Here is a 55,615-nt window from a genome sequence, read left to right as displayed (position 1 = left end):
TGTGATCGAGCACGATCATGTCGCCCGTATGCGGTACGACGTCGGCAATCGGCCAGGGCGTCATGTCGGGTCCGCCATGATCAGGACAGCGTTGTTGCCACCGAAGGCAAACGAATTGCTCATCAGATAACGCGGTCCACCTTCCGGCAGGCAGTCGCCCGTGCGTACAAAATTCAGGGCAGGGAGCGCCGCATCGGCCACGCCGTCCCAGACATGCGGTGGCAAGCGACGGTTAGACGGCTTGTCTTGCAAGCTCAGCCAGCAGAACGCTGCTTCCAGTGCGCCGGCAGCAGCCAGGGTATGACCGGTCAACGCCTTGGTCGACGAACAGGCAACCGCCGTCCCGAACACGTCGGCAACAGCCCGGCTTTCCATGCTGTCGTTATGTTCCGTGGCGGTGCCGTGCAGATTGATGTAGTCGATCTGCGCCGGATCCAGCCTCGCACGACCAAGCGCATCGCGGATGGCCTGCTTTGCGCCGAGCCCTTCCGGTTCGGGTGAGGACATGTGGTACGCATCCGAGCTGGCGCCGCCACTCAGCAGGGCGATCCCGCCTTGCTCGCGCGTCATCAGAAACAGCGCCGCCGCCTCACCGATATTGATGCCGCGTCGGTGCTGCGAAAACGGATCGCAGCGCTGCATGTCCACGGCTTCCAGCGCATGAAAACCGTTGATGGCCAGGCGGCAAAGCGTATCGACGCCGCCACACAACACGGCGTCGCAAAGACCGAGGCGCAGCAACCGGTGCGCGCTCATCAGCGCACGGGTACCTGACGTGCACGCCGTGGAAATGCCATAGCACGGACCGGCAAGGTCCAGCCATTCGGCCAGGAATTCGGCCGGCGCGCCCAATGCCTGATGTGCATAGTGGTAGCTCGCTGGCCACGCGCCATCGCGGCGATAAGCATCGATGCCTTGCGTGGCTTCTTCGATGCCGGTCGTGCTGGTGCCAAGTACGACCCCGATGCGCGTGCGGCCATAACGTGCCATGGCGGCACGAATGTCCCCCTCGATTTCCATGGCCGCGGCAAGCAGCAACCGGTTGTTGCGATTGTCGTACCGGGGAACCCACGCAGAGGGGATGGCAGGTAATTCCGCACCGACATGTCCCAGCGAAGGCGCATGCCCAGGAATCCAGCCGGACAGCGGACGGACGTGACGGTCATCGCCGGCAAACAACGCCTCCGCGACGGCCGATTTGCCCATGCCAAGATTGCACACGACACCCAGCGCATTGAGATAGGCCGTCATACGAAGCACCCACCCTTGTCGCACACACACGCCATGCTCTGCAGGCAGGGGAGGGCCGGGGCGGGATCGTGCGAGCTAGTCATGAACATCATCGACGCCACCCGGCCCATGCTTTCTCATAAAGAGAAACGCGCGGTTGTATCACCGAAGCAAGGCCTCTCATCACCCCGGCTTCCTCGCCGCCACATTCACCAGCGTTTCCTCGCGCTGTCCCGGCGGAGGCGGCGCGCGCAGCCCCCAACGCTCAAGCAAGCCGAAATCCCTGGCGCGGCTCCACCACAGATAAGGAAACGACACGTTCCGCGCATCGAACACGAAACCCAGGCCGCGCAGCATGTCCAGGTATTCCTCCGCGCTTTTCTGTACATGCATCGGATGCCGGAAAAACCAGCGGATCACCCAGGTGTCGATATACGCCTTGGTCGATTCGGCGAACAGCAGCAAGCCACCGGGTTTCAATACACGCCAGAATTCGCCCAGCGCGCGCTCCTGTTCCACCAGGTGATGAAAGGTCTGGTGGCAAAACAGGATATCCATGCTGCTATCAGGCAGCGGGATGCGCGCGCAGTCAGCGATATGCAACTCCATCGGGATGCCTTCGCGCTCGGCTTCTTCGCCGGCCAGGCGAATGCTGAGCGGGTCGGCATCCAGCCCATGCATGCGAGCAGGTTGAAAAGCATCGCGCAGCAATCGAAACGACTTGCCTTGCCCGCAGCCGACATCAAGCAGGGCCCCTCCCTGCGGCAACGGCTCGCCGATCAGCCGTTTCAGGTCATTGATCGCTACGCGCAGCACATGATGTTGCCAGGTACGGGTGCGCAAGAAGTGAAAGCCGATGCGGGTTTCTTCGACGTAAGTGGGGCAGGCGTCATTCATGTCGTCACCGAAGACACGTGATCCGGCGTCGCGCGAAGTCGTCGTTCCACCGCCTGGATAAATATATCCGGCGAGACCAGTTGCATTTCGCCGCTGTGAAGATTCACCGCCACTTGTGTGCTTCGGGCGCGTGTCATGCGTTGGCCGGTTGCGGTGTCGCAAATCAGATAGTGGATCAGCAGCCGGTTCTGCCACTCCACCAGATCGGCGCGTACGGTGAGTGGCTGACCGAATCGCGCAGGCTGGGCGTAGCGCAACTGCAGATCGATCACCGGCCATGCGTAGCCCGACGCCTTCATTTGCGTGTAGTTGTGGCCGATGTCGTCGAGCAGCGCGCAGCGCGCGATCTCCAGATATTTCACGTAATGCCCATGCCAGACCATGTTCATGGCGTCGACGTCATAGAACGGCACCACGATCTGCACATCGATATGCAGAACGCCGCTAGTTCGCATGGGTGGTCTCCTTGGCGACATCGGGCGCGGCCGTTTGCCAATAGGCATAAAAATTGAACCATTGCTCAGGCGCGATCATGCATTGCATGGCAAGGTGGTCGGCATAACGCTGCACCCATTCGCGAATCAGTTCATCGCGCCGTCCACGTTCCCAGCGCGCGCTATCAAGAAAGTCATCAAGATAAATACGGTACTGGCCCTCTACTTTCAGGCAGCACAGCAGGTTGACGGGGCATTGCAACAGTCCGGCCATCAGCCATGGACCCTGCGGAAAGGCCGCCGCGTGTCCCAGGAAATCCACGATCACCCGCCGTCCATCATGCAGCGGTACGCGATCGCCGGCGATCGCGAGCCATTCGCCGCGCTCCAGCCGCTGCGAAAGGTCCATCATCATCGCGGTATCCAGCTCGCTTACCTGCACCAATCGCATGCTGCGATCGCCCGCCTCTCCCAACAGGCGGTTGAATTGCGCGACGTGCCGGTTATGCACCAACACATTAAGCGGAACCTGCTCGCCCAGCTCCGCCATGGCGCGGCACACATCCGGATTGCCCAGATGCGTAACGACCAGCATCTCGCCACGTCCGCCTTGCGTGCTGCGCAGCAGCCTCGCGCGCACGCCGCTCGGATCGATAATCTGCACCTGCTCGAAGCGCAGACGTCCGCGCCATACATCGAGGCGATCCAGCAGATTGTCCGCAAAGGCGACGAACTGCCGGAACACGCTGCGCGAGGTAGGCTGCAGCGCGGCATTGTCGCTCCACCTTGCCAGATACTGCTGGTACTGCCGGATATTCCGGCGCGCGCCGCGCGCCGAAACAAAGAAATACAGCACGATCGCGTAAAGCAACGGGGCCAGCAGACGACGACCGAATACGCGCACGCTGTAGGCCGTCAGTCGCATCAGCATGAAACTGCCGCGCTCCTTGTGCGCCGACCAATGACGTTCCTGCCAAGTCTGTTCACGCATTATGCGGCGCTCCATACCAGGCGACCGGAGGAATAGCTCTTTTCACCCTGGCGATAGGTGAAATGCAGCTTGCGGGTGACCGCATCCAGGCGAAGGCTCAAGGTCACCTGGTCGCCAGGGCGCAGCAACTGCTGAAACTTCAAGACCTCCATCGCATGGCAACGCAATGTCGTGCCAAAGCGCGGCGCTGCGAAGGCGAGTGCCCAGGCAATCTGTGCGACACCCGGCACGATCGGTGCCTGCGGAAAATGGCCGGAGAAATAAACAAGGTCGGGCGGGATGCGTAATGCCAGCGTACAGAGGTCATCGTGACGTTCTTCGTGCAGCAATGTTGCCTCGCGTGGCAACGGTGCATGCAACAAGGCAAGCATGTCTTCCGGGGCCATCACGCCAGGAAGCGTATCGAACAAACGCCATGTCCAGGATGCGGCCATATGCCCTGCCGATGCCGCATCGGCCTGCAAACGATTCGTCCATGACTGGCGTCCCAGGCAGCGCAACGCATCGATGCCTTTGTCGCTGAGCGCGAGCAGTACGCCGACCGACGCCTCGGCATGGACACAGCGCGCGTCGCTGACCCAGGCATGGCTGGTCAACCATTGCGCTAACGGTTGCTCGTCAAGCGCCATGCGCAGCTCGCAATCGCCGCCGCAGCAACCACTCGCCGGCAAACAACACGCCCATGATGAAGTACGCCAGCAGCCCGTTATAGAGCGTCCACCAGGCCAGCGGCGCCCATAGCGTCAGCGCCGCGGATACCACGCCGTTGAAGATGAAGAAACCTACCCACACCCAGGTGACCTTGCGGGTATAGGGGATCGCCGCATCGGGCAGATCCGGTTCGCGCACGCGGGCAATGCGTTCCACGATCGGCGGTCCGTATATCAGGCTCAAGCCGAATGCACACAGCAACAGTGCACTGATCAGCGTGGGATACCAGCGCAACAACGCGGCCTCGCCACTCAGGGCGAGCAGGGCGCAATACACCAGCGCTGCGGTCAGCATCCAGCGTCCGCCGGGTTCCTTCAGCAGGCTGGGTGCGCGAACCAGCCATATCGCGCCGAGCACCAAGGCAAAGATCGGCGGCGCCACGCGATTCATGCCGAAATACACCACGAAGGGATAGAGCACGCCGACCAGCGGCAGCAAGATGGCAGTCAGTTTGCGCATGCGTCTCGCTGTGCTTGCACAAAGGCGGCCAGGCTGGCCACGTTGGTGAAATGCCGCCGCGCGTCCTTGGAATCGGAAGCGATGCGGATGTCGTAGCGTTTCTGCAACGCCAGCGCCAGTTCCAGCGCGTCGACCGAATCCAGTCCCAGGCCTTCGCCGAACAGGGGAAGCTCCGGCGGAATATCAGCCACGGTGACATCCTCAAGATGAAGCGTGTCGATGATCAGCTGGGCAATCTCCTGATGTAGCGCATTCATAGCGAAAGCTCCTTGAGAAATAGGGCGTGCAGATGTTCATTGAGCCGGCGCGAAGCGATCGGCAACGAGGCCGTGCGTGAAAACATTTGCGGTGCAATGTCCTGGCCTACTCGCAATGTCACGCGAACGCGACGCTCGGGGATGCGATACCACGGTTCGGCCTTGGTCAGGGTGGTCGGACGGACGGTGATGAAGACAGGGGTGACGACGCTGGCCCCGCGCAGCGCGATCGCCGCCGCACCGCGGTGAAACTGCGGCGGTTGGTCCGGCGCGGTGCGTGTCCCCTCCGGAAAAACAATCAAGGTCTGGCCCTCGCGCAGCGCGGCAGCGGCCTGCTCCAGCATGTCCGGGCTGCCGTTATTGCTGATGTACTGCGCACGCGACACAGGGCCGCGTGTGCACGCGTTGCGCCACAGACTTTGCTTGACGATGCAATTGGCGTTGCGGATGTGTGCAAGCAAAAACACGACATCGATCAGCGACGGATGATTGGCAACGATCATCTGTCCAGGGCGGCCAAGGCGCTCGACGCCTTCGAACGCGTACTCCAGCACGCCACTGCGATACATGAACTGCACATGCAGATACAGCGCCCGGCTGATAGCCGCACGGGCGCGCCGCCGCCGAGTTGCCGCATCGCCGGGCAGCAGGCCAAGCACGGGCAGCACTATAAGCCGCAGCATCAGGCCGCCCAGGCCGAACACTAAAAAGCTGGCGGCAGTCGCCAACCATCGCCACAGGTAATTGCCCGTGCCCGAGCGGGCTACGGGATACGTTGCCAGATCCATCGACGTGTTTTCCATGTGTGTTCAAGTGTGCTGCTGCGGAGATGGAGTGCGCGCACCATTTCCAGCGCATGCGGCCATGCAGCGACGTTGGAATCTCCTTGGCGCGGCTGCAGATGCAGGCACCAGCGTTCGCCGTCCTGCAAGCCTTCGTCCGGTTTGATTCTTCCTACCCGCAGAGCCACAGCATACGAAAACGGCACATCCTCGATCCAGCCGTTATAAGCAGCGGGAGGGCTTTCCTCGGCGACCACGACCAGCACCGAGGGCGCACCATCGTCCAGCAGGGCGGCAGCTTCCAGCATGGCATGCTCAAACGTATCCGCCTCCCCGGCAAGGGCGACCGATTCACCGTGCTGTCCTCGCAAGATCGACCACTGCCCGGCAATGGCGTTGTGCACCGACAGGCCGAACTGGGTGGGCGACAACGGCTGGCCATCGGCCACATCACTGAGCAGGGCAAAGGTGCGTGGCGTTTCGCCATGGCGAGATCCGAACACGAACGGCAGCTGTTCGTGTTCGTCACACAGGGGCCATGCCACATGCATGGTCATGCGCGCCAGCTTGCTGAGCCGGCGGCGTTGCATGGCCGGCAGAAAATCGCAGGCCGGTGGTGCAGCGTCATCTGTCGCTCGAACTGGCTCGTGCGCCCACGCCTGCCAGGCAGCCTCCGAATCCAGGCCCGGTGCCCATGCACGCCATTGTTCGATGCGGAATTCCATCATGCAGCGGCTGCCATGCGAGAGCGCGGGTCGGTCTTGCCATCATCCGCTTTCTCGCACACCGTTGTGCCATGAGGCGATGGATGAGTTGCCGATACGCTTGACCGTCGCCCCGGCGCAGGCCGTAGCCCGGCGACTTTCGCGGCCCTCAAACCATTGGGCCCCGGCTTTTGCCGGAGCGATGGATTGGTGAGATTGCATTGGGCAGCCACCGTGCTGTTGCCGGATCGCGTGCGCCAGAGCGATAAGACGAATGGTTTCAAGGATGGCCCATGCATTAATCCACCGCCCTGAAAATCAGCGACGTGTTGATCCCACCGAAGGCGAAATTATTGTTCATCACATACTCCGCTTCGATCGCACGGCCAGGCCCGGTGATGTAATCCAATTCCGCACACGCCGCATCAGGCTCGGTGAGGTTGATCGTCGGCGCAAACCATTTCTCGCGCATCATGTGCACCGCCCACCACGACTCCAGCGCACCGCACGCACCCAGCGTGTGCCCTACGTAACTCTTCATCGAGCTGATCGGTATGCGTTGGCCCAGCACCTGCGCGGTGGCGTGGCTTTCGGCGATGTCGCCGCGATCCGTGGCCGTGCCGTGTGCACTTACATAGCCGATCGCTTCCGGCGCAAGGCGTGCGTCGTCGAGCGCGAGTTGCATGGCGGTTGCCATGGTTTCGCTGGTCGGCTGGGTGATGTGGTTGCCGTCGGAATTGCAGCCAAAGCCGACCACTTCCGCATAGATGCGCGCACCACGCGCACGCGCGTGCTCGTATTCCTCCAGCACCAGGGTCGTCGCACCTTCGCCCACCACCAGGCCGTCGCGGAGGCGATCAAAAGGGCGTGGCGTCAGGTTGGCTTCGTCATTGCGGGTGCTGGTCGCAAACAAGGTGTCGAATACCGCCACGCTAGGTCCGGATAGTTCTTCGGCGCCTCCACACAGCATCAGCGTTTGCTTGCCATGCTGGATCGTCTCGTAGCCATAACCGATGGCCTGGCTACCGGACGTGCAGGCGCTGGACGTGGGCAGGATGCGTCCTTTCAAACCGAAGAAAACGCCGACGTTGACCGCCGTGGTGTGCGCCATCATCTGCACATAGCTGGTCGCGGTGACACCTTGCATCGAGCCGGTTTCCAGCATGCGGCCCATCACGCGCACCGGTTCGATGCTGCCGCCGGAGGAACCGTAAGCCACGCCCATGCGTCCGTCAGTGATGCGCGCATCGCCATGCAGACCGGCATCGCACAATGCCCGTTCGCTGGCGGCGACCGCAAGCTGCGCCACGCGACCCATCGAACGCAGGTGCTTGCGTGGCCAGTCCGGTAATTGGAAGTCGTCGACGGGGCAGCCAAGCCGGCTGTTCAAGGATTGGAAGTAATCCCATTCCGGCATGCGGCGTACCGCATTGCGCCCCTCGCGCAAGCGCGCTGCAATGTCGGCCCAGTCGTGGCCCAAGGGCGTGATGCCGCCCATGCCGGTGATGACCACACGCTTCATCGGCGAGTGCTCCGTGACAGATATCCGTTCATGGCGATGTACTCCGTGAGGCTGTGCTGGCGGGTACCAGTACAACGGTAAAGCCGATACCGCATAGCAGCGTAAGACCGAAATCGCGCAGTGCCGGCATGCTGCTCCACGCCAGCAGGCCGAACGAAAGCAGCGCGGTGATCGCGGACAGCAGTACGCTGGCATACATCGCGCCGGGCCGGTGCGTGGCATGCGGTTCGCCCTCGCGCAGGAACACGGCATAGTTGGCGCCAACGCCGAGTACCAGCATCAGCGCCATCCAATGAAACAGCGTGAGCGGTTGATGCACATAACCCAATGTCGCAAGCGTGAGCCCGATGCCAAGCACGGGCGGCGCCATCATGCGTGGCATAGCGCGCCAACCGTAGCGCCAACCGAATACCGGCGCGATCAGCAGGATCGCAGCGAGCAGCCAGAGGCTGGCATAGCTCCGATAGCGACCGAACAATCGGGAGACACTGGCAGCCTTGTCGACCAGTCGCACACCACGTATGCCTGCTGCTGCCTCTTGCAATACGGCGATTGGCGCGTTGCCCTGCGGCAGCACCAAGGACGCCGCACCTTTCGGCACCGCACCGCCCATCCACAAATAACGGAACGGCGTAGCGAGCGGTGTTTTCAGCCAATCCGCCAGGCGCAAAGGCGTGCCTGGCCATGCCTGCATAAAGCGATCGATATCGCTATCGCGAAAACCCGCGTTAGCCAGGAGTGTTCGCATGCGCTCTGGTGGTGCGAACAGCGGAGCCAGCAATCGCTGATTCGCCTGCTGGCGTTGCAGCGATGGGACCATGCCTGCCAGCCCAAGCCAGCCTTGCAACTGGCCGTTGTCCACCATCGCCTGCAAATGTTGCTCCAGCGCTTCCTCGCGCTCCAGCACTTGTTCCTCGTTCGCGCCATGCACCAAGTAGAACTGCGTGCCATTGCCCAGGCCGGTGATGGTGCGTATCTGTGCCTCTTGCGTCACCAGGCTGGTCGGCGGCGAGATCAGCAGGTGCACATCATCGTTGTGGCGCAGCTGCCACCATCCGGGCACCGCCATCAGCAAGAGCACGGCCATCAGCATGACGCCACGCCATCCGCACGCAGCGCGAGCGACGAGGTTTTGCAAGACAGAAGCCATCCGCACCGAGCGCAGCGACAAAGGTTTTGCGGGCCGTTGCAATAAAGCCGGCAGCAGGCAAAACACACTCAGGCACGCTGCCGTCATGCCGGTCATTGCAAAGCACGCCATCTGGCGTAGCGCTGAAAATGGCACCAAGCCGAGCAAGGCATAGCCAAGTAACGAGGTACCCAAGGCCAGCAGCAAGGCCGGTCGTACCTGACGAAGGCCATGGCGCGGCTCCCACGCCATGCCGGCATTCGCGCGGGCGCTGAGATACTGGATCGAATAATCCACCGCTTCACCGAGCAGTGCGGCGCCAAAAACCAGCGTAAGCAGATAGATCTGGCCGAACACCAGCACGCTGAGCACCGTGGCGGCAACAACGCCGACAGCGGTGGAGAGAAAAGCCACTACCAGCGGCCCAGGCGAGCGGAACACAAACAGCAACAACAACGCGATGCCGAGCGTGGAAATCAGGCCCACGCGATGCACGTCGCGTTCTGCGCCGGCACGTGCCGCTGCTGCATAAAACAGTGCGCCGGTGCGTAGAAGGCGAGTGCCCGGGTGATCGTGCGTGATGGCGCGCTCCGCTTCGTCGAGCGCGTGTAAGGCATGCTGTTGAACCGCATCATCGTAAGACGAACCATTGAGCGTGGCCGTCACCAGTACATACGTGCCATCGTCACGATGCACGGTCAGCAGGTTGTCTTCCGGCACCAGCGGCGAGCGGCTCCAGGGCTGTTGGTCCAGCCAGTGTTGCAGCCAGCCGAACGGATCGTCTTGCAATCGCGTGCCGACACCCGTGATGAACGGCTCGTTGAGGCGTTGCGCCAGTGTTCGTGCGAGATCGTAGCCGGGTTGCGCGAGCGCGCGTCGATCGGCATCGGTCAGCAACATAAAGCGATGCGCGAGATACGGCGCAATCATCTGCTGCAGATCGAACGGCGGCAGTTCCGCCGTGACCGAGGCGAAAATCTTATCTGCCGATAACCGCTGGCCGAGTTCGCGCACAGCAGCCTTGGCGCGATCGTCATTGGCGTTGCCGACCAACAGGATCAGGCGATTGCCACTGGCATGCGCCAACCGCTGCGCAGCGATTTCAGCGAGAGGGTTGCGTTCGGTCGCCGGCAGCATCGCCAGCAAATCGGTCTGGATCGGCGAGCGCCCGCGGCCGAACAACAGCCACGCTCCGAACACGGCAAGCAGCAGGCTTGCTGCCAGGAACCATCCCGCGCGCAGCCACAGGGTCCTCGATGTCATGGCAGCCTGAGCGCGTGTTTTTCCAGCGCATTCAGCGGGCCGGCGTCGCGGGTGTCATGCATGCGGATATCGGTTTGCGTACCGTCCTGCATGGCGATGCGGATGCGTTGCAGGAAGGCCCCGCCATCGAGCTGGATATCGCGCAGCACCTGCGCCACGCGCGCTTGTTTGGGCGTGAAGCGCAAGGTCCATTGCGCAGGCGTACCGGCCGCGCTGACGTCGAACTGACGCATCACTGCATCCAGCTGACCGGACAGCATGCCTTGCAGCATCTGCGAAATCTGGCTGACGCCCCGTTCGCTGCGGATCGTCTGCGCCTGACCGTCCGCATCGATGCGCGCAGTATGTGTACCCGTCAACGCCAGTGTTTCCTGGTACGGCTGCTGTACGTACCAAAGCATACCGTGCCCTGTCACGAACAAAAGCTGCCCGCTGCTTTCCTGTGGCTGCTTCAGTGCGGGATTCTGGCGTTCCTGGGTAAAGGCCGCACGCACGGCAGTGTGTTGATCGAGTTGATGGAGAATGGCGTGCAGCAGATCGGGAGAAGGGGTCTGCGCATGGACCCCCGCGCATAAAAACAGCAGCAGGGAAAACAGCTGCGTTAATCGCGTGCGCAAAAGAGAGCTCCGGCGTGTTTGTGCTGATCCAGTGCGAGAGAGTGCTGAGGGTATGTCGCAAGATGGGCTCTTTCCCATCCGTACAGCAAACCCCGGCGATGGGGAAACATTGCTTACATCGCCCATGTTTCGCTCCGCCATTTGCGCCACAGCAGTATCGGCGCGCGCGGGAGCATGCCGAGCAGCAGCCGGGTATGCATTGCGGATATGCGCAGGTTGTCGTGCAACATATGGAAATGAGAAAGACCGTTTTCCGGGTAGGTCACCCGGGTCGGCAGGTTGCGTACCGGCACGCCACGCCAGATCAGGCGGACCGCCACCTCGGTATCGAAATCCATGCGTGCGGGCAAGGGCGCGCGATCGATTTCGGCACACGTCGCTTCCAGCGGATAGAGACGGTAACCGCACATGGAATCACGCAGCGTGAACGATAAAGTTTCCAGCCATACGCATACGTGCGTCACGTACCGGCCATAGAGGCGCGCGCGCGGCACGCTTTGGTCGTAGATGGGGTGGCCGCAGATCAGGGCCGAGGCATGCGCGCGTCCCTCGGCCAGAAAACGCGGCACGTCAGCCGTGTCATGCTGACCGTCCGCGTCGATTTGCAGGGCGTGCGAATAGCCCGCGTCGCGCGCGGCAATCATCCCCGCTGTCAGCGCACGACCCTTGCCGCCGTTATGCGGCAGGTGGATCAATCGGATGTCCGGCGCCGCCAAACGGTCGAGCGCGGCGCGCGTCGCTTCGTTGCTGCCATCGTTCACGATCACCATCGGCAGTCCGTGCGCGCGCAAGGCATGCACGGTAGCGGCAATCGTGTCCTTATGGTTGTAGATGGGAATCAGCGCGCAAGGGCTGAAATGCTCGACGGCGGATGCGGGCTCATGCATGCGGGCCTTCGCTTGAGCTCAGCGCGTCAGCAGCGTACGCACGGAGGCAACGACATCGCCCACCGTCCGCACGTTCTTGAAGTCCTCCGGCTTGATACGCATGCCGGTCATGTCCTGTACCTGGATAGCCAGATCGACGGCGTCGATGCTATCCAGTTCCAGATCGGTGAAAAGATGCGTATCGGGTTTTACCCGCGATGGATCGATCTCAAAGGTCTCGCGCAGCACATCCTTGAGCTTTAACAGGATGTCCTCATCGCTGATCCCGGTTTCCATGATTGCGCTCATACACTCCAGCCTGCCACCGCCTACATGCTTTCCATACCTTGAACGTAAGGGCGCGCTTGCTGCGGACAGGGGCGCGCGACCGGACGATGCCAGGCTCGAAAAGAGTCGATTTGTTCCATAACCCGCGGAGCGAGCCCCCCTGAGCTTTGCCAGCGTACGTAGACAAAGCCTTACAGCACGGCAAAAGTTTAGCAGAAGAAAGTGGGCTGTCCTGCGCACAAAGCGGGCCTGGCGGCCGGCTTTTCCAGCACTCACGGGTGCAGTTTTCTTGCTGTCCGCGCATGCGCCCGGCGAAGCGTTGCGTGCCGTTGCCCATGTGCGGTCTTCAAGAATCTACTTGCTTGCCCTTTCGTATGGGGTATGCGAGTTTTTCCCAACGACAGGGGAGTCCATGCTGTGACGACGAATGTGCGCCGGCTTTTGTGGGTGGGAGTGGTCTTGGTCGGCGGGGCTGCCGTCCTGTCCTTTTTACTCCCTCGGATGACGTCTCCCTCCCTCGCCCCAGCGCTTCGCCCATTGTCAAGGCGTCCGGTACGTCATTTTGAACCACCCAAGCCGCCATTCAGCCGCGAACAGCTCAATCAGTTCTTAGCGGAGGCAAGGAAGGCGGAAGCCATTCAAGACCCTCTGCAGCGATGCCTCGCCTACCCCGATCCACCAGGGCTCAATTGGTCCAAGGCCGTGACCACTGCTTACTGCCGTTATGAGCTGGACCCGCTGGTCAAGCCCCAAGAGGTACGTCAACTTATCGAGGCGGGGCAGGCAGCGGAACTGGATCGTCGCTTCGGCCAGATCATGCATACGCAGCTCACGCAAGCGGGTTCACAGGCCGCGTTGGATCGCACCTTCAACATCGACTTTGCAAACGGCTCGGACGCCAATCGTGCACTCATCGATGCGTGGAAACGCGAATCGCCCGATAGCCCCTTTGCGCTAGCGGCTAGCGGTATCTCGTATGTAGCCATGGCGCAGCAGGCGAGAGGGAGCAGCTATGCGTCCAAAACATCCGAGGATGCGTTTGATTCGATGGACCGTTTGCTGGAGCGCGCACGGACGGACCTGGACGCGGCAGTGCAGCGTGATCCCCAGGTAACCTCCGCTTACGGCGCCATGATTTATGCAGCGGCGTTAGGTGGCGATGGCATGTACGCAGTGAATGCCGCCAAGCACGATCTTGCAGTGGATCCCGCAAATTATTCGATCTACGCGCGCCTGGTATGGATGGCCCAGCCCAAGTGGGGTGGAAGTGTGCGAGAGATGCAAAATCTCATCGCGGCGTCTCAACGCCATGTCAAACAGAATCCGTTGCTGTTGATGCTTCTTTCGGAACGCACCGGTGGCGAGGCATACGTCGAGGATTGTCCATGCACTGCAACCGATGATGCGAATATTTATAAGCATCTCTTTGCCGAGCCGGCGCCGGTGGGGATGCTGATGAGTGCCGGTTGGGCTGCGAAGAATCGCAGCGCAATAGCGCTCTCGGTTATTTACCGCTCCGAGTTGCTGCGATTTGATCCCACCAAAATGGATCATCGCCAAGGGCGGGCATTCGATCTGCCGGCACTTGGCCAGGCAGACTGGGCCTTGTCGGAAGGCAGTGCGCTTATCGCACTGGCTCCGCAGGATGAGAACAGTTACGAGGTGCGCGGTTTTGCTTATGAAGCGTTGGGCCAAACCGATCATGCGGTGGAAGACTACGAACAAGCCTTGCGGATAAATCCAGACGACACATGGGGAATGATCGAACTCGGCAACCTCTATATCCATGCGACGCATGACTGGGACAAAGCCTGGGCCATCGCCAATCGTCTCGTGCAGATACATCCCGAAAAACCCCAGGGCTGGATTTTGCGGGCGAGCATCCAAAAAGATCAGCCGCGAGAAGGGTTGAATCAGACAGTATCCGATTTCATCGCGCGATTCGGCAGCGACCCTGCGCAACAGATATGGATTGAGCAGATGAAGGCGTTGCGCCGGCCGGTAGGTGCCACGGCAAATGGGCACTGATTGCAATAGGGCCACAAAAAAAGCCGCCAGAATGCTGGCGGCTTTTTTGCAGGCAGTTGGGTCGATTACTGTCCGCGCATGCGTCCGGCAAAACGCGGCGTGCCATTGCCCATGTGCGGTAGCTTGATCTTGCCGATCGCGTCGATGCGCTCTTCGGCCAGGCGGTCGGCAGCCTTGTAGGTGGGTACGCCCTGGGTCTTGCTGATCTCGAAGATGCGGCCGAGGTTGTAGTAGATCGTGCGCATCATGCGCATCGCGCGCTCGCGGTTATAGCCGTCGATTTCCAGCGAGACATTCATCACGCCGCCAGCGTTTACCGCATAGTCCGGCGCGTACAGCACGCCACGGCGCTGCAGTTCGTCGCCGATGGCGTCGGTGGCCAGCTGGTTGTTGGCCGCGCCGCAGATGATCTTCGCCTTGATGCGGTCGATGGTCTGTTCGTTGACCGTGCCGCCCAGTGCGCAGGGCGAGTACACGTCGGCGTCGACGTCGTAGATCTCGTCCAGGCCCACGGCTTCGCAGCCCAGTTCGTCCACGCAGCGCTGCACGGATTCCTTGTTGATGTCGGTCACGAACACCTTGGCGCCCTGCTCGCGCAGCAGCTTGATGAACTCGCTGCCGACGTGGCCGGCGCCTTGCACGGCATAGCTGTATTTGCCTACGTCTTCATTGCCGTGCTTGAAATGCAGCGCCGCCATCAAACCTTGCAGCGTGCCGTAGGCGGTGAACGGAGACGGATCGCCCGAGCCGCCATGCACCTGATGCACGCCTGTCACGTATTCCGTTTCGCGGAAAACATATTCCATATCGTTGACGTCGATGCCGACGTCTTCCGCCGTGATGTAGCGGCCGTTGAGCGAATTCACGAAACGGCCGAAGGCACGGAACAAGCTTTCGGACTTGTCCTTCGACGGATCGCCGATGATCACCGCCTTGCCGCCGCCCAGGTTCAGCCCGGCCACGGCGTTCTTGTAGGTCATGCCGCGGGACAGGCGCAGCACGTCGTTCACCGCATCCTGCTCGGTCTTGTAGGGCCACATGCGCAAGCCACCCAGTGCCGGACCCAGCACCGTGTTGTGGATCGCAATGATGGCTTTCAGGCCGGCATCTTTGTTGTGGCAGAAGACGACTTCTTCGTGGCCTGTCTTGGCGATGGTTTCAAAAATCATTGGAACATGAACTCCAGATGTGACGGTGCCGGAGATGGCGACCTGATACGGAAGCGCTGGCCCCGCCAAGGACCTGACGCTTGAAAACTCAAAGCCCCAGCGGGAAGCTGGGGCGGTAAGTTAGCTGTGTAAGTTTAGTACGACTCGTGAAGTAGGCACTGTCGCATCGCAGCAATCAGCCCGGAAAAAAAAGCCCCGCCGAAGCGGGGCATGGTTGAACCGGTGGATTTTCCGTGGTTTTGGCTTGGCCTCAGCCCGTCACCCAGACGCCGGCGTGAAAATGCCAGCCATCCCGTCGACGTTCCCAGTGCGGATGCACATAGTGATAGCCGGGCCGCACCGCTTCCCAGTGGCCGCGCATGGCGACATAACGGGCGCCGTTCCAGTGCCAATAGCCGCGAACCCAGATATAGCCGGGGCGCGGCCTCGGCGCTTCTTCCACCACCTCAACCGGGGGCGGTTGCGGGGACACTACTTCGACCACCGGCGGCGGTGGGGCCTGCTCGACATAGACAACACGATGCGGGCGCGGTGGAACAGGTTGCTCCACGACACAACCGGCTGTGATGGCGATGGTGCCGGCTACGGCGAACAAGGCTGCAACGCGTAATGACATGAAGTGCCCTCGATGAAGGATGAAAACCGGAACATCGATCGGTCCGGCCAGTGAGCGTGCAGTCTAGCCAGCGACCCTTGCGGCAAGCCTGCGCCCCGGTATGTCGCGCGGGGCGCAGATAATTGCGGTAATCAGCGGCCCCAGTGGCCGTCGCGCCAGTACCAGTTCGGTCCGCGCTGCACCCACCTGCCCGGATGCCAGTGGTAGCCAGGCCGTGCCCGTACCCATGCGCCGCTTACCCAGACATGGCGATGCCAGCGCGGCTCCCAGCGCCAATAGCCCGGGGTCCAAACCCAGCCAGGGCGCGGCGGCGGAATAACTTCATAGCGCGGCCTGGGCGGGGGAACGCCGACACCTACGCCAACCACCACCTGCGCGGAAGCCGGCGGGGTGTAACTCACACTGGCCAGCGCAAGGCCAATGCCAGCCACAAGGGCCAATTTGCGGGTCAAGCTGATCATGGTGTTCTCTCCGGTTGAGGCAGCCGCCATCGAGCGGCTGACGGGGCAAAAAACGCAAGCTCTATCGGGGCTGTTGACGTGATTGCTTTCGGTTGTTCAGGAAGCAGCCAAATATATTGCGACCAGCAGGCCACGCCCTTGGCCGTGGAATAAAACGAACGGTCGTGCTATTTTGGCGCCATGAATGCCTCCCTCATCCCCGGCAAAGGCGCGGCCACGCGCGAACTGATCCTCGAGCGGGCCTATGAGCTGGCCCGCCACGATGGCCTGGAAGGGCTCTCCATCGGCGCACTCGCGCTTGGTGTGGGGATGTCCAAGAGCGGCGTATTCGCGCATTTCGGTTCTCGCGAAGATCTGCAACTGGCCTTGCTCGACGTCGCCACCAAGCGCTTCGTCGACTTCGTCATGCGCGATGCAGTGAAGCAGCCGCGTGGCTTGAAGCGGTTGCGCGCGATGCTGGCCTCCTGGTTCGAGTGGTCGCGCATCTATCAAAGCGGCTGCGTGCTGATCAGCGCGGTGGTGGAATACGACGGCCGCGAAGAAGGCCCGCTTCGCCAGCGTGTCAAAGAGCAGCAATCCGGCTGGCGCAATGAATTGGCGCGTGCCGTCCGCATGGCGATCGAAGTCGGCGATGTGCGTGCGGATACCGATGCCGAACAACTCGCGTTCGAAATCTACGCCTTGATGCTCGGCCTGCATCACGACGCCGGCTTATTCGGTTTCGACGAAGCCAGCCAACGCACATGGGCTGCCCTCGATCGATTGTTTGCCAGCTATCAATCTTGAATTGCCGGAGCACGCCATGACATCCCCCACCGCGCATTCCCCTCGTCATGCATCGCGTCGCGCTCTGAAGTTGGGCATCACGCGCCTGGGTTTCGCCGTGGGCGGACGTCTCGCGCCAGTACACACCGTGGATCGCGCAGCGCGTCTGTTCGCCACGCCATTTGCCAGCAGTCGCACGCGTGCGCGCACGGCCAAGCCAGATGAAGCCATGCAGCGCGGCGAACTCGATATCAACGGCGAATCCATCGCCACCTATGTATGGGGCAATCCATTCACGCAGCCCTATGCGTTGCTGGTGCACGGCTGGTCCAGCTTTGGCCTGCGTTATCTGCCCTGGATTGCGGCATTGCGTGAACGCGGCTTTGCTGTTGTCGCGTTCGATCAACCCGGCCACGGCGCGAGCAGCGGTGGCCTCTGCACCTTGCCGGATTTCATCGCCACGGTTCGCGCCATCGGCAAACACTTCGGTAATGCCGCGCTTGCCATCGGTCACTCCATGGGCGGCGCTGCACTCGCACTGGCGCAAGACGAACGCTGGCACGCGGAACGCCTGGTACTGATCGCGCCCGCCGCGGATATCGAAGCCGCCGCGCGCCGCTTCATGCGCTTCGTACACCTGGGCACCCATCTGCGCGAACCGTTTCTTGCCTGGTACGAACGCCGCACCGGCATACACGCGCGCGAACTGCAAGTGCATCGCCATCTGCCTGCATTGGGGCAGAATGGTTTGGTCGTGCACGATCTCGATGATCGCGAAGTGCCATGGGAAGAGGGCGAGCGTTATGCACGTTATTGGCATGGCGCACGTTTGCTCACCACCCAAGGGCTGGGTCATCACCGGGTATTGGATGCGCCTCAAGTGATCGAAGCCACCATGGCGTTTCTGCGCGGCGAAAGCGTCGGCGATCGCATCGTCGCCTCGCCGAACCTGCCATTCGGTTTGGCCTGACATCACCGCACTCAAACCTGCCGTAACGCTTGCAAGCCGCATGCGTCATCGTCATCAAACGCAAGTGCATGGCTATGGCGAACACATCCACGCATCCGTCGCCCCGGCGAAAGCCGGGCCCAGCGACGTGCGACTTCCGCAAAAGCCTCTGCGCTTCGGTCTTCACCTGGGCAGCGATTCACAGCGATGAACCACCAGAAAAATTTTGCCGCCCGATGACAAGCCGTTCACTCGGTACGCGCCGCCGGCCCAACACGCCAACGCAAGTGCACTCCTGCGTGCCTTCGCACCCGCTTCCGAGCGTTTAACCGGCAACCCCACTAGAATGGTTGCAGTTGGAACATACGTTCTCGGAGTCCCCATGAGTTCCCCCGCTAAGCACGTCCCTGCCAGTGCCGCGCAGGCTGAAACCAGCCCGCTGCGCTTCGTTACCGCCGCCAGTCTGTTCGACGGACACGACGCCGCGATCAATATCATGCGCCGCATCATTCAATCGCAGGGAGCGGAAGTCATCCACCTCGGGCATAACCGCTCGGTAGAAGACGTCGTTCGTGCTGCGCTGCAAGAGGATGCCGACGCCATTGCGCTGTCCTCCTACCAGGGCGGCCACGTCGAATACTTCAAATACATGGTGGACATGCTCAAAGAGCGGGGCGCGGCGCACGTCCGCGTCTTCGGCGGCGGTGGCGGCACCATCACGCCGGAAGAAATCAAAGAGCTGCAAGCCTACGGCGTGGAGCGCATCTACCACCCCAACGACGGCATGAAGCTCGGCCTCACCGAGATGATCGAAGACGTCATGCTGCGTGCTGGCAACGCCGCCGCCAAGCGCGAGCAGGACGATCCCACCGTGCCGGTGAAGATCGACATCGACGACGAAATCAGCATCGGCCACATGCTCTCCGCCATCGAGGAAGGCAAGCTTGGCGACGCCGAACTCGCACGCCTGCGCAAAGAGTGGTCGCTCGCCGGCAAACACACGCCCGTGCTCGGCATAACTGGCACCGGCGGCGCCGGCAAATCCTCCGTGGTAGATGAACTGCTGCTGCGCTTCCTGCACGCCTTCCCCGGCATGCGCATCGCCGTGCTCGCGGTCGATCCCACCCGCCGCCGCAGCGGTGGCGCCTTGCTCGGCGACCGCATCCGCATGAATGCGCTGCGCAGTCATCGCGTCTACATGCGCTCCATGGCTACGCGCCGCCAGAACGCCGCCACCAACGAAGTGCTGCACGACTGCATCCACTTCCTCAAAGCGCAGCCCTATGACCTGGTGATCGTGGAAACCGCCGGCATCGGCCAAAGCGATTCGGAAATCGTCGACCTGGTCGACTTCCCCGTCTACGTCATGACCAGCGACTACGGCGCCGCCAGCCAGCTCGAAAAAATCGACATGCTCGATTTCGCCGAACTGGTTGTGCTCAACAAATTCGACAAGCGTGGCGCCGAAGACGCGCTGCGCGACGTGCGCAAACAATGGAAGCGCAACCGCACCGCCTTCACCCTGAAAGACGAAGACGTGCCGGTGTATCCCACCATCGCCAGCCAGTTCAACGATCCAGGCGTCACCTGGATGTTCACCAACCTCTGCCGCCTGCTGCGCGAAAAACTGCATTTGGAACCCGCCCCTGCAAGCAGGGGCGGGCAGGGTGGGGTCGCTCTTTCCACCCACTGCGATTTCAAGCCCAACCTCGACACCACCCTCAAAGAACCACGCGCCACCGTGCTCATCCCCGGTGCACGCGTGCGTTACCTCGCGGAAATCGCCGAGCAAGGTCGCGGCATCAACACGCAGATCGAACGCGAAGCCGAATTCGCCAGCAAAGCGCAGCATTACTACGAATCGCTGAAAGACCTCGGCGACGACAAGCTGCCGCGCGAACTGGAACGTTTCGATCACGACGCCTTGCACGACCCCGAAGCAGATCGCAGCCTGCTCGTGCTGCGCCAACGCTACAACGCCGCCCTGCGCGAACTCAGCCACGAAGCCGTGCATCTGCTGCGTGACTGGCCCGCGCGCTACAAAGCCGTCACCGACGACGTCAACGAATACAAAGTGCGCGACAAAGTGATCCGCGTCGAGAACTACCGCGTATCGCTCAGCCACCAAAAAATCCCCAAAGTCGCGCCGCCCAAGACCAAAAACTGGGGCGATCAGCTGCACTTCCTCATGCGCGAAAACCTGCCGGGCCACTATCCGTATACCGGTGGCGTGTATCCCTATCGCCGCACCGGGGAAGATCCCACCCGCATGTTCGCCGGCGAAGGCACGCCCGAGCGGACCAACCGCCGCTTCCATTATCTGAGCCAGGGCGGCGCCGCCACGCGCCTGTCCACCGCCTTCGACTCCGTCACGCTCTACGGCGAAGATCCCGCGCCGCGTCCGGATATCTACGGCAAGATCGGCAACTCCGGCGTCAACATCGCCACGCTCGATGACATGAAGAAGCTGTACTCCGGCTTCGATCTCAGCGCGCCGACCAGCTCCGTCTCCATGACCATCAACGGCCCCGCGCCGATCATCCTTGCGATGTTCATGAACACCGCCATCGACCAGAACGTAGAGAAATACCTCAAGGCCGATCCCGATCGCTGGGCCAAGGCGCAGATGCACATGGCCGAACTCTTTGCCGGCCAGCAGCGTCCCGTGTATGCCGGTGACCTGCCCAAGGGTAACGAAGGCCTGGGTCTCTCCCTGCTCGGCGTTACCGGCGATCAAATGGTCGATGCCGACACCTACGCACGCATCAAAGAAGAAACCCTGCAAACCGTGCGCGGCACCGTGCAAGCCGACATCCTCAAAGAAGACCAGGCGCAAAACACCTGTATCTTCAGTACCGAATTCGCGCTGCGCATGATGGGCGACATCCAGCAATACTTTGTCGACCACAAAGTGCGCAACTTCTATTCGGTTTCCATCTCCGGTTACCACATCGCCGAAGCCGGCGCCAACCCGATCAGCCAGCTCGCCTTCACCCTCAGCAATGGTTTTACGATTGTTGAGTATTACCTCGCGCGCGGCATGCACATCGACGACTTCGCGCCCAACCTCAGCTTCTTCTTCTCAAACGGCATGGACCCGGAATACACCGTCATCGGCCGTGTCGCCCGCCGCATCTGGGCACGCGCCATGCGCGAACGCTACGGCGCCAGCGCACGCAGCCAGATGATGAAGTACCACATCCAAACCTCCGGCCGCTCCCTGCACGCGCAGGAAATCCAGTTCAACGACATCCGCACCACCCTGCAAGCGCTGTACGCCCTGTTCGACAACTGCAACAGCCTGCACACCAACGCCTACGACGAAGCCATCACCACGCCTACCGAAGAAAGCGTGCGCCGCGCCGTCGCCATCCAGATGATCATCAACAAAGAACTCGGCCTCAACTTCAACGAAAACCCCTGGCAGGGCAGCCACATCGTGGAAACCCTCACCGACCTGGTGGAAGAAGCCGTCTACAAAGAATTCGAAGCCATCAGCGAACGCGGCGGCGTACTCGGCGCCATGGACACCATGTACCAGCGCGGCAAGATTCAAGAAGAATCGATGTACTACGAACAGAAAAAACACGACGGCAGCCTGCCGCTCATCGGCGTCAACACCTTCCTGCCCAAAGACCACGGCGGCGAAATCGCCACCGAGATCGAACTCATCCGTTCGACAGAAGAAGAGAAAGGTCAGCAGATCGAAAACGTACAGGCGTTCGGCAAAGTCCGTAACGGGCTGGCGCCGGAAAGCCTCAAGACGCTACAGAACACCGCGCGCGAGCGGAAGAACGTGTTCGAGCAGTTGATGGAGGCGGTGAAGTACAACTCGTTGGGGCAGATTTCTCATGCCCTTTATGATGTTGGTGGGGAGTATCGGCGGAATATGTGACATCCGATCCCAGCCTATCGAAGAAAGCCCGCTTCCTACTTGGCGGGCTTTTTTATTTCTAATTTGTAGCGCCTTCTTCAGCGTTAGTCCGAACTTTGAGATGGGTTGATTGTTGAAGACAGCAAGGCTCCATTGCTAGACCTGAAGACTAAAAAAGCAATGGTCCTTGATTGCAGCTTGCACCCATGAAACGAACGACTTTCGCCCCGCTGACCTTCACAGCAGATATCTTTCAGAAAGTGGTTGCCTCGAAGGTAAGTGCGAGGTTGTGTGAGCTACGGCATGCTCCGGCAGTGGCGTTAATTTTTCTAACTATATAATCTGAAGCTTGGGAGCTCGGGGCATCAAGGGGATGCACGATGAAACGTTTTTGGCTGGTTTGTTTACTGGTCTCGGCGGCGTTTGTCTGTATGGCCGATGGTGCGCCAAAAACCATGGATTTTTTCCAGCGTGTCGAATACGAAAACGTGAAGATTTCGCCGGATGGGGCGCTCCTGGCGATTGTGCACCGGGAGGATGAAAGTACGCAGGTCACCGTGTTACGGCGCTCAGACATGCAAGTGGTTGCGCAAATCGGCCCGGGCAGTCGCGGAGAGATCGACGCTCTTTCTTGGCTGGGTTCCGATCATCTGGTGATCTCGGCCAATCGTGCTTCGGAGAGATATCACCAGCCAATCACCGATCCGTGGATTTATCTGGTGGATATTCACGCGAAGCATCCGCAAACGTTGGCTTCCAACTTTTTCGGCACGGTAAGCGGCGATGAACATCATTTTCTGGTCCGCGAATGCAAAGACTTCATAGACGGCGAATGCCGCTTCAGTGTGAAACGGTATGACATCGATCACTTGTCGAATAAAGGCGAGGAGCTCGGCGCTGCGCCCGTTGGCGATGCGTGGATGATGGTCGACCACACCGGGAAACTGCGAATCGCTTGGGCCTGGAGCAAAACCGCGCGAAATCAGCTATACGTTCGTAACGACAGCGGACAATGGTCCTCGATTAATGACAGCGACGTCACGCATGTCGATGTGATTCCACTGGGCATTTCCGCTGATAACAAAACGGCCTTTCTACAGAGCGAGCGCGCTGCCGGCCCAGATGTCATTGAGAGCTATGATTTTGCCAGCGGCAAGCGAACCGAATTGCTGAGTGATCAGGTCTCCGATCCGCTTAGCATTATCTTTTCCATGGACGGTAAGGAGCCGATTGGTGCCTGGTTTGGTCCCGGTGTTCCGCAAGCACGTTATTGGGTCTCGAATTCTGAAGACGCCAAGTGGCATCGCGCGCTGGTAAAGGCCTTTCCTAATACGGTGGTCGATGTAGTAAGCCGTGCCGCAGATGGTTCGACGTTCGTTGTGTATACGCACAGTGATCGCGATGATGGCTCGTGGTATCTGTTGGATCGAGTAAACAAAAAGGCCACGCTCTTATTTCATTCACGACCGTGGCTGGACGCCACCGCGATGGCCGCGATGGTGCCTTTCGAATTGAGGGCAAGAGATGGGCTGCCTTTGCATGGCTTTTTTTCGCGAGCCCGGGGAACAACGGGCCCGGCGCCGACGGTAGTGATTGTTCACGGCGGCCCTTATTTCGTCGCAGACGATTGGACATTCGACGGTGAAACGCAGTTCCTGGCCGCGCATGGATACAGCGTGGTGCATGTGAACTTTCGAGGTTCGGCGAATTTTGGTCAACGCTTCATGCGATATGGCTACCGTCAGTGGGGTCGAGCCATGGTGGATGACATCACCGATACTACGCGCTGGGCCATCGCGCAGGGCATAGCGGACCCTAAACGCATTTGTATTTACGGCGGGAGTTACGGCGCTTACGCTGCGTTGATGAGCGTCGCACGCGAACCCAATCTGTATCGTTGCGCAATCGGATTGGCAGGCCCTTACGACTTGAGCAAGCTCTACCGCTGGGGTGATATCCATCGCAGCGATTACGGTATGTATTATCTCAATACAGTGCTCGGCCTGGACAAGGCAGCGTTGGTTGCCGACTCACCCATTTCACATGCTACCGACATCACGGTTCCCGTTCTGCTCGTGCACGGGAAGCAGGATGACCGCGTACCCATCCAGTATGCCGAGGCGATGCGGTCAGCGCTGGAAAAGGCAGGTCATCCGCCGCAATTCGTAAGCTATGACTGGGAAGGGCACGGACTTGCAGACCCGGCCAATCAGCTGGATTTTTACACGCGTATGCTTACTTTTTTGTCCAGCAACATCGGATCTGGACCGGATAACGCAAGCAGTGGAATAGTGACGAACAGTGGCGATACTAAGGCTATCGGTGGAAACTGAACAGCTAAAGGGGCGGGAGTAGTTGAGCTACGTTGACTACTCTCCGGCCCTTTTTTTGGAAGCGTGTTAGCGCGCAAACGGGCTCGCCTGTTCGCATCAGTGCTATTGGATCAACGCCAGCATTTTTTGGTATTGCTCCAAGTGGTCGGGGTCCTTGATCATGTTGATCCACACCGCCGTCGTGGCGGCTTGTTTTGCGACCATCGTGTTGGCTTGCTGCATCACCTTCTGCAAATCGTGCAGCCCAGACGCCGCGGCGTGCATGATCTCGCGTACGGCCTCGGACCACGGGCCGGCCTGATCGAGCCCAGGTTTGCTCGCCGATGTCACGGCTTGTTCGATGGTGTTTGCGATTGCTTCGGGTGCCGCCATCGTGGCCGGAACCTGCAACAGGGCCGATACCTTTTCTCCATCGGGTGATGCTTTGTCGAGTGGCAGGCCGGCTGACAACAGCAACATGACCTGTTGGTTGGTCGCAGCCTGCGCCGTCACGGCGATTTGTTGCTGGTTGTTGGCCGCGTTCTCCACGGCGATGCCCAGGGCGTGTGCGATGGCGCCATAGAGGATGGCGATGGCGGTAATGGGTGCGTTGTCTGGGTTTTGCACCTTGGTCTGTGTCACTGCATCGGTAATCTGGTTGTTTACGGAAGTTGGCATTGCCATGCGAATTCCTTCGGATTGGGGTGGCATTACGGGTGGCGTTTTCCAAGTGTGGCATCACGGCACAAGCGACGTACGGCTGGGTTGGCTACAACGCTTTCAGTACGTATGGAGCGATGAAACAGGTTTGACTTATGCAAAAGGGGGCAGGGTGCTTTTTCACAGTGGAAATGCATTCCTCCCCATTTTTCTTTTTCTTATTGCGGCCCACTTTGGGCTAGGTTTGACGCTTCAAGTACGAATCGAGTGAATTCCGGCGCGTGGGGTTCAAGCACTTTGCCGTGAAAAATAGCCTCAAGCCGCTCTGATTTTGAGTTATTTAGATACGTACTCAATTCTTTTGCGTAAAAGAGGCGGTATAGGTAACTTGTCGCGTCGAGTACTTTAAACACGGTCTCGCACCATAAATCGTAACTCTTTTCGAGAAAGCGGGGTACATTGTCCCTTCAACTCTGAAGATCATAGACATCCAGTCCTTGTCCATGTACGTGGTGACAGAGGCTTACGTAGAGCGGCTCAAGCTTCTGTTGGATGGCATCGGCGTTCGCTTTGGCATCGCCAGGCAGGTAGGTGGATAAGGAGTGGGCAATTTTTTTCATGTCAGTTGGTGCAAGTCGCTCACCAGCGCGCCACTGTCTGTACCGGCTAGTGGGTTGAGAGTAGTGCTGCGCGAAGTAAACCCCGTTTACGGATAACTCAAGCCATAAGCGAAGAACTGCCAGTGCTTGGCGAAAATATCCACCGTAAGCAAGGTAAATAGTTGCTCCGACATCTGTCGTTGTTTCCATCCACAAGTCACCGACTGGATGCCCGTCGGGCAATACGTTCCATAACGCAAAATGGATAAATGTGTGTGCCTCAGACATCTTCGCGAGCGCGCGCGTAGAAGTTTTTCGGTTTAGTAGCGCCTGATCACGGGCCGATTCGATAGGAAGTTCATCAGACCATTCCCAATCAAATGCAGAGAGATGGTTTGGCCGTCGCATAAGTGCTCTTTCTATAGAGAGGTCTGCGGGAGATAGGATAGTAAAAACAGAAACTGATCAAAGAACTTTTACAGATGCGCCTCTGATCTTGTTTCAAGCAGTAGTTGCGGGTAGTAGGTTTTGGCTTGATCTAATTTTATTACTTCGATTTGGATTTCAGCAGTGCTTTTGCGGGTGTCATACCGGCAGCTATTCGATGATCCAGCTCGACAATCACTGCCGGCCAATCCGCGCCGTAGATATTCACTAGGTCCCGAACGACCAGTAGATCGAGTCCCCTGGCTCCGTTTTCCATTTCGGACACTCCTGCCTGCGTAATTCCCACAGCGGCGGCGGCCTGTGCCTGTGTCAAACCTGATGCCAATCGCAGCTCCCGCAAAAGCTGGGCGACGACTCGATGTTCCGGGCGGTGGACGGAGGTGGGTTTGGGTTTGGGTGTCGTTGGTTTCTTGACCATGCCAACCACGCTACGTGATGGAGCCTAATGGCTAAGCTTGCTTACTAATATCGGAGAGACTGCGAACTCTCCCGCTATTTCGATTTCTTGCTCGGAGTTTTTCGGATTAATGCACCCGCTGGCTGCGGTGCGGTCGCGAGTCTGCGCTCTAGCTCCGCTATAAATTTAAGCCAATCTGCCCCATAGATTTGTACGAGGTCGCGGACGACGAGCAGATCCAGCCCCCTGTCGCTGGTCTCGATATCTGAAATTCCAGTCTGCGCGATCCCTAGGGCTTCGGCGGCCTCAGTTTGCTTCAGCCCCGCAGCCAGTCGTAGCTCCCTCAACAGCTGAGTCAGCACAAGGTGCTCTGGGCGGTGGGTTGAAGTCGGTTTGGGTTTGGGTTTTGGCATGACGGGAACGTAACGGCCGTCTTTACTTATCCCTTATTCAGGTATACATACCTTTTTGGTGTACGCTTGCACGGTCCCGGCGAAGGTCGAGGAAAGCAAGTCGCGCGGGCAGTGCTCATCTCTCAGCCGCGTAAATCGGATAACTCCCAAATGGAACTGAGAAAGTGCAGCCCGGATTTAAGCGCACTGTCATTCTGCTCTTGGTGTTTCTGCTTACCGCGTGTTCGGTTCACGTTGGCGCGCCTTACAACGCTGATAAGATCGACGAGTTCATCCCGCACCAAACAACGATCAACCAGGCCATCGCCGCTTTGGGCGTGCCGCAGGAACGCGAGAGGATGCCCGACGGCTCCGAACGCCTCCTTTATTTCTATTTCGTCCCAAGAGACGACGTAGCCAACCCGAAAAGCCAGGGCACTTACATCTATTTCGATAGCGCTGGCAGATTCCTTCGCGCCGAGACGAGTCGTTTGACCGACCGGAACGCATGCCGCGGATCGATCGACGCAACGGTGCGTGAAAGCCGGTGCCCCGCCTGGGTTGAAGTCGTCAGGCGACGTCTGTCCAGCGCTTAACGCCCTCTGCCTCGGTGTAATCGTAGTCACGCAGTATCTGTGTTCAATGATCCCCAGTACTCAGAGCCCGTCTTTCTAGGGTGTCGAGAACTATTGGGTGATGCAGCAGGGCGGTTTGTTATGCAGTATTTCCGCAAGGCCCATCTTTCGACGGGCCTTCTTGTTCTAGTTTCGCTACGTGCGCCTTCAAGCCGGCTTGACGACTTTCATGTGGCATCTCACCATTCGGCTATCGCATCGGCGAAAGGAACAGGGGCGCCCATGGAACAGATGTCGAGTGTAGTTTCGGACGTGGCGAAGGAACCGGCAGCAGAGGAAATCCCGCTGGCGCCTGAGACGTTTAGCTTTATATGGTTAGAGTCGTGTCTCGACCAGTACGCCCACGTTGATGACGAACCCGCAGCGACCAAGCTGGAGCGTTATGCCTTTACTGGCGCGTTTTTTTTCGGCGCCTTAGGCGTTGTGAGTGTGCTGCTGTTCCGCAATCAGTTTGGTCTGCGCGCACTGCAAGTGGGTTTGTCTCTAGAGTTGCTATGTCTTGCTGTGGCCTTGTTGGTCGCTTGCCGGCGAGCCTGGCGTTTCTTCCAGCATCAGCATAAAGATTTTGCGGAAAATCTGGACAAGCAGTTGGTGCAGTACAACGTTATCGTTGACGCCTTGCGGCGCTATCCGCCTTCTGTCATTGACACGCATCTGCGGTATGTCCGCGACCGAAAGAGTAGGTTGACCTATCGCGCTGGCCTGATCAGTGGCGGGTTTGAGAAATTTGGCATCTTGCCGTTGCTGGCAGCGATGTATCTGCAATTCAAGGATTGGTCATTCAGTGATTGGAAGACACTTACCGGGCATGTTCACGTACTTGGTACTGTTCTTCTGTGGGCGCTGATGATCTTCTACGCCGTTTCATGGTGGGCGGTTCGAACGAAAAGTCACCTCGATCTGTATGAGACTGTCCTGGCAGAGGCGTCGGTACGTGAGAAGGAGGGATAGGAGCGTGAGCGGTAAATGAAACGAAGAAGGGGCCGACGTAGTTGAAGTACGCTAATTATCGCTGGCTTTTTTTCTGCGCCTCGAAGGTAATTAAAGAGGAACGCTTAATGAGTCGTTCCCTTTGTAGTCCGTTACAGGCTTGGACTGATGCCCTTCGATTTTGAGTAGCGCAACGATTTGGGAACCAATCTCCAACTGAAGGAGATTGGACGTAAAAAAGCAAACAGATCGTCGGCTCCCAGCACGAAGCACGCAAGGACATGCCGATTAAAGCGCTATGTCGCAAACACGCCCCCACCCACTAAATCTACACGCCTCTCAACCCATCCCTTATTGCATACATCATGGCGAGCAGGCTCGCGGTGCAACCTTCTTGCACCATTTGCTTCGCGGTTCTATGTCCAAATTCGGCAATGATGTCTTCGTTGAACCACTGGATGACTTGCTCGTCATTCGGATCGATGCTTCGCGCCACGGATAAGACCATGGCGCGGTCTGCATGACGCTTCGCATCGGTTGTGTCTGGCGTAGTCATCGTTTTCACCGTGCCATCGCCGCGTTCGAGCCACGCGCTTTCTCCGCGCGGTCGGCTCTTACCCACGCCACAGTCATCACCGTCGCGATGGCCAGCAGCGGAAAGATGAGCCTGTTGAGGTTCACCCATCCGAAGCGTTCCAGCATGGGGCCGGCACCGAGCGTCGCTATCGCTGTCAGCCCATAACGGATCATCTCCGCCATGCCTTGCACCCTGGCGCGCTCGGCAGAAAAGTGGGATGACGCGAGCAGCGCGGTGCCGCCCACGAACATAAAGTTCCAGCCAACGCCTAGGCAGAGCAGGGCGAGGTAGAAAGCCGTCAAGCTGGTCGAAAGCGCTGCGATCACACCGCACAAGGCGCTGAGTGCGATACCCGTAAACAGCACGAAGGGCATGCCGCAACGTTGGATCAACCGGCCGGCGAAGAACGAAGGGGCATACATGCCTACCAGATGCCATTGGATGATATGGGCGCCGTCATCGATGCTGTGATGGCTTTGCACGGCCGCCAGGGGCGCTGCCGTCATGACGAACATCATCACCACGCCACCGATGACGTTGTTGGCGAGTGCGGCCAGCGAGATCGGCTGGCGGAAAACGGTTCGCAGGCGTCGCGCTGGCGGTTCGGCCGCATGCGGCAAGCCGCCGTGAGGTTCTGTATCGCGGTATCTCACCGCGAGCAGCAAGGCCGAAGCAACGCCCAGCACGCTCACCATCAGGTAGGAGCCGGCGAACAGCGTCGAAAACAGATGCTTGCTCCATGCCGCCAAGGCGGGGCCCAGTACCGCAGCCATCACGCCACCCGCGAGCACCATCGATATAACCCGTGCCTTGTGCGGAGGATCGACGGAGTCGGCAGCGGCAAGCCGGTAGTACTGAGCGAACGCCTGGAAAACACCCACCGCCGCCGTGCCCAGGCAGAACAGCCAGAAGTCGCCGTGGAAAACCGACCAGACAGAAATCGCGCCGCCGACCGCGCAAAGCGAGGCGCCGGTGACGAAACCCCAACACCGGCCGATACGCTGCATCAAGAGCGAGGCGAACAGGGTCGCGATGGCGCCGGCGACGGTAATCATGGCAAAGGGCAGGGTGGCCAGCGATTTGTCGGGTGCAAGCTGGTAACCGGTAAGCCCCGTCAACGTGAGATCGATGGCGACGGCGGCGGTGAAAAGTCCCTGGGCGATGGCAAGTACGGTAGCGTTTGAACGCGGCGCGGAAACCGTGGCGGTCATCGCCCTATCCTTCGTGGATGCCGGTGGTGAGTGTTTTTCAGCGACTTTCATGGCGCGAGCGGCTTGGATAGGGTGGCGTGGATGGAGGGCAGGCCAGCATGGTTGGCTCTCCCATGCATTCGAGCGGCCATGAGATTTTCGCCAGGCCCGTGGCAGGCCGAAAGGACAAACTTCCCTCATTTTTGGTCGTTACGGGTCTGATGACGCTTTTCGAGGGATTGGCGTCCTTTCCGTCAAACGCGTTCGGGTGCATCATCCGCTCCACGAGCGCCCACGGCCGTTCTGGCGGGTGCAACGGCCGGTAGCAACGGATCAAGAGCAGTCATCATGAAGAAACGCGTAGCGAGCAAACGTAGCGTCACGCGCGACATCGCCTTGCTCGTCTTTCCTGGCTTCCAGATACAGGATCTCAGCGGGCCGCTGGCCGCCTTCGACACGGCGAGAAGGATCTGTGCCGACGATCCGTATCGCTGTCACGTGGTGTCGCTGACCGGCGGCGGCGTGGTGAGCTCGTCGGGGCTCGAGGTGATGACACAAAAGATCCGGTCCACCCCCTACGACACCTTCATCGTTTCCGGTGGCAGCGTATCGGCCGATCCATCTGATATGCCGAGCATGTCGAAACAGCTGATCAGGATCGCAGCGAAAGGGACGCGACGTATCGCAAGCGTGTGCACCGGCGCCTTCTTGCTTGCTGCGGCGGGGCTGCTCGATGGCCGGCGTGCCACGACGCATTGGAAATACACCTTGCGGCTGCAGCGTCAGTTTCCGGAGATCAAGGTCGAACCCAACCGCATTTTTACCAAGGACCGAGGTATCTGGACGTCTGCCGGCGTTACGGCGGGTATTGATTTGGCGCTGGCGATGATCGAAGAGGACATTGGCAACGCATCCTCGCGTGCCGTGGCGCAAATGCTGGTGGTCTACCACCGTCGTCCTGGCGGGCAATCGCAATTTTCGGCCATGGCCGACATGGAACCGGAGTCAGACAGAATGCGGGACGTGCTCACCTACATGCGCGAACATTTGGACGAGCCGCTATCCACCGAACATCTCGCCTCGGTGGCCTGTTTAAGCCCGCGGCAGTTTGGCCGCGCGTTTCTCGCTGAAACGGGAGAAACCCCGGCAAAAGCCGTGGAGCGTCTACGTGTGGAAGTGGCGCGGCAAAGAGTCGAGCGCGGGGTAGAACCCATCGAAGTCATTGCCCGTGACATAGGCTTCTCCGATCCCGAGCGCATGCGGCGTGCCTTCGTACGCGTATTTGGCCATCCGCCGCAGAGCATCCGGCGGATGGCGGCTCACGAGACCACCGCTCTATCCGAGCGTTAGCGGCAGCGAGTCGACCTTGCAAATGCTGATCTCAAATAAGAGATCGGTCCCGAGGTATCCACTCGTTTTTTTGTCGTCGCCCGCTAGGGAAACCGAAGTTCACGACATGGCTGTTTCAGAGCGAATCGTCATGCCGACGACTCGCTTCGATATGGGATGGATGCGCCCCCTGGATATCTCTGGGTTAGCGAGCGAAAACCATAGGAAAATCTCAGGCTCTGATCCCATTTCAAGAAGGCACGTCTTTCGACGGGCCTTCTTGCCCTGGTTCTGTCATGTGTGTCGTCAGCGAGCAAGCGATGCCGAGCACTGATCGTTGTCGCACGCAAAGTCCACTTCGGATGAAACGCCTACGAAGAGCGGAACACCAGGAAGGCTCGCAAGCGTCTTGCCATTCTTTTCCAGTGATACGACGTAGGTTCCTGGCCGCAGCGAAGGGATGGTGTAGCGACCTTTGCTGTTGGCGGTGCCGTGACGGGTCATACCCATATCGCTGTGCACGACAATGGTGCCATCGGTGGGCGCCTTGCCGACGATTTTGGAGTCGGTGGCCTGCGCATGAACCGCGCTGAATGTCATGGCGGCCAATGTACCGACGGCAAGGGTCGACATGAGCTTGGACGCGAAGCGGTATCCATGTTTCTGCTGACGATGGGTTTCGGATTTTTGAATGATTTTCATGTTTGTGCTCGTGGGTGTGGGGATTCGGGCGCGCAAAACCACTCATCCGCTCGCGCGGTGATGGATTCGATGATCGATGTCAAAGCAGCACGTTGGGGAGCGTGGCTGCCGATGTACTCGCCTTTCTTGTTGACTGCGGCGTCTCTTTCAGCAACTCCTGAATTCGTCGCTCCAACGTCAAAGCGGGCACTCCGGTCCTTGGATGGCCGACGGCGACGATAGGTTTAAATTAGCAGAGAGGGGGCGGCCGATTCCCGTGAAAGTCGTAATGGTTTGCCTGATGCCAGCACGATCCACGTCTTTTTTCTTTCTCTTTGCGACCTTGCCGATAAATTCCGGTTAGTGATTCGAGATCCGGTTTTCCCTGATCTACCCGGCATCTAGGCCATAAGTCATGACAGTAATGGTCGTGGCTTTCCCCATGGGCCAACTCAGTATCGCGCTCGCTTCTTCGCAAGGCTTGAACCGACGAACGTTTAAGAACCCACGGCCCAGGTTTAACGCAGGCGAAAATAGAATCGGTATCGCAACGAACACCACACAAGCTCGACGAATGACGCGCATCGAAATCGACGTTCCGAAAGCGGATAGCGGTCGTTATGCGTGTTTAACGAAGCTTGCCGGTTTTGTTTCGCTTTTTGTCTCGTTTTGTTTCTTTGGCCCATCTCACAATTCGCCACCGGACATAGCCGTCTATGTGGAGTCCTTTATGAAACGCCTGATCATTGCCTCGACCATCACGCTTGGTCTTGCTTGTGCCGGCAGCGTCAGCGTCGCACAGAACGAGACCCAAGCTATCAATTTGCCAAATTTCACAGTCACCGCACCAGAGGGCCAATACGAGACCTATCTCGTCAACTTGCCCACGGGCTACGGATTAGCAGCCTTTGTCGGCAACACGCATCGACAGTATGTACAAGCGGAGCGGGCGGCCGAGGGATCGGAAGCGCTGCGGAAGCAAGGTATGGCCATGCAGCCGTTCGTCGCTGTGGCTATCGACAACTCGACCGGACCCGGTGTGGCGAAACGGTTCGTGCTGACCGACGCCGTTAGGAACACGGTTGCCATTGTCGACGTGTATTGCAAGCGGTCCGCATCGGTAGGCAAACATTGCCGCCTGGTTCCCCGGTTGGTCTAGGTCAACGCATCGCCGGAGTTTTATCTCGACCTACGTAGAGAGGCTCGCTTATCTCGCGCACTTAGCTCGTATGTGCGTCGCCCCCTTCGTCCTATCTCGTTGTCAATTAGCGTGCACAACGTCGGGAGCAGGGCTTGCTTACACCACAAATCGGAACGCCGCAGCCTCGCGCACGATGTGACCGGCCGTGGGTGCGGCGAAGTGGGTGCCAATGACGAGAATAGGTTGGTCAGCCCACTCGGCGAAGAGGCGCGAGCGGGTGAGCACGGCGGCTTCCGGGTCGTTGTCGCCGAACATCCAATCAGGGTGCGCGAGCTGGCAGGGGTGGTGGGTCATGTCGCCGGTGATGACCGCGCGCTGACCTTCGGATTCGATCATCACGCTGACGTGTCCCGGCGTGTGGCCGATGGAAGGCGTGAGCCGGATCTCCGGCGAGATCACATGGTTCATCTCTACCAGTTGCACGAGGTCGGCATCGAAGATGGGCTTGATGCTATCGCTGAGCATGGCCTGCTGCTCTTCGTCGTCATAGCTGCGCCAGAACTCGTACTCGTGCCGACCGATGAGGTAGCGCGCTTTCGGGAAGGTCGGCACCCACTTGCCGTTTTCAAGCATCGTGTTCCAGCCGACGTGGTCGACATGCAGGTGCGTGCACACCACGGCGTCGACGCCATCGCGCGACCAGCCCACCTCTCCAAGATGCTGCAGGAACGGCGTCGCCAACGGCTCGCCGCCGGTGATCTCGCGTGGCCGGTCGTTACCAATGCAGGTATCAACCACCAGCTTCAGCCCCGGCGCCTCGACCAGCAAGGCATGGACGCTGAGCTTCAGGATGCTGCTGTCCTCGCTGACGAAGTGCGGATAGAGCCACGTCAACTTGCGCAGTTCTGTCGGCGTGGCCTGCCGTAGGCACTCGGCGGGCACTGGCAAATCCATCTCAACAATGCGAGTGATCTTCACCCGGCCCACTTGCCAGCTCAGCATGGCGCTCACCTCTTCGCAAGGTTCGATTCCACGCAAGTTTAGGAGCCCGGGGCTCAGGTTTAAACAGGAAAAGCGAACAAAGGTGTGGAATGCTTTTTAAAGATGCAAATGGACTCTGACCCTTTTCTTTGATCTCCTCTTTCCCCTTATGGATAAACTCGTTCAGCCAAGCCAAGACGAAACGGATAAGCGACCTGTCGAAATCCGGTCTCGCCGTTCGTCGTCATCATGAGAAGCGGGGCAACCAGCTCGGCTAATGCAACGACACAAACCAGTAGGGGAGATTCAGCATGCGCAAGCTCAAGATCATCGAACATATTTCGCTAGACGGCGTGATCGAAACGTCCAGCGGCCAGGGTGACAGCGACTTCCCCTACGGCGACTGGTCCGGGCCGTATCGCAGTCCTGCCGGGCTGGAGAAAGTCATTGCGATGTACGGCGAGCGATGCGATCTCTTGCTCGGGCGCCGAACCTACGATCTGTTTTCGAGTTTCTGGCCGAATGCACCAAAGAGTCCGATGGCGGACCGCCTGAATGCGGCGACGAAGTATGTCGTCACCCACAGGCCGGAGAGCCTGGCATGGGGGCCGTTCGAGGGCATTGGACCGGATGTCGTGGATAGCGTTCGTGCCATCAAGGCGAAGGAGGGTCCGCACATCATCCTCACCGGAAGTTCAACGCTGACGTCGGTGCTGATTGAGCACGGGCTGGCGGATGAGGTGGTGCTGCTGGTCAATCCTGTCCTGCTCGGCAAAGGAAAGCGTATTTTTGCGGACGGAACACCGCCACGCGCATTGACGCTGGAGCGCTCGGAAGCGATGCCGTCGGGCATCGTCGGCAATACTTACAGCGCCCCTGGGCCTTTGAAGAATCTGAAATAAGAGGTGTTTCCGACAGCGGTACCAGATACCGTTATCGGGTCTTCCATCTCATATAGCCAAAGGAATGTCATGGGCGTAATTAGCACAGAAGTCGAATTCACTCTCCCCATCGGCTATCGCGACGCCGAAGGGTCGCTGCATCGGGACGGTGTCATGCGTCTGGCTACCGCGGGCGATGAAATTCTTCCGCTCAAGGATCATCGCGTTCAGGCCAATCCAAGCTACCTCGCGATTATTGTGCTGTCGCGCGTCGTGGTGAGGCTGGGCAGGCTGGACATGATTAACACGAAGGTGATTGAAGACCTGTTCTCGGCCGATTTTCATTTCCTGCAGCAGCTCTACAACCGCATCAACAACGTGGACAAAGACACGACCTTGATGCAAACCAAATCTTCAGTAACAGGGCCAGATTGAGTGGGCGGTAGCGATAGGCACGGGGCGATTAAAAATATTTAACCGCCCCGTCCCTTGACACTCTGTTATCCCATCAAAAGGCGACGGCTTCCGCCGGTCCCGTCACGATGTCCTCACCACACACATCACGCCATAGGTGATACATCACCCCGAACATCGCCGAGAAGGCGATAAGCATTAAAGCGATATAGAGCGGAATGAACAGCACAAGCATCAGCCACGCTCCGAACAGTTTGCTGATCAAGGCGATCACCAGGGCGGCGATCCCAAAGCAAAGGCCCACAGCAATCCAGATAAGCACAAGGCCTATGGCAAGCATGATCAGCGGCAACACGTTTTTCAGCGCGCCGCTGACACCATCGCCGATGGCGCCGAATACGCTGCGGTCGCGAAGCGTCACCTGGCCAAGGCCGATGGAATAAAAGCCCATCAGGAAAATGCCGAACAGTATGGCTAACAACATCACCTTCCAGAAACCGTCGGGCAAGGCTGCTGGCGGCGGCAGGTGATTGGCGTGCGCAGTGAGCGCCAGTGCATACCAGTGGAAGATGCTGCCCCCTGTCATGGCGAAGATCACGGCGAATAGCGCGATATAGATCACCAACATCAGCACGCCATAACCGATCAGTCGCAGTGCTTTACCCTCCCGATAAGGCCGGATGACATCGCCCGCGCGTGCGGGAAGTCCTTGTTCTGCCGCGTCCACCACTTGCAGATAGCCTGCGTAGATCGGCAAAACAAGCAGGCCGAGCAACATGGATATCACCCCGATGCAACCGAAGAGCATCGGATTGGGGTATATGCCCGAGTGCAGTACATAAAATTGCATGGGCAGCGAGATGAGCGATGGTGCCAAAGCCGCCAGCATTACAAAAAACGCCCCACCGAAGAGTGGTTTCGGATGGTTAAAACCTACGCGGATGCCGCGATTCAGCCAGCCGAAGCCGGCTGACAACCCCCTGGATCGTGTTGCCATGATGTCACTTCCTTGGTGAGCGGCGCCCCCGCGCCGTGCGAACCAAGCATACAAGCTCATTGGCTCGCAGTCCTGTGCGTGCGGTAGCTCGATCGGGGCATGGCCGGCTCCCTGTCTGGCTGCCGGTGACCGTTGCCATCATGCGGTGTCATAAAAGCACAGCGTTACTTTTTGCGAAAAGTGCACCCTGACTTCTTTTGTTTGCCGTTTGGTATCCTTTTTCGCTTCGTAGCGATGGCAGCTTCAAGGCTTGGAGAGAGTCGGCGATGACCATGCGTACACGCGCCCTGTTGGCAACGATGATGCTGTTGGCGGGGTGCGCCGCCAACCCATCATCCATCACGGTAAGACATCGCCTTCCTCACGGAGCCACGGTTGGCGTGGTGATGTTCCAGGACTGCGATATCGCGAATCAGGCGGATTGCGACGGCTCCGGCTTGAAAGTGGGTTCCATCTTTGTCCGCGTCCTTTCGCAAAAACCTGGCCTGCACGCCGTTTCGCTGCCAAGACCGGTGGGGCCGAAAGCACCGCTTGATGACGATGCGGCGGTCGCTTATGCCAAGGCAAAAGGCTACCGCTATGTCATCAATGGCGAGGTCCAGGATTATCACCGCACCGGGCACGTGTCGCTTCGCTCGAATCGCGTAGATATCTCAGTGCGTGTCCTGAGCACATCCAACGGGCAGGCATTGGCGACTTATACCTATCAGGAAGATTCGAAAACCCATTTCACGACGTCCGACGCCATGGTGGAAGACATGGCAAAGCAATTGGCCACGTCCGCCGTCAATGAGCCGAAAAAGCAGCGGCAGGGTAATTTTCTGCTTTACAAAGGAAATGGCTGAGGTGGCGTGGAAGGTGGAGCAAAGGGCAGCGCGCATTTCCGTATAGAAAGAGCATGCGGCCCTTCTTCTTCGGGAATATGTGCGATTGCTTTGTTCTTGGGAATGTCCCGGATAAGGCGTCGCCCCGGCTTTCGCCGGGACGGATTTAGAGGCAATCCGGGAATCCTTGGGACGCCGGGCGCGATGGTTTTTGCGGCAAATTTCGAGAGAGCGAGATAAAGGTATGAACAATATCCATGCGGCTTATCCCATCGGTAATGCGGGCCAGCCTTGGGGTAAAGCGGAAAAAGATGCATGGCTCTCGCGGCAGGTTCGCCAGCGCAGCTATGAAACCGATGTACTCAGCGTGATAGATCGGCTTCGTTCCCGTTTCGATGTGTCGGAATACGGCCGGCTGGATTATGCCCAGGGTAGTTTCCCGCTGTTCGCCGTTCGTACCCGAGATTGGCGGGATGATCGTCCTGTGATGCTCGTTACTGGCGGAGTGCATGGCTACGAAACGAGTGGCGTGCACGGCGCGCTTCGTTTTGCCGAACAGCATGCGACCGACTATGCCGGGCGCGCCAACCTATTGATCGCGCCGTGCATCAGCCCATGGGCCTACGAGCGCATCCAGCGCTGGAATCCCGATGCGACCGACCCGAACCGCTCGTTTCGCGAAAATAGCCCGGCAGGCGAGTCGGCGGCGCTGATGCGGTTGGTTGCACCGTTGCATGGTCGTTTCCTGATGCATATCGACCTGCACGAAACCACCGACAGCGATGAAACCGAATTTCGCCGCGCACTCGCCGCTCGCGATGGCAAAGTGTTTGAGCCCGGTGAAATCCCGGATGGCTTCTATCTGGTCGATGACGCCGAAAACCCGCAGCCCGCGTTCCAGCAAGCGGTGTTGGCAGCGGTGTCGCAGATAACGCATATCGCTCCGGCCGATGCAAAGGGCGAGATCATCGGCTCGCCAATAGTGGCGCCCGGCGTGATCGAGTACGCGCTAAAACCGCTGGGCTTGTGCGCCAGCATCACCGGCGCGCGTTACACGACCACCACCGAGGTGTATCCCGACAGCCCACGTGCCAATCCGGAGCAGTGCATCCAGGCACAGGTTGCGGCAATGCGTGCGGCGATGGATTACGCGCTGGCGCATGCCTAAGAAAAAGAGTGTGCGTTTTTGCGTGGGAGAAGGCAGAAAAGCAGGATTGGATTCGCTTACCGCCCAGCCTGACGTCGCCCTCAGCGAACCTGCAACGGTCCCGCTTCAATAGCGGACGCTTCGATCCATCACCGTGAATCGTGCAGTGCTCATGATGGCGGAATCCGGCCTAGTTTTCCGCACGCTTATTCGCCCATCGGCATTTTGAGCTGATCGAATAAGGTTTCCATCTCCGCCTGCAAGGGATGATGCGGCCAGAGCGCGATGAGTGCATCGAGCAACGTCATGGCTTCCGCGCGCCGATCCGGTTGGCTGGCGATGAGTTGGGCTGCCAGCAAGCCGTAGCGTGGTGATTCTGGTGCCCGTGGCCATTGCTGCAGGTATCCGCGCGACAAATGAATGGCCAGATGCTTCATGCCCATGCGCGCTGCCTGTTCTGCCAGGGGGCCGGTCGTGGCGGGATCATCCGGCAGGAAAGCGGGGTCTAATTCCACGCATTCCTGGACCAGGCTCAGCGCGCGCGGCATTTCATGATTGGCTACCAAGGCGGCCGTCCAGATCTGGCCGTGTTCAAGCAACGCCTCCTTCATGCCGGATTGGCGCAACAGGTCTCGATAGCAACGATGCACGGTCGCCGGCGCCACGCGTTCGCGCAGACGATCGACCAGCAGATCGAGGGCGGCGCGCGGATCGTTTGCGCGAATGGATTCCACGCGCTCAAGCAGTAGCGCATCCGCATCCTGGCCACTTTTGCTAGCGAGACGTGCCGCCTCCGGTTCCATGCCAAACGTTTCATGCCGCTGGTGGATGAGTGCGCCCATCAGCTGGAAGTCAAAAATAATCAAGTAGACGCAGGTAAACCCATAGAGAAGACGACCCAACAGCGCCGGCAATAACGGCCTGATGATGACGCCCATGCAGAGGATGACCAGCAGGATCAGCAGGTTTACGCCTGCAGGCAGGATATACAAGGCACCGAAGCGGGATGCGGTTCGCCACCAATGCGCAGGATGGAACGCCACGTTGAGATCGCCATCGAAAGCAAGCGACATGTCGATCGCCGGCAGCAGAATGGCGAAAAGCGCAACGAGCAGCCACAGCCAGTGGATATGCCACACGATGATGGCCACGCAGGCCAACACCACTAAGGAGTGCAACACCGTCAACTGGATACCGGTCGAGGTGCGTTCTTCAACCCCGACATCCGGCGGATCGGCGTAGCCATTGGCTGCGTGGATCAGGCAGGTAGCGGCGTAGCGCCACGCAAGCGTCCAGTAGATGATGCTGGCGGCAATGCTCAAGACGTTCGCCAGCGCGCCACACAGGTAGACAAGCACCAGCACGGTACAGGTGACCAGCGCGGCTCCGCGCAACGGGTAACGCAAGCCCCGAGCCAGTAATTCACCCACCGTCGCATCGGAACGGGATAACGCTATCCGTGGCATCGCTCAAGCCTATCGTGTGACCATGCCCAGCGAACCACACTACGCACCATAGATAAAGCTCCATTCCCCATTCGATCGATCTGCCCAGGGTGAGCGACCCCTCATGCTGATGCGTTTTCACTCGCTTTGTCTGCGAATCGTGGGTCCGCATGGATGCAGGGCGGCGTGTTGGCCTAGCGATAGCTGTAGCCCTGTATGGACGCCATGCACGCACTAAAACGCTGGAAGAAAGCCCCGTCTGTCGTAAAGTACTGGTTGTTAGATAACCCGCACCCGCAAGGGGCTACCCCATGTCCAACCAAGGGCTACTGCCCGGCCTGGAACCGGCAACCGCCACCGACCGTCTCTTCCTCGCCATCTTTCCCAACGCCCATCACGCCGCGCAGCTTGCCACGCTTGCGAGCCATTACCTCGGCGAGCATGGGTTGGCGCGTGGTGCCGTCGAGGCCAGCCGCCTCCACGTCACCTTGTTTCATCTGGGTGATTACGCGGGCCTGCCCGCCGATCTCGTCGCGCACGCCACCGATGCGCTCGCACGGCTCCAGGCGCACGCTTTCACGGTTCATTTCAATCAGATCGGCAGCTTTGGCAACCGCCGCGCCAAAAGCCCGCTCGTGCTTGCTGCCAGTGACGGCAACGAAGCGCTTCACGCCCTGCAAAAGCAATTGGCCGTCCATTTGCGGGCCCATGGTCTTGGACAATGGACGCATGGCTCCTATGTGCCGCATATGACCATGGCTTACGGCAAGGCCACCCTGCCGTTTGAGGCGATCAAGCCTGTTGCGTGGCCGGTGGAGGAGGTGCTGCTTGTGCATAGTCTGCTCGGCAAAACCCGGCATATTCGATTGGCTAGCAAACGGCTCGCATGATCTGGACGTCATGCTGCACGCACGTTGCATGACCCGTGCTACACAAGCCGGGCCTCTCGTCTCCGCGCGATGTGTTTCGTGTCACTGGCCGCAGCACGGCTTATATAGCGGTGGCTCGAAGTGAATGCTTTCGAGCCCAGTTTTCTCAGCGAGCAAAGCCAAGCCGCAGCCGTACACATGCACAGGTTTCATTTGCCAGGGGCATGGGAAGGCCGCGTGTTCCATGCAGGTGCGGTGACATTTGTCTCTTTATCCAAAAGTTCTGTCTTGTGAAGCAAACGCGGTCGCTTCCCATAACAGATAGCTTTTGGAGCGAAACCTGATCGTGGACTGATAACGCTTTCGTGCCTATTGGGCGGCTATCCCAAGGGTTCTAAACAGGCGAGCCCGCTTTATGACGCAGCATCTTGGGGATATGCCGTTGTTCTGTTCGGCCGTGCTTGATGCTTGATCATGTATCGGCTCGTTTTTATAACGCCTGATACTCACATTTGATGTTGGCTCATGGCAAAGGACATTGCGGTATGAAAATGAGACATGCTTGGTGGTGGCTGGCTGGCTTGACGGCAGCCTTCTGTTTTTTCCTGGCTTGGAGTACGCCAGGCAAGGCTCGCCATGAACCATCAGGCGCTAACGCCATGGCGCTTACAACATGGCAGGAAACCATGTTGCGTAGCCATTTGCATGAATTAGGTTGCTTTCACGCAAAATATCCACAAACGGCCTGGAAGCGCGTACCGTGTCAAACCGGGCAATCGGCATCGCCCGGTTCATTGACGCGGGCGTCATCGGCCAGCATCTCCAGGTTTCTGGAAGGCTCATACACCGACTATGCGTTGAAGGTTCCTCAGCAAGGCTTGCAACTGGTATCTGCCACAGGATCGTTTGACAGCTTTACGGATGCATATTCTTCCGGCAGTGGGGCAGGCGATCTGTATTCATTGCAAATAAGGACATTGCCGGCCTCGCCTTCTGATGCGTGCAATGGTCATGCCGGTTGCAGGGTTGGTGTTACCTTTAATTATAACAACGATAGTGAATCGATTCCTTATTTTGAAATACCCTCTTTTGGTGTTTATATTCAGTATGTTCTTTTGAATTACAATACGGATGGAAAGGGTTGTCCAGATAAATGGGTGACGGACGCTATTGCCAATCTATGTTTTAAGTTCAGTGATAATAAAACAACAGTGCCAGGAGGAATCGCCCTTAAGGATCTCAAGGGCGTTACCCTGCAAGCCTCGGTCAATAGCAGTGTCGACGAGGTGATGGTGAGTTATGGAAAGCAAAGCTATGCGGTAACAAGCCCCGACAGCGTGGTGGGCCTTTCAAAAATATGGGATGGCGCCGAATTCAATGTTTTTGGTCAAGAGTCCAAGACGAAGCTTTTTTCGCCAGGTGTATCGGCCAGCGTAAAACTCCAGGCTACTTATAGTGACAGATCACCAGAGGAGCCCATATGCGTGAGAACAAGTGACCTTATTGGTAATTATGGCAATAATTTGAAACTTGGTAAGTGCGTCAGCACGGGAGGCCCTCCTCAAATTATTTTTACAGAATCCAATTAGGATCTGTTGCCAAATGCGGCGTTGCCCTTTCTCCATAACCTGAAGACGAAAAGACGGGCATGAAAAGTTGGGCGTCATGCGCGTGGTCGATCAGCCGGTAGCTGATCCATTTCATGGCTTGGTACGGCACGTTCGTCGTGCCGATACCGATACCGGTGCCGATTCCGTGGAGAAAACGCTTCGCGCCTTTCGGCGCAAATCGACATGGATGGCTGCTATCGATCTTTGTTCAGTGCCCCAAAGTCGGAAAGGGGACGTGAATAACCGAGCGTGTGAGATAGCGCATCAGGGGATGGGCGGCTACAGCTTGCATCAAAAAAATCAGCGATCCCCTACAGACACACCCATCCGCATTTCGCTACCCTCAGCTTGTCACCCATGCTGTCGCTTGACCGGGCGGTGTGGATGACCATTGCAGTAATGCAGTGAAAGCGCGGACCGCATGGGCTGCAACCCAGGCGATCCGCTAACCAAAACCAACTGACAAGGAGTTGATCGTGGCTATCACGGATCATACGGCACGCGCTCGCCTGCCAAAACCCTTCACGCCGCTTGGCCCCGCGCCAAAACGAGGCCATATGGATCCGGCACGCGCGGAGCGTTACGCACGCCTTACGAAGATCGCTGAAGCAGCGTTGGCGATGCATGTCATCCAAAAGTTGCTGAGCAACAGCGAGGCTTTCTATCGGGCGAAAACACTTGGCGCTCCACCGGGTGCGAATCAGTGGCCGTTGAACGCCACCCAGGTAGAAGGGCTGCATGCCGCGTTGTATGTACTTCGTCAGCAGAACGATGAGCTGCTGAAGGCCGAAGGTCTCGGCTAGGTCGTTCGCGTACGCATGATCCTTGCCCGCGACACACCCCGTGGAGGCCGGTGTGTCGCACCTGGGATAAGGACGCGCGACATAGACTGCAGCCCGTGCCCGGCAGGGTTGCGCCTGGCGCGTAAGCAAGCACGCTTTTGTTGCGGCGGCGCAAGCGCAGGTCTACCATCGCTGAACATGTGTCGGGTGGGTCAGGGCGCGTGGTCAAGACCACCTCCAGCAAGGCTGGTTTTGATGCGGAAATCCCTGTGGTGGGGCATGAGGTGGGCAGGGGTTCTCAGGTTTTCGAGGGTGTCTTCAGGCCGCGCAGGGGGCCTGGGCCAAGATGGGTATGTGACGATCTGCCAGGCGGCTGCCACAGGGGGAAGTCGAGATGCCGGAAGTCAGTATTCGCATGGATGGACGCGGCAAGGTCCATCAATATCAAAGAGACAGTTACTTCGCGGCGTACCAGAACAAGGGGCGCTACGTCACCATGAATTTGCAGGATTTCGCCGCCTGGAAGAACGCGGGCAAGCGAACCCCCAGCAATAAGGTGACGGATCCCTCCACGGGCAGGAACTACGCCTACCATGGCGGCAATTTCTACGAGTTCGACAAGACCCAGCCCAACAATCTCGGCCGGGCGCTGAAGAACAACTCGTGGAACATGGGTGTGGGCATCTGGAAGGGTGAAAACGACAGCATGAAAGCGCGTTTTGCCCGGGGCGAACTGATCGATCGACGGCGCGCGGATCGCACTAGCGCTCACTCGCCGCTCCAACCGTTGGATGTGGGTACGTACACGACGCCCGTCACCATCGGCCATAGCCATTTTCCCGTGCTGCCCAAAGCCCATGGTGTATGGGCAGCCAATAACGATCACATTGCCTCGGGTGAATCCATCCGGCAACGCAATCCGGCGAATGCCCAACAGGCTTATGACGAAGGCTTAGCGATCGCTATTGATAACCCGCGCATGCACGGGTCGGCTGAGCAGCATAACTATGTATCTTTCAGCCCGACCTTCGGCAGCCGGCAGAACGCGCAGGATACAGAACCGAATGGCACACAACGCGCACGCGTGGCGGGCGACGTCGCGCATCCAGCCAGAGCGTTCTATCGCGATGCGATGATGCAGATTCAGCATGTGCCTGGCCAAAATTATTCGGGCGGCGTTCACCACACTGCCCAACCCAAGCTCGATTTCACGCAGGCAGCGAATCAGCTCTCGCTTACCGGTGCCTATCGCTACATGTTCAAGTCGAGCGGCAAATTCAATCAGCATCTCGGCGCGGGTAGGGGATTCAATCCTGACGATGCCGGGCATGAAGTCCATTCCCTCCCTAACCGGAAGTTCCAATACGCCACGCCGGCGACGCCGCAGACGCAGGGCAGCATGTTTGTGACGCGCCTTGCCTCGATCATGAAAGGGCTTCATCTAGCGAGATAAGTATGATTTCCGTTGCGCCGTGGCGTGACGGGATGATGCTACGCTTCCGCGTCATTTCACGGATCAGCGGTCGATGAGCGCAGGCGTTGTTCGGTCACAGGGTCGTGCAAGCCGCAATGTTTATATAGACATGCTGCGTGGCATCTCCATTCTGCTGGTGATGCTGCTTCATTTCAGCTTGGCCTATCACCTGCAGATCAGTCCGCTGCAGAACTGGGTGCCGATGTCCACGTTGCGTACCATTTTTTACAACGGGAACTACGGCGTCGATATTTTCTTCGTGATTTCCGGCTTCCTGATCACCTCCAACGCCATCGATCGTTACGGATCATTGGCCGGCATAGATGTGGCACATTTCTACAAGCTTCGATTCTTCAGGCTTTATCCGTTGGTGCTGCTGGCCTTGCTGGTGATCACCGTGCTAGGTCTTGCCGGGCTGGATCACTTCTCCAACATCCATCGCGGCGTGCATCTCGGAAACGGTTTTTTCCTGATCGCGGATCTATCTGTGCTGACGTTCTGGCACAACGTCTTGATGGAGGCGGTGGGTTATTTCAATTACGCGATGAATATCTATTGGTCGCTATCTGTCGAGGAAGTGTTTTACTTGTTATTCCCGCTGATACTTGTGGTGGTGCGTGGAAGATGGCAGCGGGTGGTGCTGGCGTGCTTTTGCATAGCGATCGCACCTGTCTATCGCGGCGTCCACCGGGATAACGAACTGCTTTTCATGTACGGCAACCTCGCATGCGTCGATATGCTGACCTATGGGTGCGTCGCAGCGTGCCTGGCGAGATCGCTAACGCTGGGGACGTCAGCAAGGTGGGCGATTGCGATACTCAGCGGCATGGCCGGTGGCTTTATCTATATGCAAGGCATCGGTGGTCACGAAGCACTGGGCGCGAGTTTTTTGGGCATCGCTACGGCCATCTATCTGGTGGCCGTCGTCCGCCTGCCGGCGGATGGCATGCTTCGCCGCTTGTACGCGCCGCTGGCGTGGCTAGGCGCGCATAGCTACGAGCTCTATCTCTTCCATATCGTCATACTGGGCATCATGGTGGAAAGGCTACCTAGGGCGGCCATGACAGTCGGCGAGAAGTTGCCGATGTTTGCCGTGTTCCTGGCGCTTTCTGCTGCGTTGGCCTGGATGACTGCGCGGCTTTACGGAGATCCACTCAATCGCCTTCTGCGTCGCCGCTTTGCGAAACCGCATGCGAAGGCACCTGAGATGGCCGAGGCACTTCCCTGAGTGGGTGCTTTCTCGCTGAAGAGTGCGTGCAGGTTTTTCGTCTGTGTGCGGCGCGTGTAAGCAAAGACGCGCTAGCGTAGGGTGACGGCATGAAACGCACCTGAAAATGTGCTTTCTTTTTGCGCGGATGGCCCACACCCGCTAGTGAAAAAAACGGTAGAGTCCGCCGGTCACACTCGTTCCGATCGCGCTCGCTTCAAAAGCTTCGGCACTAGCTCATTGGATTTCGAGGTGGTCCATTACCTCACCGATCCCGACTTCAACCGGAAAAACACTGCGGTCTGCTGGACAAGACCGTGCGGGATTAAACCGGTTCCACGGCAATACGTTGACCGGTATTGCGTGGCACGCTACCGATTTCACGGTATTCGTCGGTCGCCATATAGTCGGCCAGCCTGGTCTCCACGCAATCGGAGATGCTGTAATCCACACTTCCTGCGCTGAGCATGGCGGTCATGGCGCGTAGCGTTTGGAGTTCTGGTTTCATTTGTTCCACGAACAGGAACTGTCCCGCCTGGTTGACCTCCAGGAAATAGATATCGTCGTGATGATCGACCACCAGATCAATGCAGCCAAAGACGATGCCGAGACGTTGCATCATATTCCTGATCTTGAATTCCAGTGACGCACTTGGCACGAATGTTTCGGCCTGCATATCTTCGTCGTTGGAATGCGAGCGCCAGTCAAAGTAGGCTTCGCCAGACTTATTCTTCATTTTGACGGCGAAGATTTGGCACCCTATGACGGTGACGCGAATGTCGCAGTTCTTGTCGATGTAGCGCTGGTAGATGCCAGGGCTCATCGCAATGGATGGTTCCGGAAGCGACGAGGTGTCATCCAGCGCTACAACACTCATCTGGTGGCTAACCCCCCTTCTGTTGTCTTGCCAGCTTTGCGGATAAAACGTCTTGAAGACGATCTTTCCCCAGCGCTTGATAAGTGCAGCGATATCCGGCGCATGATTGCTTATGAGGGTTTCCGGGATCATCAGGCCAGACGCACGGGCAGCGCGTAGTTGGGCTAGTTTGCTTTCGGCAAAGTCCGCGGCGCGTGGTCGGTTGACCCATAACGCGTCCGGCAATGCATGTGCCGTATCAAAGATATTTTTCTGCAGGTATTTCCACTGGCCTTCGATAAAAGCGCGATCCGCCTCCAGGCAGTGGCCTGCTTCAGGTGGCTTCGGGCGCCGATGCCATATCGCGCGTATGTGACTTGGATCCATGTCATCGATGAGCATGTCATCAACCTCATCATCGATGCGCAGCGAAAGCCGCGTGGTTTCATCGATACGTAGAGAAGGATTGAGGCGGTACGCGACGCCGTTGCGTTGCAAAGCCCAGGCAACAGCGGACGCATGTGGATCGTAAAAGAAGGAAAAAATAAGTACGGATGCGCCCATGGAATCCCCCGCCTGTCCATAGAAAGCCGTCACGGTGGACTGTGACGGCTTGATCGTGTGATGCGGCGATAGTTTTGCCCATCGAGATGCTATGGCTTAGGCCATATCCGGCCAATCGTTGGGAAGGCCGCCTGAAGGAAGGGAATTAAAAGTGCCTTTCTTCGCGACCACATCAGTGTCTTCTGTCGCTACTTCGGTGGCCATCACGCGTGCAAATGGGCGAATGTTCTCTACATGTTCGTTCTGCATGAGAATGGACCTCTCGATTGCATGGATGACAAGCGGTCATCGCGCTTCCCGCTTATGCGGGAAACTTTGGAAAGTTGCAGATAAGAGAAGGCTCGATGGGATGCTGGCGCGGTGCGCCAAAGCTGCGGGGCTCGCTTGATCTATCCATGTGCGTGCATCATCTCCCTATGACGAGCGATGTCGTCTAGGATGATGGTGTACGGTTTGTCAAGGAAGCGTCAAAATCAACATCACGGAACGCTGCGGCATGCTCGCGATTTATTTCGTGCGCAGTCATGGGCATTTATATGCCATCCATAGCCAGTGCTGAGTGACGCATGCAATGCAACGGCCTTCTGAAGGCGGCCGATAACCAAAAGCATGCCAGAGCGCACTCACGGCAGATGGGTATGCGAGATCGCAAGTTGGCATGGCTCCAGGCGCTGCGAGGCATCGCAGCGTCGATGGTGGTGCTGGTGCATAGCCGCAGCGTGCTGCAGGGCATTCACCTTGGTGGCACAGCGGTGGACCATGCGTTGTTTCCCATGGCCATGGGGGTCGATCTGTTCTTCATCCTCAGCGGCTTCCTGATGGTATGGACCACCCGGGACTTCGACGGCAGCAAAGCGTATGCCTGGGGATTTCTTGCCAAGCGCTTTGCCAGGATCTGGCCGCTGTTCGCTGTCGTCACGCTGGCGGGCGCAGTAGTGGATCATGGCTTCGATAGTTTCCGCGACGTGCCGGTGCTGCTTCCCTATCTGGAAGGGCTGGCTTTCATTCCCCATGATCCGGCGGCGTCGCCTATCTATTTCCACATGGCGGTGGGCGTGGCCTGGACGTTGTGTTTCGAGTGGTATTTCTATCTGGTATTTGCCGCGTGCATGCTGTTCGGTCGGCGCCGCTACACGGCAATGGCGGGATGGTTTGCCTTGAGCTTGATTGCGATACCGCTTTTACGCGGCGGTTATCACCTGGGTGTGGCATCCCAGTCGCTGGTGACGTGGTCGCGGTATGCCAATCTCGCCATCAATCCCATCGTGTGGGATTTCGTATTCGGCATGCTTGCGGGTGGGTTGTATGGCGCTGACGTCGTGATCCGGCGCAACGTTGTGATTTACGTCGCTGTCGGGTCGTTGCTCGCTGTGATGCTTGCGGCATGGCACCGATGGGGCCTGGTGGATTTCTTTGGTCCGCAGGGATGGGGCGCGCCCTTGGCCATTTTGTTCGTCGGCATCGTACTGCGAGCCAAGAACGGCGACATCGCATTGCCAAAATGGCTGGTGGGGATGGGCGGTATCTCGTACTCGCTTTATCTCGTCCATGTCTATGTCTTCGAACTCGTGCAGCGCATGATCGTTCGTGTGCCGATAGCTCATGCATCATCCGGCATCGTGCTGTTTGTGGTTCGCCCCGTTCTCGCAGTGGCCTGCGCGTGGGTGGTATTCCGCTGCATCGAAGCACCGCTCTCGGCATGGGTGCGCAGGCGCTTGCTCGCCATGTGCTGGTTTCGGTACGGCAAGGCGAGCTACGCCAATCGTGTAAACAGGCCCTAAGAAAGCTTTTTATCGACCTGTAGTAGCAACAAAGACGTGACGGACACTTCATTGGTTTTGGCATGCAGGCGGGTCAGGGTTAACGCCAGGCCACCGATAACGTGTGCGGCACATCGCATGCGTTGTCCTTCATCGTCCGATGATTTAGCTAAGCATCGCGCCGAGCGTCGCAACGCAAACCAGCAAGCAGGCGGCGAACAAGCTGTTCAGCATCAACGTTTCGAATTTCATGATGGTTCTCCTAAGCAGGTGAATGAGGCTTTCGAGCTATACGCAGCAAGCCGTGTGCCAAGTGTTCGGATCTTCGAAAAGTCCTGCTTTTTAGCCATTTTCTGATGGCTCATCAGCACGGCCAGGGTGTCCGCGGACGGTTGTCCGCGTTGTCCGGACACGAGCGGACAGTGATGGAGCGCATAGGTCTGCCGGTGTCGACATGCCATGCGTGCGCAAGGCAGGTGCCGGCTCAGGTGCCGACAAGGATCGCGTCACGATGTAAGAGGGTGGCTTTTCGCAGCATGTTTTAGAAGCGCCGGGCTTGACTGCTTTTTATATTTCCATAATTATGGAAATATGGAATCGAACGACGCCCTCGACTGCCTTAGCGCCCTGGCTCATGAGAGCCGCCTGACTTTGTATCGCCTGCTGGTACAGGCGGGGGACGAAGGAATGGCGGTGGGCGAATTGGTGGAGGCGACCGGCATGGCCGGCGCGACGCTGACCAACCACATGAACATTTTGCGTCGCGCGGAACTGGTCTTGGATGAGCGGCGCGGACGGGTGATCCAGTGCCGCGCCAACTATCCACAGATGAATGCCTTGCTCGGTTTTCTTACCGAGAACTGCTGTGCCGGTTCGCATGGCAGCGGTTGCGCACCAGCTTCTACTTGCAAACCTTCCCGGAGGACACGATGAAACGCTTCCATGTGCATGTGAATGTCGAGCGCCTCGACGACAGTATCCGTTTCTACACCACGTTGTTTGGTGCCGGTCCCTGTGTAGTGAAGGCCGATTATGCGAAGTGGATGCTGGATGATCCGCGCCTGAACTTTGCTATTTCGCAGCGTGGTCGCGTAGCTGGCATAGATCATCTGGGTATGCAGGCGGATGACGATGCCGAATTGAGCCTCATCGGCGAGCGATTGCTGGCGGCCGATGCCGTGGCCATGGCCGAACAGGGCACGACTTGCTGCTATGCGCAGTCGGATAAGTTCTGGGCGGAAGATCCGCAGGGCCTACGTTGGGAAACCTTCCATACATTCGGTGAGGCGACGACGTATGCATCAGCTTCGACGGCCTCGACAGCACGCTGTTGTGGCCCGGCGCCGTCTTCGCCGCACATCAATACCTGCGGCCCGCAATCTGGTGGAGCGTGCTGCTGACCATGCGTACTGAACCTTACAACGTACTGTTTCTTTGCACGGGTAATTCGGCGCGCAGCGTGATTGCGGAAGCCTTGCTCAACGTCATGGGCAAGGGACGGTTCAAGGCGTATAGCGCAGGGAGTTTTCCGACTGGAAAAGTGCAACCGATCGCTGCCGAGATGGCGCGGGAGTTTGGTTATACCGAGCCTCTACGCAGTAAAAGCTGGGATGAATTCAGCCAGCCTGGCGCGCCGAAGATGGATTTCATCATGACGGTTTGCGACAACGCGGCGGGTGAGATGTGTCCGGTATGGCCGGGCCAGCCGGTCACCGCGCACTGGGGCGTGCCCGATCCTGCTGCGGTGCATGGGTCGGACGAAGCGCGCCGTCATGCGTTCCAGCTTGCCTGGGCGATGCTGCGTCAGCGCGTCGAACTGCTGCTGGAACTTCCCCTTGAGAAGCTGGATCGTCTGGCGATCCAGCACGAGCTGGGTGCGATCGGCGAGCAGGCGCAGCATGAGCACTGAATCCGTGCGTGCCGCGGCACCGTTGCCGTCGAGCATGGGATGGTTTGCGCGTTACCTGACGTTATGGGTGGCGCTGTGCATTGTCGTGGGCATTGCGCTGGGACATCGCTTTCCAGGGGTATTTCAGCTGTTGGCCGGCGTGGAAGTGCAGCAGATCAATCTGCCGGTCGCCTGCCTGGTGTGGTTGATGATCGTGCCTATGCTGCTCAAGGTGGATTTTGCGCAGCTGGCCGGTGTGCGACGTCAGATGCGCGGCATTGGCATCACGCTGTTGGTGAACTGGGCGATCAAACCGTTCTCGATGGCGTTTCTGGGCTGGCTGTTTGTACGGCATGTGTTTGCTGCGTGGTTGCCAGCGGATCAGCACGATGCGTATATCGCCGGCCTGATTCTGCTGGCAGCGGCACCGTGCACGGCGATGGTATTCGTGTGGTCACGGCTGTGCGACGGCGAGCCGAACTTTACGCTGGCGCAGGTGGCGCTCAATGATTCGATCATGGTGCTGGCGTTTGCGCCGATGGTGGCGCTGCTGTTGGGCGTGGCGTCAATCACCGTGCCGTGGGGTACGTTGTTGTTGTCGGTGCTGCTCTACATCGTGGTGCCGGTAGTCTTCGCGCAGCTTTGGCGCGGCGCGTTGCTGCACCGGGGCGGACAGCAGGCGCTGGATCGCACCTTGCATCGGCTTGATCCATGGTCGATGGGTGCATTGCTGGCAACCCTGGTATTGCTGTTTGGATTCCAGGGCGACGCGATCGTGGCACAGCCGCTGGTCATCGTGCTGTTGGCTGTGCCGATCATCGTGCAGGTTTATCTCAACGCCGGCATTGCCTACGGACTCAGCCGCTGGGCAAAGGTGCCGCATTGCGTGGCCGGTCCATCTGCCTTGATCGGGGCCAGCAATTTTTTTGAGCTGGCGGTCGCCACGGCCATCAGCCTGTTCGGGCTTCGCTCCGGAGCCGCGCTTGCTACGGTGGTGGGTGTACTCGTAGAGGTGCCCGTGATGCTTTCCGTAGTTCGACTGGTGCAGCATTCGAAAGCGTGGTTTGAGGCACCAGCGGGAGAGTGCCTTACTGACAAGTGCGATGGGTGAGCATGTGCTATGCGCAAGCACCTTGCATCCGTGTGCATGGCCGGCCACTGATCAAGCCCCTTTCGGGTTGCCGGATCACATAAAAGTGGTTATATGAAATAGCCTTAGAGTGGCTATTTTTGCCGACCACTTTTCAGCCTAGTTTCTACTCCTAATCGCCTTATGCGCGTCTGGGAGAAAACCATGGCTTCGATCAATCGATACGTGATGAATGGCATGTGCAGTGCCGCCATGTTTGTGGGCTGCGCCGGCGTCGTTTCAGCGACGTCCGTGGAGGGTGGGCATGACTTCGATTTTGGCATAGGCACCTTCAACACGCATATCAAGCGGCTGGAGCATCCTTTAAGTGGATCTGCCACATGGACCGAATGGAACGGTACCGTCGTAACCCGCAAAATCTGGGACGATGGCGGCAACCTTGAGGAACTCAGCGCCAATAGTTCGACCGGGCATTTTGAAGGGCTGACGCTGCGGCTTTACAACGCACGCACGCATCAATGGAATTTGTATTGGGCCGGCAGCAACGACGGTACGGTCGGCAAGCCGATGACCGGCGAATTCAAACAGGGCAAAGGTGTTTTCTACGACAAGGAAACCATCGATGGACATGCTGTCCTGGTGCGGAATATTTATTCCGGCGGCACAGCGACGTCTTACCATTTTGAGCAGGCTTACTCAGCCGATGGCGGCAAAACCTGGGAAACGAATTTCGTTGCGAATCTGACCAGGGCAAAGCCGGACGCGGTTCGAGATGCCCATGTGTTTACGGATGTTGAGCCCGCTGCACAGCACGATTTTGACTGGCAGTTCGGGGACTGGCGTATCCATATGGCGCGCCTCAGGAAGCCTTTGACCGGATCGCACACATGGTCGCCGCTGGATGGTAGCGTAGCGGTAGAAAAAATCTGGGGTGGACGCGCCAATCTTGCCGTGATCGATACGCAGGGACCTTCCGGCCATCTGCAATTTTTGTCGCTGCGTCTCTACGACCCGAAAACCGGGCAATGGAGCCTCAACTTTGCAAGTCGTGGCTCAGGAGAGCTGGGCGTGCCGATGCTTGGCGCGTTCAAGCATGGCGTGGGTGAGTTTTACAGCCATGACCGATTGAACGGTAAGCCGATCGACTGTCGTTTCATTTTTGCCAATGATGCGGCAGGTCCGGCGAGTGAAGAGCAGGCTTTTTCCGCTGATGGAGGAAAGACGTGGGAGGTGAACTGGATTAATACGTCCCGTCTCGACAAAGCGGAAAAAGGGCGGCCGGATCAGCGCAGTTGATGCGATGCGACGGAGGGCTTCGTACCTTTGCGGCTTGTCTCGTATCGGCTGTAAAACCTGGCCACCCGCCATGGGAGATCCTGCGTGGCGAGTAGTCGGAGCGGCACATTTGGCGTGCCGAGTATTGGCGGATTCGCGAAGGGTCGCAGCGTGTTCTACAGCAATAGGATCTGGAGCAGCAAGCCGATCAGGGTTCGATTCGTTATCACTCCGCGCGGTGCCCGCGCCATCTATTTTGTGCATGACTTTTCCATGGACGATGGGAAGGCATGGGAAACGAGTGGGGAGCCAACGATGCGCAAATCGCTCATGCCTCTGGCATGACTATGCCTTTACAGCAGCATGGCGCTCAGGGTCGATACGCAAACAACCAGGCAGGCGGCGAAGAGGCTATTGAGCATCAGGGTCTCGAATTTCATGGTAGTTCTCCCAGGCAAGTGAGTGTGGCTTTCGAGATAGAGATGGCAAACGGCGTGCCAAGCCTTCGGGCGCGCGAAAAGCCGCATTCCCAAGCCATTTTTTGATTTTTCCGGGGATCGTAGGGAGTGTCCGCGGACGCTTGTCCGTGCTGTCCGGACAGAGGCGGACACGAAAGCAGCGATGGGTAGGGCGACGGCGGCACGCAAGCCGTCAAGACACAGCACAGCTTGTCGGTCCGGTGTTGCCGATCGGCTGTGCTGTGCCTGACCGCGTTGCAGGCGTCTGGCCAATCCCCGCTGATGTGTGGATGAGAATGCCTGTCAGTGCAGTGGACCCGAGAGACACGGAGTTTTCGAGAGCATCCGTACGGCGTTCAACGTATCGACCAGTTCGCGGTAGCGTTTTGCCAGCTGCGCATAGAGCGTTGCATAGGCTTGCCGTGTCGCGTCGGCGACGCCTTGATAGGCATTGCGTCCGACACAGATGAAGTAATCCACGTTGACGTGACGTCGTTCCGCGATGCCGGGGAATAACCCGGCTACCAGCAGGCAGCGATCGCCGACGTCACGCAAGGCATTGGCGCGTGATGTACCGACCTGTTCTAGCGCTTGGAGCCATGCTACGCCCTGTGCCTGCGATAGCAGCAGGGGGTCGCTTTGGTAACGCAGCAGCACGAACACCAGATAACTCTCGCTTGATTCGTCGAGACGACGCCCAGTGCGTTCGTAAGCTTCCTGTACCAGGAATTGCCAAACCTCGACAGGTGTGCCGTTTTTGAATAACTCAAGCATGTCGTTTCCCCCTCTGGTCATCCGACGAATTGAGCCTATCGCGCTTCGGAATGGATTGCTCGGCAGCCGGAGAAGGGGAGTGCTAACACTGCCTATACGCTCTTCAAGCTGTTTAGATCAGGCACGTTAGGGAATGCGTGTTTCTCGAGGCAGGACACTTCACCGCCGAGCGACCGTCTGGTCGGAAACCGCCAAGGTGTGATCAGCATGCATGGATGCGTTCGGAATGCGGATGGATTATTCGAGGTGTAGCTATAAATAGAATGGAGCAAATGCGAACGGCGAGCGTTTCACTGCTTCGCTCGCCGTTCGGTTTGCATCAGTTTCGTTGCGTATCGAAATCGGTGGCTCTGCCATTCCTGATGATGACGGTGATGGTTTGCCCATCCTGGATGTATTGCCATTGCTCGGCCCTGGATACTTCTTTGTCGGTAAGACTGTCCTGCCGATGCAGATAGACACGCAAGGCTGGAGGCCCTAGCAGCTCTTGGACGCGTGCCGCACTGTCGCCGATTGACAGTACATGGCTACCAACGCGCAGGGTGGCGCTGGCATGGGCAGCGACGCTTACGCAAAGCAACGCAAAACAAACATAACGACGCATGAAAGTCTCCTTTTCACAGCTCGGACAGGGCAGCTGACGCTCCAGAACACGGCAGTCGCCGAAGCGCATCTGCCATAGGAAGGAATCTCGCAAAAAGCCGTCGTCGAGAGATTAAGGTCGAGTTAGGCCGCTGAAGGTTCTTTAGCGTGGATTAGGGAAATGGGTGGAGGCTTTGGGGTTCAAGTATTAGAACGGTTTAAATGTGGCCTATTTCTCAGCGCGCTATCGTCGCGGCCGTAAGTTTTTGCTTGCCGGCCTGGTATCACACTTCTTAGACATTTCGCCCCGCATGCTGCGGCGATGTTGGTCGAGCAATTCGATTCCAGCATGGGGAGACTTGTGGTGCTCAGTACGTTGTTGAAGGAGATGCAATAAGCATGCGCTTTTAGCAAGCACGGGGATCGAAAAGTTTG

General features: G+C 58.6%; 57 protein-coding genes (1 of these 57 running past the window's edge). 25 read left to right on the top strand and 32 right to left on the bottom strand.

Translation table 11 applies throughout. The annotated features are described in order from the left end of the window. The 15 genes from AC4HNJ_RS11225 to AC4HNJ_RS11155 all read right to left on the bottom strand — a co-directional run. Positions 1–64: the beginning of a hotdog family protein gene (locus AC4HNJ_RS11225; RefSeq protein WP_490479652.1), read on the bottom strand. Its footprint begins 404 nt before the window's first position; the window shows 64 of its 468 coding nt (coding positions 1–64); its start codon is at positions 62–64; the stop codon falls past the left edge of the window. Then, positions 61–1,251 (bottom strand): beta-ketoacyl-[acyl-carrier-protein] synthase family protein, encoded by a 1,191-nt coding sequence (locus AC4HNJ_RS11220; protein ID WP_490479651.1) that lies wholly within the window; start codon positions 1,249–1,251, stop codon positions 61–63. The genes AC4HNJ_RS11225 and AC4HNJ_RS11220 overlap by 4 nt, the downstream gene beginning before the upstream one ends. A 162-nt stretch (positions 1,252–1,413) precedes the next feature. Continuing rightward, the gene (locus AC4HNJ_RS11215) at positions 1,414–2,127 is read right to left on the bottom strand and encodes a class I SAM-dependent methyltransferase (RefSeq protein ID WP_490479650.1); all 714 of its coding nucleotides are present in this window, start codon (positions 2,125–2,127) and stop codon (positions 1,414–1,416) included. Further along, positions 2,124–2,582, bottom strand: a complete 459-nt coding sequence (locus tag AC4HNJ_RS11210) for an acyl-CoA thioesterase (RefSeq protein WP_490479649.1) — start codon at positions 2,580–2,582, stop codon at positions 2,124–2,126. Before AC4HNJ_RS11210 ends, AC4HNJ_RS11215 begins: the two co-directional genes overlap by 4 nt. Beyond that, on the bottom strand, positions 2,572–3,552 hold the full coding sequence (locus AC4HNJ_RS11205) for a lysophospholipid acyltransferase family protein (protein WP_490479648.1): 981 nt from the start codon (positions 3,550–3,552) through the stop codon (positions 2,572–2,574). Before AC4HNJ_RS11205 ends, AC4HNJ_RS11210 begins: the two co-directional genes overlap by 11 nt. Next, positions 3,552–4,181 carry a 3-hydroxyacyl-ACP dehydratase FabZ family protein gene (locus tag AC4HNJ_RS11200; RefSeq protein WP_490479647.1) on the bottom strand — a complete coding sequence of 210 codons (630 nt, stop codon included), beginning with the start codon at positions 4,179–4,181 and terminating at the stop codon, positions 3,552–3,554. Before AC4HNJ_RS11200 ends, AC4HNJ_RS11205 begins: the two co-directional genes overlap by 1 nt. Further along, on the bottom strand, positions 4,171–4,722 hold the full coding sequence (locus tag AC4HNJ_RS11195; RefSeq protein WP_490479646.1) for a COG4648 family protein: 552 nt from the start codon (positions 4,720–4,722) through the stop codon (positions 4,171–4,173). The genes AC4HNJ_RS11200 and AC4HNJ_RS11195 overlap by 11 nt, the downstream gene beginning before the upstream one ends. Continuing rightward, positions 4,710–4,979, bottom strand: a complete 270-nt coding sequence (locus AC4HNJ_RS11190) for a phosphopantetheine-binding protein (RefSeq protein ID WP_490479645.1) — start codon at positions 4,977–4,979, stop codon at positions 4,710–4,712. Before AC4HNJ_RS11190 ends, AC4HNJ_RS11195 begins: the two co-directional genes overlap by 13 nt. Continuing rightward, a complete protein-coding gene (locus tag AC4HNJ_RS11185) occupies positions 4,976–5,767 on the bottom strand; it encodes a lysophospholipid acyltransferase family protein (RefSeq protein ID WP_490479706.1) in 792 nt (263 codons plus the stop codon). Before AC4HNJ_RS11185 ends, AC4HNJ_RS11190 begins: the two co-directional genes overlap by 4 nt. Further along, complete coding sequence (locus AC4HNJ_RS11180; RefSeq protein WP_490479644.1) at positions 5,743–6,489, bottom strand: beta-ketoacyl synthase chain length factor; 747 nt, start codon at positions 6,487–6,489, stop codon at positions 5,743–5,745. Before AC4HNJ_RS11180 ends, AC4HNJ_RS11185 begins: the two co-directional genes overlap by 25 nt. Before the next feature lie 274 nt (positions 6,490–6,763). Continuing rightward, on the bottom strand, positions 6,764–7,987 hold the full coding sequence (locus AC4HNJ_RS11175) for a beta-ketoacyl-ACP synthase (protein ID WP_490479643.1): 1,224 nt from the start codon (positions 7,985–7,987) through the stop codon (positions 6,764–6,766). Between the two features lie 28 nt (positions 7,988–8,015). After that, a complete protein-coding gene (locus tag AC4HNJ_RS11170; protein WP_490479642.1) occupies positions 8,016–10,379 on the bottom strand; it encodes an MMPL family transporter in 2,364 nt (787 codons plus the stop codon). Further along, positions 10,376–10,996 carry a LolA family protein gene (locus AC4HNJ_RS11165; protein ID WP_490479641.1) on the bottom strand — a complete coding sequence of 207 codons (621 nt, stop codon included), beginning with the start codon at positions 10,994–10,996 and terminating at the stop codon, positions 10,376–10,378. The genes AC4HNJ_RS11170 and AC4HNJ_RS11165 overlap by 4 nt, the downstream gene beginning before the upstream one ends. A gap of 113 nt (positions 10,997–11,109) precedes the next feature. Continuing rightward, complete coding sequence (locus AC4HNJ_RS11160; RefSeq protein ID WP_490479640.1) at positions 11,110–11,883, bottom strand: glycosyltransferase family 2 protein; 774 nt, start codon at positions 11,881–11,883, stop codon at positions 11,110–11,112. A gap of 18 nt (positions 11,884–11,901) precedes the next feature. Then, on the bottom strand, positions 11,902–12,147 hold the full coding sequence (locus tag AC4HNJ_RS11155) for an acyl carrier protein (RefSeq protein WP_490479705.1): 246 nt from the start codon (positions 12,145–12,147) through the stop codon (positions 11,902–11,904). Positions 12,148–12,852: 705 nt separating this feature from the next. On the opposite strand from AC4HNJ_RS11155, the gene AC4HNJ_RS11150 reads away from it, so the two are divergent. After that, positions 12,853–14,178, top strand: coding sequence for a tetratricopeptide repeat protein (locus tag AC4HNJ_RS11150; RefSeq protein ID WP_490479639.1), 1,326 nt, complete (start codon positions 12,853–12,855; stop codon positions 14,176–14,178). 65 nt (positions 14,179–14,243) lie between these two features. Here AC4HNJ_RS11150 and AC4HNJ_RS11145 read toward each other — a convergent pair whose 3' ends face one another. The 3 genes from AC4HNJ_RS11145 to AC4HNJ_RS11135 form a co-directional block, all read right to left on the bottom strand. Next, positions 14,244–15,347, bottom strand: a complete 1,104-nt coding sequence (locus tag AC4HNJ_RS11145) for a Glu/Leu/Phe/Val dehydrogenase dimerization domain-containing protein (protein ID WP_490479638.1) — start codon at positions 15,345–15,347, stop codon at positions 14,244–14,246. A gap of 250 nt (positions 15,348–15,597) precedes the next feature. Further along, a complete protein-coding gene (locus tag AC4HNJ_RS11140) occupies positions 15,598–15,963 on the bottom strand; it encodes a YXWGXW repeat-containing protein (protein WP_490479637.1) in 366 nt (121 codons plus the stop codon). A 131-nt stretch (positions 15,964–16,094) separates the two neighbouring features. Next, entirely contained in the window at positions 16,095–16,424 is a 330-nt protein-coding gene (locus AC4HNJ_RS11135) for a YXWGXW repeat-containing protein (protein ID WP_490479636.1), read from the bottom strand. A 180-nt stretch (positions 16,425–16,604) separates the two neighbouring features. On the opposite strand from AC4HNJ_RS11135, the gene AC4HNJ_RS11130 reads away from it, so the two are divergent. From AC4HNJ_RS11130 to AC4HNJ_RS11115, 4 genes are all read left to right on the top strand, one after another. Next, positions 16,605–17,210: a TetR/AcrR family transcriptional regulator gene (locus AC4HNJ_RS11130; RefSeq protein WP_490479635.1), complete on the top strand. Its 606-nt coding sequence runs from the start codon at positions 16,605–16,607 to the stop codon at positions 17,208–17,210. A 16-nt stretch (positions 17,211–17,226) separates the two neighbouring features. Further along, entirely contained in the window at positions 17,227–18,159 is a 933-nt protein-coding gene (locus tag AC4HNJ_RS11125; protein ID WP_490479634.1) for an alpha/beta hydrolase, read from the top strand. 361 nt (positions 18,160–18,520) lie between these two features. Beyond that, positions 18,521–22,033 carry a methylmalonyl-CoA mutase family protein gene (locus tag AC4HNJ_RS11120; protein WP_490479633.1) on the top strand — a complete coding sequence of 1,171 codons (3,513 nt, stop codon included), beginning with the start codon at positions 18,521–18,523 and terminating at the stop codon, positions 22,031–22,033. Positions 22,034–22,392: 359 nt separating this feature from the next. After that, entirely contained in the window at positions 22,393–24,345 is a 1,953-nt protein-coding gene (locus AC4HNJ_RS11115) for an alpha/beta hydrolase family protein (RefSeq protein ID WP_490479632.1), read from the top strand. A 102-nt stretch (positions 24,346–24,447) separates the two neighbouring features. On the opposite strand, the gene AC4HNJ_RS11110 is transcribed toward AC4HNJ_RS11115, so the two are convergent. From AC4HNJ_RS11110 to AC4HNJ_RS11095, 4 genes are all read right to left on the bottom strand, one after another. Then, on the bottom strand, positions 24,448–25,008 hold the full coding sequence (locus AC4HNJ_RS11110; protein ID WP_490479631.1) for a RebB family R body protein: 561 nt from the start codon (positions 25,006–25,008) through the stop codon (positions 24,448–24,450). Positions 25,009–25,451: 443 nt separating this feature from the next. Next, positions 25,452–25,991 carry a hypothetical protein gene (locus AC4HNJ_RS11105; RefSeq protein WP_490479630.1) on the bottom strand — a complete coding sequence of 180 codons (540 nt, stop codon included), beginning with the start codon at positions 25,989–25,991 and terminating at the stop codon, positions 25,452–25,454. Positions 25,992–26,130: 139 nt separating this feature from the next. After that, positions 26,131–26,448 (bottom strand): helix-turn-helix domain-containing protein, encoded by a 318-nt coding sequence (locus AC4HNJ_RS11100; RefSeq protein ID WP_490479629.1) that lies wholly within the window; start codon positions 26,446–26,448, stop codon positions 26,131–26,133. Between the two features lie 74 nt (positions 26,449–26,522). Beyond that, positions 26,523–26,840, bottom strand: a complete 318-nt coding sequence (locus tag AC4HNJ_RS11095) for a helix-turn-helix domain-containing protein (protein ID WP_490479628.1) — start codon at positions 26,838–26,840, stop codon at positions 26,523–26,525. A 164-nt stretch (positions 26,841–27,004) separates the two neighbouring features. Here AC4HNJ_RS11095 and AC4HNJ_RS11090 point away from each other — a divergent pair, with 164 nt between their 5' ends. Further along, the gene (locus AC4HNJ_RS11090; RefSeq protein ID WP_490479627.1) at positions 27,005–27,415 is read left to right on the top strand and encodes a hypothetical protein; all 411 of its coding nucleotides are present in this window, start codon (positions 27,005–27,007) and stop codon (positions 27,413–27,415) included. 261 nt (positions 27,416–27,676) lie between these two features. Further along, positions 27,677–28,405 (top strand): hypothetical protein, encoded by a 729-nt coding sequence (locus AC4HNJ_RS11085; RefSeq protein ID WP_490479626.1) that lies wholly within the window; start codon positions 27,677–27,679, stop codon positions 28,403–28,405. Between the two features lie 307 nt (positions 28,406–28,712). Here the strand turns inward: AC4HNJ_RS11085 and AC4HNJ_RS11080 are convergent, their stop codons facing one another. Together AC4HNJ_RS11080 and AC4HNJ_RS11075 are read right to left on the bottom strand one after the other, a co-directional pair. Next, complete coding sequence (locus AC4HNJ_RS11080) at positions 28,713–28,940, bottom strand: hypothetical protein (RefSeq protein ID WP_490479625.1); 228 nt, start codon at positions 28,938–28,940, stop codon at positions 28,713–28,715. Positions 28,941–28,945: 5 nt separating this feature from the next. Then, a complete protein-coding gene (locus tag AC4HNJ_RS11075) occupies positions 28,946–30,172 on the bottom strand; it encodes an MFS transporter (protein WP_490479624.1) in 1,227 nt (408 codons plus the stop codon). Between the two features lie 327 nt (positions 30,173–30,499). Between AC4HNJ_RS11075 and AC4HNJ_RS11070 the strand changes: the two genes are divergently transcribed. Continuing rightward, complete coding sequence (locus AC4HNJ_RS11070) at positions 30,500–31,501, top strand: GlxA family transcriptional regulator (RefSeq protein ID WP_490479623.1); 1,002 nt, start codon at positions 30,500–30,502, stop codon at positions 31,499–31,501. Between the two features lie 285 nt (positions 31,502–31,786). On the opposite strand, the gene AC4HNJ_RS11065 is transcribed toward AC4HNJ_RS11070, so the two are convergent. Then, positions 31,787–32,182, bottom strand: coding sequence for a carboxypeptidase-like regulatory domain-containing protein (locus AC4HNJ_RS11065; RefSeq protein ID WP_490479622.1), 396 nt, complete (start codon positions 32,180–32,182; stop codon positions 31,787–31,789). Between the two features lie 553 nt (positions 32,183–32,735). Here AC4HNJ_RS11065 and AC4HNJ_RS11060 point away from each other — a divergent pair. Continuing rightward, positions 32,736–33,320, top strand: coding sequence for a hypothetical protein (locus AC4HNJ_RS11060; RefSeq protein WP_490479621.1), 585 nt, complete (start codon positions 32,736–32,738; stop codon positions 33,318–33,320). Between the two features lie 138 nt (positions 33,321–33,458). Here AC4HNJ_RS11060 and AC4HNJ_RS11055 read toward each other — a convergent pair whose 3' ends face one another. Then, positions 33,459–34,304, bottom strand: coding sequence for an MBL fold metallo-hydrolase (locus AC4HNJ_RS11055; protein ID WP_490479620.1), 846 nt, complete (start codon positions 34,302–34,304; stop codon positions 33,459–33,461). 290 nt (positions 34,305–34,594) lie between these two features. Between AC4HNJ_RS11055 and AC4HNJ_RS11050 the strand changes: the two genes are divergently transcribed. After that, positions 34,595–35,185 carry a dihydrofolate reductase family protein gene (locus tag AC4HNJ_RS11050; RefSeq protein ID WP_490479619.1) on the top strand — a complete coding sequence of 197 codons (591 nt, stop codon included), beginning with the start codon at positions 34,595–34,597 and terminating at the stop codon, positions 35,183–35,185. A 69-nt stretch (positions 35,186–35,254) separates the two neighbouring features. Next, positions 35,255–35,599 (top strand): hypothetical protein, encoded by a 345-nt coding sequence (locus AC4HNJ_RS11045; RefSeq protein WP_490479618.1) that lies wholly within the window; start codon positions 35,255–35,257, stop codon positions 35,597–35,599. Positions 35,600–35,672: 73 nt separating this feature from the next. On the opposite strand, the gene AC4HNJ_RS11040 is transcribed toward AC4HNJ_RS11045, so the two are convergent. After that, positions 35,673–36,575, bottom strand: coding sequence for a hypothetical protein (locus AC4HNJ_RS11040; RefSeq protein WP_490479617.1), 903 nt, complete (start codon positions 36,573–36,575; stop codon positions 35,673–35,675). A 272-nt stretch (positions 36,576–36,847) separates the two neighbouring features. On the opposite strand from AC4HNJ_RS11040, the gene AC4HNJ_RS11035 reads away from it, so the two are divergent. Together AC4HNJ_RS11035 and AC4HNJ_RS11030 are read left to right on the top strand one after the other, a co-directional pair. After that, complete coding sequence (locus AC4HNJ_RS11035) at positions 36,848–37,420, top strand: hypothetical protein (protein ID WP_490479616.1); 573 nt, start codon at positions 36,848–36,850, stop codon at positions 37,418–37,420. Positions 37,421–37,643: 223 nt separating this feature from the next. Continuing rightward, on the top strand, positions 37,644–38,567 hold the full coding sequence (locus tag AC4HNJ_RS11030) for a M14 family metallopeptidase (protein ID WP_490479615.1): 924 nt from the start codon (positions 37,644–37,646) through the stop codon (positions 38,565–38,567). A 185-nt stretch (positions 38,568–38,752) separates the two neighbouring features. On the opposite strand, the gene AC4HNJ_RS11025 is transcribed toward AC4HNJ_RS11030, so the two are convergent. After that, on the bottom strand, positions 38,753–40,012 hold the full coding sequence (locus tag AC4HNJ_RS11025; protein ID WP_490479614.1) for a hypothetical protein: 1,260 nt from the start codon (positions 40,010–40,012) through the stop codon (positions 38,753–38,755). 290 nt (positions 40,013–40,302) lie between these two features. Between AC4HNJ_RS11025 and thpR the strand changes: the two genes are divergently transcribed. From thpR to AC4HNJ_RS11000, 5 genes are all read left to right on the top strand, one after another. Continuing rightward, positions 40,303–40,881, top strand: coding sequence for an RNA 2',3'-cyclic phosphodiesterase (gene thpR / locus AC4HNJ_RS11020; RefSeq protein WP_490479613.1), 579 nt, complete (start codon positions 40,303–40,305; stop codon positions 40,879–40,881). Positions 40,882–41,405: 524 nt separating this feature from the next. Then, positions 41,406–42,449 carry a hypothetical protein gene (locus AC4HNJ_RS11015; protein ID WP_490479612.1) on the top strand — a complete coding sequence of 348 codons (1,044 nt, stop codon included), beginning with the start codon at positions 41,406–41,408 and terminating at the stop codon, positions 42,447–42,449. Positions 42,450–42,946: 497 nt separating this feature from the next. Continuing rightward, on the top strand, positions 42,947–43,273 hold the full coding sequence (locus tag AC4HNJ_RS11010) for a hypothetical protein (RefSeq protein ID WP_490479611.1): 327 nt from the start codon (positions 42,947–42,949) through the stop codon (positions 43,271–43,273). A gap of 373 nt (positions 43,274–43,646) precedes the next feature. Beyond that, positions 43,647–44,705, top strand: coding sequence for a hypothetical protein (locus AC4HNJ_RS11005; protein WP_490479610.1), 1,059 nt, complete (start codon positions 43,647–43,649; stop codon positions 44,703–44,705). 73 nt (positions 44,706–44,778) lie between these two features. Then, complete coding sequence (locus tag AC4HNJ_RS11000; RefSeq protein ID WP_490479609.1) at positions 44,779–45,954, top strand: acyltransferase family protein; 1,176 nt, start codon at positions 44,779–44,781, stop codon at positions 45,952–45,954. 304 nt (positions 45,955–46,258) lie between these two features. Here the strand turns inward: AC4HNJ_RS11000 and AC4HNJ_RS10995 are convergent, their stop codons facing one another. Together AC4HNJ_RS10995 and AC4HNJ_RS10990 are read right to left on the bottom strand one after the other, a co-directional pair. Then, positions 46,259–47,353, bottom strand: coding sequence for an ATP-grasp domain-containing protein (locus AC4HNJ_RS10995; RefSeq protein WP_490479608.1), 1,095 nt, complete (start codon positions 47,351–47,353; stop codon positions 46,259–46,261). Between the two features lie 96 nt (positions 47,354–47,449). Continuing rightward, positions 47,450–47,602, bottom strand: coding sequence for a hypothetical protein (locus tag AC4HNJ_RS10990; protein ID WP_490479607.1), 153 nt, complete (start codon positions 47,600–47,602; stop codon positions 47,450–47,452). 389 nt (positions 47,603–47,991) lie between these two features. Between AC4HNJ_RS10990 and AC4HNJ_RS10985 the strand changes: the two genes are divergently transcribed. The 7 genes from AC4HNJ_RS10985 to AC4HNJ_RS10955 all read left to right on the top strand — a co-directional run bounded on the left by AC4HNJ_RS10985 (position 47,992) and on the right by AC4HNJ_RS10955 (position 53,387). Beyond that, entirely contained in the window at positions 47,992–49,134 is a 1,143-nt protein-coding gene (locus AC4HNJ_RS10985; RefSeq protein WP_490479606.1) for an acyltransferase family protein, read from the top strand. A 117-nt stretch (positions 49,135–49,251) separates the two neighbouring features. Next, positions 49,252–49,470 carry a hypothetical protein gene (locus AC4HNJ_RS10980; RefSeq protein WP_490479605.1) on the top strand — a complete coding sequence of 73 codons (219 nt, stop codon included), beginning with the start codon at positions 49,252–49,254 and terminating at the stop codon, positions 49,468–49,470. Positions 49,471–49,704: 234 nt separating this feature from the next. Then, positions 49,705–50,046 carry an ArsR/SmtB family transcription factor gene (locus AC4HNJ_RS10975; RefSeq protein ID WP_490479604.1) on the top strand — a complete coding sequence of 114 codons (342 nt, stop codon included), beginning with the start codon at positions 49,705–49,707 and terminating at the stop codon, positions 50,044–50,046. After that, a complete protein-coding gene (locus AC4HNJ_RS10970) occupies positions 50,043–50,513 on the top strand; it encodes an ArsI/CadI family heavy metal resistance metalloenzyme (protein WP_490479603.1) in 471 nt (156 codons plus the stop codon). The genes AC4HNJ_RS10975 and AC4HNJ_RS10970 overlap by 4 nt, the downstream gene beginning before the upstream one ends. 2 nt (positions 50,514–50,515) lie before the next feature. Then, positions 50,516–51,022, top strand: coding sequence for an arsenate reductase ArsC (locus tag AC4HNJ_RS10965; RefSeq protein WP_490479602.1), 507 nt, complete (start codon positions 50,516–50,518; stop codon positions 51,020–51,022). Next, complete coding sequence (arsB, locus tag AC4HNJ_RS10960; RefSeq protein WP_490479601.1) at positions 51,012–52,112, top strand: ACR3 family arsenite efflux transporter; 1,101 nt, start codon at positions 51,012–51,014, stop codon at positions 52,110–52,112. The genes AC4HNJ_RS10965 and arsB overlap by 11 nt, the downstream gene beginning before the upstream one ends. A 183-nt stretch (positions 52,113–52,295) precedes the next feature. Next, positions 52,296–53,387, top strand: a complete 1,092-nt coding sequence (locus tag AC4HNJ_RS10955; RefSeq protein WP_490479600.1) for a hypothetical protein — start codon at positions 52,296–52,298, stop codon at positions 53,385–53,387. 740 nt (positions 53,388–54,127) lie between these two features. On the opposite strand, the gene AC4HNJ_RS10950 is transcribed toward AC4HNJ_RS10955, so the two are convergent. Then, positions 54,128–54,598, bottom strand: coding sequence for a hypothetical protein (locus tag AC4HNJ_RS10950; protein WP_490479599.1), 471 nt, complete (start codon positions 54,596–54,598; stop codon positions 54,128–54,130). A 319-nt stretch (positions 54,599–54,917) separates the two neighbouring features. Next, positions 54,918–55,202 (bottom strand): DUF2845 domain-containing protein, encoded by a 285-nt coding sequence (locus AC4HNJ_RS10945; RefSeq protein ID WP_490479598.1) that lies wholly within the window; start codon positions 55,200–55,202, stop codon positions 54,918–54,920. Between the last annotated feature and the right edge of the window lie 413 nt (positions 55,203–55,615).

The organism is Dyella sp. SYSU CM1112 (genome assembly GCF_058216415.1).
This window is presented reverse-complemented; position numbering and strand designations above follow the sequence as displayed.

Excerpts from the sequence above, each read along its gene's own strand:
- AC4HNJ_RS11220 (WP_490479651.1), bottom strand. The coding sequence starts at position 1,251 with ATGACGGCCTATCTCAATGCGCTGGGTGTCGTGTGCAATCTTGGCATG.
- AC4HNJ_RS11215 (WP_490479650.1), bottom strand. The coding sequence starts at position 2,127 with ATGAATGACGCCTGCCCCACTTACGTCGAAGAAACCCGCATCGGCTTT.
- AC4HNJ_RS11210 (WP_490479649.1), bottom strand. The coding sequence starts at position 2,582 with ATGCGAACTAGCGGCGTTCTGCATATCGATGTGCAGATCGTGGTGCCG.
- AC4HNJ_RS11205 (WP_490479648.1), bottom strand. The coding sequence starts at position 3,552 with ATGCGTGAACAGACTTGGCAGGAACGTCATTGGTCGGCGCACAAGGAG.
- AC4HNJ_RS11200 (WP_490479647.1), bottom strand. The coding sequence starts at position 4,181 with ATGGCGCTTGACGAGCAACCGTTAGCGCAATGGTTGACCAGCCATGCC.
- AC4HNJ_RS11195 (WP_490479646.1), bottom strand. The coding sequence starts at position 4,722 with ATGCGCAAACTGACTGCCATCTTGCTGCCGCTGGTCGGCGTGCTCTAT.
- AC4HNJ_RS11190 (WP_490479645.1), bottom strand. The coding sequence starts at position 4,979 with ATGAATGCGCTACATCAGGAGATTGCCCAGCTGATCATCGACACGCTT.
- AC4HNJ_RS11185 (WP_490479706.1), bottom strand. The coding sequence starts at position 5,767 with ATGGATCTGGCAACGTATCCCGTAGCCCGCTCGGGCACGGGCAATTAC.
- AC4HNJ_RS11180 (WP_490479644.1), bottom strand. The coding sequence starts at position 6,489 with ATGATGGAATTCCGCATCGAACAATGGCGTGCATGGGCACCGGGCCTG.
- AC4HNJ_RS11175 (WP_490479643.1), bottom strand. The coding sequence starts at position 7,987 with ATGAAGCGTGTGGTCATCACCGGCATGGGCGGCATCACGCCCTTGGGC.
- AC4HNJ_RS11170 (WP_490479642.1), bottom strand. The coding sequence starts at position 10,379 with ATGACATCGAGGACCCTGTGGCTGCGCGCGGGATGGTTCCTGGCAGCA.
- AC4HNJ_RS11160 (WP_490479640.1), bottom strand. The coding sequence starts at position 11,883 with ATGCATGAGCCCGCATCCGCCGTCGAGCATTTCAGCCCTTGCGCGCTG.
- AC4HNJ_RS11145 (WP_490479638.1), bottom strand. The coding sequence starts at position 15,347 with ATGATTTTTGAAACCATCGCCAAGACAGGCCACGAAGAAGTCGTCTTC.
- AC4HNJ_RS11140 (WP_490479637.1), bottom strand. The coding sequence starts at position 15,963 with ATGTCATTACGCGTTGCAGCCTTGTTCGCCGTAGCCGGCACCATCGCC.
- AC4HNJ_RS11135 (WP_490479636.1), bottom strand. The coding sequence starts at position 16,424 with ATGATCAGCTTGACCCGCAAATTGGCCCTTGTGGCTGGCATTGGCCTT.
- AC4HNJ_RS11130 (WP_490479635.1), top strand. The coding sequence starts at position 16,605 with ATGAATGCCTCCCTCATCCCCGGCAAAGGCGCGGCCACGCGCGAACTG.
- AC4HNJ_RS11125 (WP_490479634.1), top strand. The coding sequence starts at position 17,227 with ATGACATCCCCCACCGCGCATTCCCCTCGTCATGCATCGCGTCGCGCT.
- AC4HNJ_RS11120 (WP_490479633.1), top strand. The coding sequence starts at position 18,521 with ATGAGTTCCCCCGCTAAGCACGTCCCTGCCAGTGCCGCGCAGGCTGAA.
- AC4HNJ_RS11115 (WP_490479632.1), top strand. The coding sequence starts at position 22,393 with ATGAAACGTTTTTGGCTGGTTTGTTTACTGGTCTCGGCGGCGTTTGTC.
- AC4HNJ_RS11110 (WP_490479631.1), bottom strand. The coding sequence starts at position 25,008 with ATGGCAATGCCAACTTCCGTAAACAACCAGATTACCGATGCAGTGACA.
- AC4HNJ_RS11105 (WP_490479630.1), bottom strand. The coding sequence starts at position 25,991 with ATGCGACGGCCAAACCATCTCTCTGCATTTGATTGGGAATGGTCTGAT.
- AC4HNJ_RS11100 (WP_490479629.1), bottom strand. The coding sequence starts at position 26,448 with ATGGTCAAGAAACCAACGACACCCAAACCCAAACCCACCTCCGTCCAC.
- AC4HNJ_RS11095 (WP_490479628.1), bottom strand. The coding sequence starts at position 26,840 with ATGCCAAAACCCAAACCCAAACCGACTTCAACCCACCGCCCAGAGCAC.
- AC4HNJ_RS11085 (WP_490479626.1), top strand. The coding sequence starts at position 27,677 with ATGGAACAGATGTCGAGTGTAGTTTCGGACGTGGCGAAGGAACCGGCA.
- AC4HNJ_RS11080 (WP_490479625.1), bottom strand. The coding sequence starts at position 28,940 with ATGACTACGCCAGACACAACCGATGCGAAGCGTCATGCAGACCGCGCC.
- AC4HNJ_RS11075 (WP_490479624.1), bottom strand. The coding sequence starts at position 30,172 with ATGACCGCCACGGTTTCCGCGCCGCGTTCAAACGCTACCGTACTTGCC.
- AC4HNJ_RS11070 (WP_490479623.1), top strand. The coding sequence starts at position 30,500 with ATGAAGAAACGCGTAGCGAGCAAACGTAGCGTCACGCGCGACATCGCC.
- AC4HNJ_RS11065 (WP_490479622.1), bottom strand. The coding sequence starts at position 32,182 with ATGAAAATCATTCAAAAATCCGAAACCCATCGTCAGCAGAAACATGGA.
- AC4HNJ_RS11060 (WP_490479621.1), top strand. The coding sequence starts at position 32,736 with ATGACGCGCATCGAAATCGACGTTCCGAAAGCGGATAGCGGTCGTTAT.
- AC4HNJ_RS11055 (WP_490479620.1), bottom strand. The coding sequence starts at position 34,304 with ATGCTGAGCTGGCAAGTGGGCCGGGTGAAGATCACTCGCATTGTTGAG.
- AC4HNJ_RS11050 (WP_490479619.1), top strand. The coding sequence starts at position 34,595 with ATGCGCAAGCTCAAGATCATCGAACATATTTCGCTAGACGGCGTGATC.
- AC4HNJ_RS11045 (WP_490479618.1), top strand. The coding sequence starts at position 35,255 with ATGGGCGTAATTAGCACAGAAGTCGAATTCACTCTCCCCATCGGCTAT.
- AC4HNJ_RS11040 (WP_490479617.1), bottom strand. The coding sequence starts at position 36,575 with ATGGCAACACGATCCAGGGGGTTGTCAGCCGGCTTCGGCTGGCTGAAT.
- AC4HNJ_RS11035 (WP_490479616.1), top strand. The coding sequence starts at position 36,848 with ATGCGTACACGCGCCCTGTTGGCAACGATGATGCTGTTGGCGGGGTGC.
- AC4HNJ_RS11030 (WP_490479615.1), top strand. The coding sequence starts at position 37,644 with ATGAACAATATCCATGCGGCTTATCCCATCGGTAATGCGGGCCAGCCT.
- AC4HNJ_RS11025 (WP_490479614.1), bottom strand. The coding sequence starts at position 40,012 with ATGCCACGGATAGCGTTATCCCGTTCCGATGCGACGGTGGGTGAATTA.
- thpR (WP_490479613.1), top strand. The coding sequence starts at position 40,303 with ATGTCCAACCAAGGGCTACTGCCCGGCCTGGAACCGGCAACCGCCACC.
- AC4HNJ_RS11015 (WP_490479612.1), top strand. The coding sequence starts at position 41,406 with ATGAAAATGAGACATGCTTGGTGGTGGCTGGCTGGCTTGACGGCAGCC.
- AC4HNJ_RS11005 (WP_490479610.1), top strand. The coding sequence starts at position 43,647 with ATGCCGGAAGTCAGTATTCGCATGGATGGACGCGGCAAGGTCCATCAA.
- AC4HNJ_RS11000 (WP_490479609.1), top strand. The coding sequence starts at position 44,779 with ATGAGCGCAGGCGTTGTTCGGTCACAGGGTCGTGCAAGCCGCAATGTT.
- AC4HNJ_RS10995 (WP_490479608.1), bottom strand. The coding sequence starts at position 47,353 with ATGGGCGCATCCGTACTTATTTTTTCCTTCTTTTACGATCCACATGCG.
- AC4HNJ_RS10990 (WP_490479607.1), bottom strand. The coding sequence starts at position 47,602 with ATGCAGAACGAACATGTAGAGAACATTCGCCCATTTGCACGCGTGATG.
- AC4HNJ_RS10985 (WP_490479606.1), top strand. The coding sequence starts at position 47,992 with ATGCGAGATCGCAAGTTGGCATGGCTCCAGGCGCTGCGAGGCATCGCA.
- AC4HNJ_RS10980 (WP_490479605.1), top strand. The coding sequence starts at position 49,252 with ATGCGTTGTCCTTCATCGTCCGATGATTTAGCTAAGCATCGCGCCGAG.
- AC4HNJ_RS10975 (WP_490479604.1), top strand. The coding sequence starts at position 49,705 with ATGGAATCGAACGACGCCCTCGACTGCCTTAGCGCCCTGGCTCATGAG.
- AC4HNJ_RS10970 (WP_490479603.1), top strand. The coding sequence starts at position 50,043 with ATGAAACGCTTCCATGTGCATGTGAATGTCGAGCGCCTCGACGACAGT.
- AC4HNJ_RS10965 (WP_490479602.1), top strand. The coding sequence starts at position 50,516 with ATGCGTACTGAACCTTACAACGTACTGTTTCTTTGCACGGGTAATTCG.
- arsB (WP_490479601.1), top strand. The coding sequence starts at position 51,012 with ATGAGCACTGAATCCGTGCGTGCCGCGGCACCGTTGCCGTCGAGCATG.
- AC4HNJ_RS10955 (WP_490479600.1), top strand. The coding sequence starts at position 52,296 with ATGGCTTCGATCAATCGATACGTGATGAATGGCATGTGCAGTGCCGCC.
- AC4HNJ_RS10950 (WP_490479599.1), bottom strand. The coding sequence starts at position 54,598 with ATGCTTGAGTTATTCAAAAACGGCACACCTGTCGAGGTTTGGCAATTC.
- AC4HNJ_RS10945 (WP_490479598.1), bottom strand. The coding sequence starts at position 55,202 with ATGCGTCGTTATGTTTGTTTTGCGTTGCTTTGCGTAAGCGTCGCTGCC.